The 44,247-nt window shown below is 44.4% G+C and carries 38 protein-coding genes and 6 tRNA genes (1 of these 44 cut by a window edge); 11 read left to right on the forward strand and 33 right to left on the reverse strand.

Features of this window, described 5'->3' with window-relative positions:
• The 8 genes from guaB to NE638_RS10225 form a co-directional block, all read right to left on the reverse strand.
• Positions 1–448 carry the 5' end (the start) of an IMP dehydrogenase gene (gene guaB, locus NE638_RS10190; protein WP_015524354.1) on the reverse strand. Its footprint begins 1,007 nt before the window's first position, so only the first 448 of its 1,455 coding nucleotides appear in the window; the start codon lies at positions 446–448; its stop codon lies beyond the left edge, outside the window.
• Positions 449–516: 68 nt separating this feature from the next.
• Positions 517–1,020 (reverse strand): DUF6106 family protein, encoded by a 504-nt coding sequence (locus NE638_RS10195; protein ID WP_015524353.1) that lies wholly within the window; start codon positions 1,018–1,020, stop codon positions 517–519.
• A gap of 113 nt (positions 1,021–1,133) precedes the next feature.
• Positions 1,134–2,753, reverse strand: a complete 1,620-nt coding sequence (groL, locus tag NE638_RS10200) for a chaperonin GroEL (protein WP_022426640.1) — start codon at positions 2,751–2,753, stop codon at positions 1,134–1,136.
• Positions 2,754–2,800: 47 nt separating this feature from the next.
• Positions 2,801–3,085: a co-chaperone GroES gene (groES, locus tag NE638_RS10205; protein WP_015524351.1), complete on the reverse strand. Its 285-nt coding sequence runs from the start codon at positions 3,083–3,085 to the stop codon at positions 2,801–2,803.
• Positions 3,086–3,382: 297 nt separating this feature from the next.
• Positions 3,383–4,168: a GTP-sensing pleiotropic transcriptional regulator CodY gene (gene codY / locus NE638_RS10210; RefSeq protein WP_015524350.1), complete on the reverse strand. Its 786-nt coding sequence runs from the start codon at positions 4,166–4,168 to the stop codon at positions 3,383–3,385.
• Between the two features lie 146 nt (positions 4,169–4,314).
• Positions 4,315–6,387, reverse strand: coding sequence for a type I DNA topoisomerase (topA, locus tag NE638_RS10215; RefSeq protein ID WP_021651815.1), 2,073 nt, complete (start codon positions 6,385–6,387; stop codon positions 4,315–4,317).
• A 75-nt stretch (positions 6,388–6,462) separates the two neighbouring features.
• Positions 6,463–7,350, reverse strand: coding sequence for a DNA-processing protein DprA (gene dprA / locus NE638_RS10220; protein WP_173746139.1), 888 nt, complete (start codon positions 7,348–7,350; stop codon positions 6,463–6,465).
• Between the two features lie 25 nt (positions 7,351–7,375).
• Complete coding sequence (locus tag NE638_RS10225) at positions 7,376–8,911, reverse strand: YifB family Mg chelatase-like AAA ATPase (RefSeq protein WP_227589080.1); 1,536 nt, start codon at positions 8,909–8,911, stop codon at positions 7,376–7,378.
• Between the two features lie 219 nt (positions 8,912–9,130).
• Between NE638_RS10225 and NE638_RS10230 the strand changes: the two genes are divergently transcribed.
• Positions 9,131–9,346: a helix-turn-helix domain-containing protein gene (locus tag NE638_RS10230; RefSeq protein ID WP_015524345.1), complete on the forward strand. Its 216-nt coding sequence runs from the start codon at positions 9,131–9,133 to the stop codon at positions 9,344–9,346.
• Between the two features lie 105 nt (positions 9,347–9,451).
• Here NE638_RS10230 and NE638_RS10235 read toward each other — a convergent pair whose 3' ends face one another.
• The 6 genes from NE638_RS10235 to NE638_RS10260 all read right to left on the reverse strand — a co-directional run bounded on the left by NE638_RS10235 (position 9,452) and on the right by NE638_RS10260 (position 20,425).
• Positions 9,452–10,210, reverse strand: coding sequence for a hypothetical protein (locus tag NE638_RS10235; RefSeq protein ID WP_173746140.1), 759 nt, complete (start codon positions 10,208–10,210; stop codon positions 9,452–9,454).
• A 60-nt stretch (positions 10,211–10,270) separates the two neighbouring features.
• Complete coding sequence (locus NE638_RS10240) at positions 10,271–12,229, reverse strand: fructose-1,6-bisphosphatase (protein WP_114001709.1); 1,959 nt, start codon at positions 12,227–12,229, stop codon at positions 10,271–10,273.
• A 98-nt stretch (positions 12,230–12,327) separates the two neighbouring features.
• The gene (locus NE638_RS10245; RefSeq protein ID WP_173746141.1) at positions 12,328–16,821 is read right to left on the reverse strand and encodes a PolC-type DNA polymerase III; all 4,494 of its coding nucleotides are present in this window, start codon (positions 16,819–16,821) and stop codon (positions 12,328–12,330) included.
• Positions 16,821–17,885, reverse strand: a complete 1,065-nt coding sequence (ispG, locus tag NE638_RS10250; RefSeq protein WP_021651821.1) for a flavodoxin-dependent (E)-4-hydroxy-3-methylbut-2-enyl-diphosphate synthase — start codon at positions 17,883–17,885, stop codon at positions 16,821–16,823. Before ispG ends, NE638_RS10245 begins: the two co-directional genes overlap by 1 nt.
• An 84-nt stretch (positions 17,886–17,969) precedes the next feature.
• On the reverse strand, positions 17,970–19,118 hold the full coding sequence (locus NE638_RS10255; RefSeq protein WP_173746142.1) for a toxic anion resistance protein: 1,149 nt from the start codon (positions 19,116–19,118) through the stop codon (positions 17,970–17,972).
• 71 nt (positions 19,119–19,189) lie between these two features.
• Complete coding sequence (locus NE638_RS10260; protein ID WP_173746143.1) at positions 19,190–20,425, reverse strand: 5-bromo-4-chloroindolyl phosphate hydrolysis family protein; 1,236 nt, start codon at positions 20,423–20,425, stop codon at positions 19,190–19,192.
• A gap of 149 nt (positions 20,426–20,574) precedes the next feature.
• On the opposite strand from NE638_RS10260, the gene NE638_RS10265 reads away from it, so the two are divergent.
• Positions 20,575–21,600, forward strand: coding sequence for a branched-chain amino acid aminotransferase (locus NE638_RS10265; protein WP_059085425.1), 1,026 nt, complete (start codon positions 20,575–20,577; stop codon positions 21,598–21,600).
• A 146-nt stretch (positions 21,601–21,746) separates the two neighbouring features.
• Here NE638_RS10265 and NE638_RS10270 read toward each other — a convergent pair whose 3' ends face one another.
• Together NE638_RS10270 and thyA are read right to left on the reverse strand one after the other, a co-directional pair.
• Positions 21,747–22,241 (reverse strand): dihydrofolate reductase, encoded by a 495-nt coding sequence (locus tag NE638_RS10270; RefSeq protein ID WP_015524334.1) that lies wholly within the window; start codon positions 22,239–22,241, stop codon positions 21,747–21,749.
• A 23-nt stretch (positions 22,242–22,264) separates the two neighbouring features.
• A complete protein-coding gene (thyA, locus tag NE638_RS10275; protein ID WP_092071400.1) occupies positions 22,265–23,113 on the reverse strand; it encodes a thymidylate synthase in 849 nt (282 codons plus the stop codon).
• Positions 23,114–23,337: 224 nt separating this feature from the next.
• Between thyA and NE638_RS10280 the strand changes: the two genes are divergently transcribed.
• Positions 23,338–23,868 (forward strand): VanZ family protein, encoded by a 531-nt coding sequence (locus NE638_RS10280; RefSeq protein WP_138277249.1) that lies wholly within the window; start codon positions 23,338–23,340, stop codon positions 23,866–23,868.
• Positions 23,869–23,997: 129 nt separating this feature from the next.
• Here NE638_RS10280 and NE638_RS10285 read toward each other — a convergent pair whose 3' ends face one another.
• The 3 genes from NE638_RS10285 to NE638_RS10295 form a co-directional block, all read right to left on the reverse strand.
• Positions 23,998–24,426: a hypothetical protein gene (locus tag NE638_RS10285; RefSeq protein WP_092071388.1), complete on the reverse strand. Its 429-nt coding sequence runs from the start codon at positions 24,424–24,426 to the stop codon at positions 23,998–24,000.
• Between the two features lie 37 nt (positions 24,427–24,463).
• Positions 24,464–26,008, reverse strand: coding sequence for a 4-alpha-glucanotransferase (malQ, locus tag NE638_RS10290; protein ID WP_173746144.1), 1,545 nt, complete (start codon positions 26,006–26,008; stop codon positions 24,464–24,466).
• Between the two features lie 97 nt (positions 26,009–26,105).
• The gene (locus NE638_RS10295) at positions 26,106–27,044 is read right to left on the reverse strand and encodes an alpha/beta fold hydrolase (RefSeq protein WP_173746145.1); all 939 of its coding nucleotides are present in this window, start codon (positions 27,042–27,044) and stop codon (positions 26,106–26,108) included.
• Positions 27,045–27,284: 240 nt separating this feature from the next.
• On the opposite strand from NE638_RS10295, the gene NE638_RS10300 reads away from it, so the two are divergent.
• Both NE638_RS10300 and NE638_RS10305 read left to right on the forward strand, forming a co-directional pair.
• A complete protein-coding gene (locus NE638_RS10300; protein ID WP_244094832.1) occupies positions 27,285–28,448 on the forward strand; it encodes a DUF5067 domain-containing protein in 1,164 nt (387 codons plus the stop codon).
• 211 nt (positions 28,449–28,659) lie between these two features.
• A complete protein-coding gene (locus NE638_RS10305; protein WP_021651831.1) occupies positions 28,660–28,875 on the forward strand; it encodes a DUF378 domain-containing protein in 216 nt (71 codons plus the stop codon).
• A gap of 105 nt (positions 28,876–28,980) precedes the next feature.
• Here the strand turns inward: NE638_RS10305 and NE638_RS10310 are convergent.
• The 5 genes from NE638_RS10310 to epsC form a co-directional block, all read right to left on the reverse strand.
• Positions 28,981–29,053 (reverse strand) — tRNA-Gly (locus NE638_RS10310).
• 3 nt (positions 29,054–29,056) lie between these two features.
• Positions 29,057–29,127: transfer RNA gene (locus NE638_RS10315), tRNA-Gly, on the reverse strand.
• A 35-nt stretch (positions 29,128–29,162) separates the two neighbouring features.
• Positions 29,163–29,235 (reverse strand) — tRNA-Gly (locus tag NE638_RS10320).
• Positions 29,236–29,238: 3 nt separating this feature from the next.
• Positions 29,239–29,309 (reverse strand) — tRNA-Gly (locus NE638_RS10325).
• Positions 29,310–29,434: 125 nt separating this feature from the next.
• Complete coding sequence (epsC, locus tag NE638_RS10330) at positions 29,435–30,355, reverse strand: serine O-acetyltransferase EpsC (protein ID WP_022426729.1); 921 nt, start codon at positions 30,353–30,355, stop codon at positions 29,435–29,437.
• Positions 30,356–30,511: 156 nt separating this feature from the next.
• Here epsC and NE638_RS10335 point away from each other — a divergent pair.
• Positions 30,512–30,599, forward strand: a tRNA-Ser gene (locus NE638_RS10335).
• Between the two features lie 127 nt (positions 30,600–30,726).
• Positions 30,727–30,797: transfer RNA gene (locus tag NE638_RS10340), tRNA-Trp, on the forward strand.
• 172 nt (positions 30,798–30,969) lie between these two features.
• On the opposite strand, the gene NE638_RS10345 is transcribed toward NE638_RS10340, so the two are convergent.
• The 7 genes from NE638_RS10345 to NE638_RS10375 form a co-directional block, all read right to left on the reverse strand.
• Entirely contained in the window at positions 30,970–31,398 is a 429-nt protein-coding gene (locus NE638_RS10345) for a cytidine deaminase (RefSeq protein WP_173746146.1), read from the reverse strand.
• Positions 31,399–31,435: 37 nt separating this feature from the next.
• On the reverse strand, positions 31,436–32,227 hold the full coding sequence (gene udp / locus NE638_RS10350; RefSeq protein ID WP_173746147.1) for a uridine phosphorylase: 792 nt from the start codon (positions 32,225–32,227) through the stop codon (positions 31,436–31,438).
• Between the two features lie 176 nt (positions 32,228–32,403).
• Positions 32,404–33,003 (reverse strand): NUDIX hydrolase, encoded by a 600-nt coding sequence (locus tag NE638_RS10355; protein WP_092071373.1) that lies wholly within the window; start codon positions 33,001–33,003, stop codon positions 32,404–32,406.
• A 138-nt stretch (positions 33,004–33,141) separates the two neighbouring features.
• A complete protein-coding gene (locus NE638_RS10360; RefSeq protein WP_161208574.1) occupies positions 33,142–34,113 on the reverse strand; it encodes a D-2-hydroxyacid dehydrogenase in 972 nt (323 codons plus the stop codon).
• Between the two features lie 71 nt (positions 34,114–34,184).
• Entirely contained in the window at positions 34,185–35,330 is a 1,146-nt protein-coding gene (locus NE638_RS10365) for an ABC transporter permease (RefSeq protein ID WP_161208571.1), read from the reverse strand.
• Complete coding sequence (locus tag NE638_RS10370; protein ID WP_161208650.1) at positions 35,317–36,441, reverse strand: ABC transporter permease; 1,125 nt, start codon at positions 36,439–36,441, stop codon at positions 35,317–35,319. The genes NE638_RS10365 and NE638_RS10370 overlap by 14 nt, the downstream gene beginning before the upstream one ends.
• A 12-nt stretch (positions 36,442–36,453) precedes the next feature.
• A complete protein-coding gene (locus NE638_RS10375; RefSeq protein ID WP_114001774.1) occupies positions 36,454–37,383 on the reverse strand; it encodes an ABC transporter ATP-binding protein in 930 nt (309 codons plus the stop codon).
• Between the two features lie 346 nt (positions 37,384–37,729).
• On the opposite strand from NE638_RS10375, the gene NE638_RS10380 reads away from it, so the two are divergent.
• The 3 genes from NE638_RS10380 to NE638_RS10390 all read left to right on the forward strand — a co-directional run bounded on the left by NE638_RS10380 (position 37,730) and on the right by NE638_RS10390 (position 40,873).
• A complete protein-coding gene (locus NE638_RS10380; RefSeq protein ID WP_173746148.1) occupies positions 37,730–38,911 on the forward strand; it encodes a sensor histidine kinase in 1,182 nt (393 codons plus the stop codon).
• A 133-nt stretch (positions 38,912–39,044) separates the two neighbouring features.
• Positions 39,045–39,665, forward strand: a complete 621-nt coding sequence (locus NE638_RS10385) for a response regulator (protein WP_021651843.1) — start codon at positions 39,045–39,047, stop codon at positions 39,663–39,665.
• A 65-nt stretch (positions 39,666–39,730) separates the two neighbouring features.
• Complete coding sequence (locus tag NE638_RS10390) at positions 39,731–40,873, forward strand: RluA family pseudouridine synthase (RefSeq protein ID WP_173746149.1); 1,143 nt, start codon at positions 39,731–39,733, stop codon at positions 40,871–40,873.
• Here the strand turns inward: NE638_RS10390 and NE638_RS10395 are convergent.
• The gene (locus NE638_RS10395) at positions 40,855–42,261 is read right to left on the reverse strand and encodes an MATE family efflux transporter (RefSeq protein WP_144095119.1); all 1,407 of its coding nucleotides are present in this window, start codon (positions 42,259–42,261) and stop codon (positions 40,855–40,857) included. The genes NE638_RS10390 and NE638_RS10395 overlap by 19 nt on opposite strands.
• Before the next feature lie 309 nt (positions 42,262–42,570).
• Between NE638_RS10395 and NE638_RS10400 the strand changes: the two genes are divergently transcribed.
• Entirely contained in the window at positions 42,571–42,873 is a 303-nt protein-coding gene (locus NE638_RS10400; protein ID WP_243113535.1) for a helix-turn-helix transcriptional regulator, read from the forward strand.
• Positions 42,874–43,111: 238 nt separating this feature from the next.
• On the opposite strand, the gene NE638_RS10405 is transcribed toward NE638_RS10400, so the two are convergent.
• Positions 43,112–43,723 (reverse strand): ECF transporter S component, encoded by a 612-nt coding sequence (locus tag NE638_RS10405; RefSeq protein ID WP_129976152.1) that lies wholly within the window; start codon positions 43,721–43,723, stop codon positions 43,112–43,114.
• Positions 43,724–44,247: the final 524 nt, after the last annotated feature.

Here is a 44,247-nt window from a genome sequence, read left to right on the forward strand (position 1 = left end):
CCTTGATCTTTCTGCTGAAATCTGTCTCAAATTTAAGATCACGGTTTGTGATAATACCTACCAGTTTTCTGCCTTCTGTGATCGGAACACCGGAAATACGGTATTTCGCCATCAGATCATTGGCATCCTTCAGTGTATGCTCTGCTGAAAGATAAAATGGATCGGTGATAACACCGTTCTCAGAACGTTTAACTTTGTCAACCTCTTCTGCCTGTGCCTCAATGGACATATTCTTGTGAATGATACCGATACCACCCTGTCTGGCCATAGCAATTGCCATTCTGTGCTCTGTAACTGTGTCCATTCCCGCACTCATCATGGGGATATTCAGCTTTACTTTCTTGGTTAAATACGTTGAAACATCAACCTGATTCGGAATTACTTTAGAATAAGCCGGAACCAGCAGGACATCATCAAACGTAATGCCTTCACCAATAATAGTACCCATTGCATTTCCTCCCTTTGTGTAAGATATTTTAAATTTGTGAACTAGTGTAACAAAAAACAAGATTCATGTCAATCCAAAAAAACTTTACTCGGTGCAGAATTTTTCATGGTATTGGCAAGTTCATCATCCAGCTCCAGGATCACCTTGCAGGTTTCTCCGCTGTCTCTTACGATCATGGCATAGCGCTTATGATCCTCAATACCTGAAGAAAAGTCTATGGTTTTCATCTTCTGATTTCCGTTGTAATAATCCATTCTGTGGGATTTCAGAGGTGCCACAAGATCAGCCTCCGCAAGCTGAAGTGATTTTACTCTTTTCCTCTTTGACTTGGACATGATCATATCAATATCCAGTTCCCCGTTAACAAACAGATATTCATATTCCAGGTCTGTTTTCGGAATTACAAAATAGCATGCAACACCAAGAGCGATAGCCGGAACCAGAAGAAGTGCATTCAGCACCAGACCTCCCAGAACCATGATCACGGTCAGTGCAATAAGACCGTATTTTATAGCAAGATCCTTCCCTGTCTGTTTCTTCTTTACCAGAAGTTCTGAATATAAGTCACTCATTTGCTTCTTCCTTTCGTAATTTACTGATTTCTTTTGATTATAACACAAAAAGAGAGCCGCGTCCATGACGCAGGCCCTCTCATTTTGTAAATTATTTACCTGCCTGCTTGAAATTACATCATTCCCATTCCCGGGTTTGGTGCCGGAGCAGGAGTATCCTCTTTGATCGTAGAAACTACAGCCTCTGTTGTAAGAAGTGTAGATGCAACACTTGTTGCGTTCTGAAGTGCACTTCTTGTAACCTTTGCAGGATCAAGGATTCCATTCTCAACCATGTTTACATATTTCTCATTCAGAGCATCAAAGCCTGTACCTACCTCAGACTCTCTTACCTTGTTGATGATAACAGCGCCTTCCAGTCCTGCGTTTGCAGCAATGTGGAACAACGGAGCCTCAAGGGCTTTCAGGATCACATAAGCACCTGTCTTCTCATCTCCCTCAAGTGTTGCTGCAAGTTTTGCAACCTCTTTGGAAGCATGGATATAAGCAGAGCCGCCGCCTGCGATGATACCTTCCTCAACAGCTGCTCTTGTTGCTGCAAGAGCATCCTCAAGACGAAGCTTTGCTTCCTTCATCTCTGTCTCAGTAGCAGCACCTACACGGATAACAGCTACGCCGCCTGCCAGTTTTGCAAGTCTTTCCTGAAGTTTTTCTTTATCAAACTCGGATTTTGTCTCCTCGATCTGCGCACGGATCTGAGCAACACGTTTTGCGATAGCATCTTTATCGCCAAGGCCGTCAACGATAACTGTATTCTCTTTTGCAACCTTAACGGATTTTGCACGTCCGAGCTGCTCCATTTTAGCTTCCTTCAGATCAAGACCGAGCTCGTCAGAGATCACCTGTCCGCCTGTCAGGATCGCAATATCCTGAAGCATCTCTTTTCTTCTGTCACCATAGCCAGGTGCTTTAACAGCTACTACCTGGAAGGTTCCTCTCAGTTTGTTAACGATCAGGGTTGTGAGAGCCTCACCCTCAACATCTTCTGCAATAATGAGAAGCTTTGCACCAGCCTGAACAACCTGCTCAAGAAGCGGAAGGATCTCCTGGATGTTGCTGATCTTCTTATCTGTGATCAGAATATACGGATCATCAAGAGTTGCCTCCATCTTCTCCATATCTGTAGACATGTATGCGGAAATATATCCACGGTCAAACTGCATACCTTCAACAAGGTCAAGCTCTGTATGCATGGTCTTGGACTCCTCAACAGTGATAACACCATCCTTGGAAACCTTCTCCATAGCGTCTGCAACCAACTGTCCAACCTGCTCATCACTTGCAGAGATTGCGGCTACATTAGCGATCTGAGCTTTTCCGTTGATTGCCTGGCTCATGTTCTTGATTGCTTCTACTGCAACATCTGTTGCTTTTTTCATTCCTTTTCTGAGGATGATCGGGTTCGCTCCTGCTGCCAGGTTCTTCATTCCCTCATGTACCATTGCCTGTGCAAGTACAGTCGCTGTTGTAGTACCATCACCAGCTACATCGTTTGTCTTGGATGCAACCTCTTTGATGATCTGAGCACCCATATTCTCGAATCCGTCCTCAAGCTCGATCTCTTTTGCAATGGAAACACCATCGTTTGTGATAAGCGGAGCACCGAAAGATTTGTCAAGTACTACATTTCTTCCTTTCGGTCCAAGTGTTACTCTTACTGTATCTGCAAGTTTATTTACACCAGCTTCAAGTGCTGCTCTTGCTTCTGCGCCGTATTTGATCTCTTTTGCCATGATAAAATGACCTCCTATTTATATTGATATACGATAAGATGTTTATATTATTTAATGATTGCCAGGATATCTTCCTGCTTTACAATAATATAATCCGTTCCATCCATCTTTACTTCTGTTCCTGCATATTTGGAATAGATAACAGTATTTCCGACTTCTACTTCCATTTTTACTTCTTTCCCGTTTACAACTCCGCCAGGTCCAACTGCAATAACCTCTGCCTGCTGTGGTTTCTCCTGTGCCTGTCCCGGAAGCACAATTCCGGATGCTGTTGTCTCTTCTGCTTCAACCTGTTTTAATACTACTCTGTCGCCTAAAGGTACTAACTTCATGATCTATGTTCCTCCTTTATAAGTTCCGTCTTCGTCTGCTAGCACTCGCTTTATACGAGTGCTAATCACTATGGCTATATTAGTGAATTTCACATATTTTCGCAACCCTTTTAAGATATGGTTTTTCTATATTATTCTGGTTTTATCTCTTTTATACTCTTGTTTTCTCTTGTTTTCTTAATTTCATTATTTATTTTGATTTTATGAAACAGACAAAAAAGAGACTCCCACGCTAGCGGGAAGTCTCTTTTGTCACGTTCTTTATCTTATATCAAGCATCTGACAGTGCTGATCACATTATGCCTTCTTGCTTCTCTGTGCTTTTATCTCTTCAAGCTCATCAAAGATCACTTCATTAAGAACTTTAATGTAAGTTCCCTTCATACCGGATGAACGGGATTCGATCACACCTGCACTCTCGAATTTACGCAGTGCATTTACGATCACGGATCTGGTGATACCTACACGGTCAGCGATCTTGCTGGCAACCAGGATACCCTCATCCCCATCCAGCTCATCAAAAATATGGATGATCGCCTCAAGTTCTGAGAAGGACAGTGTACTGAATGCCGATTTAACGATCTGCTGTTTTCTGTCTTCTTCTGCGTTCTCGTCATGAACCGCACGCATCATTTCCAGGCCAACAACTGTTGTACCATACTCGCTGACGATAATATCCTCAATATCATAGGGATGATCATTGCGGTACATGAATAACGTTCCCAGTCTCTCACCTGCAATATCGATCGGATTCACGATTCCCTGATAATTTCCGGGTACATGCTCAAAGCCAAGTGTCTGGAGATTGACATTCTCCTTTGTGGAAAGAACACCAAGAAATCTCTCATTCAATAACGGGTCGATATGTCCGCCGATTTTGTCATCGATCAGCTCTGTGATCTCATCCACACCCGGGCAGATACTGACTCCCAGAACCTTACCTTTCTTACTGAGTACCAGGATATTGGAACTTAAGGTTTCCATGAGCACCTGGCAAATGTCGTTAAACACTACCTTGCTTGAGCTGCTGTTATGCAGAAGCTTATTGATTTTTCTAGTTTTATCTAGCAACTGAACGCTCATTTTTCCTCCTTTCACTTTCGTACCTTGAAAGAAATCGTTTTTCTAGTCTAATATTACACGTTATTCTGGAAATTTACAAGACATTTTTATATTTTTTTTATTTTTAACGGGATTTTCTGAAAATTAATAGAAAAGCATTTATTCAATCAATCTTCATCTTTTGGTTTTTGTTCCACATATCCGCAGGTTTCCTGGCTGCAAACCAGCTTATTTCCCTTTTCGAGCATATAATTACCACATTTCGGACATTTCTTTGCAGAAGGTTTCTGCCAGGACATAAAATCACATTCCGGATTATTCTCACATCCGTAATATTTTCTGCCTTTTTTCGTTTTTTTCATGACAATTTCGCCGCCGCACTTCGGACATGCAACACCGATCTTCTCATAATATGGTTTTGTATTACGGCAGTCCGGAAATCCGGGGCATGCAAGAAATCTTCCATGAGGACCGTACTTGATCACCATGTTGCGGCCACAGTTGTCACAGATCACATCCGTAACCTCATCCTGTATATCAACTTTCTCAAGCTCTTTCTCAGCCTCATCCACATCATGCTTCAGATCCGGATAGAAGTTACGTACAACCGTTTTCCACTGTACGGTACCTGCTTCCACGCAGTCCAAAAGCCCCTCCATAGTTGCTGTAAAGTTTACATCCACAATACTTGGAAAAGCCTGTTTCATAATATTATTAACAACCTCTCCAAGCTCTGTGACGTAAAGATTTTTCTGTTCCTTGGATACATAGCGTCTGCTGATGATCGTTGTGATGGTCGGCGCATACGTACTTGGACGTCCGATTCCAAGCTCTTCCATAGTCTTTACAAGTGAAGCCTCTGTGTAATGTGCCGGCGGCTGTGTAAAATGCTGCTCCGGCTTCAGTTCTTTCAGCTTCAGCTCCATACCCTTTTCCAGACTTTGACTTAAAACATTGCCCTTTTTGTCATCGCCCTCTTCTGTGTACACAGACATAAAGCCATCAAAGGCAACCTTGGATGCTGCAACCGTGAACACATACTCACCTGCTCCGATCTTGACAGACGTGGTCTCATAACGTGCCGGTGCCATTCTGCTCGCCGCAAAACGTCTCCAGATCAGCTGATATAAACGGAACTGATCCCTGGTCAGAGATTCCTTCACCAGAACTGGTGTCCTCGCAATATCTGTAGGACGGATCGCCTCATGAGCATCCTGTATCTTCTGTCCGTTTTTGATCGCCTTCTCTGTCTGAGAAACATAATCCAAACCATACTGCTCAGAAATATAAGTTCTTGCTGCTGCATCTGCTTCCTCTGAAATTCGAGTGGAATCTGTACGCAGATAGGAGATCAGACCTACCGTACCACTGCCTTTTACATCCACACCTTCATATAACTGCTGTGCCAGGCGCATAGTCTTCTGCGTAGAAAAATTCAGTGTCTTGGCAGCTTCCTGCTGCAGAGTACTTGTGGTAAACGGAAGGGGAGCGTTTTTGATCCTCTCACCTTTTTTTACTTCTGTGATCTCATATTTACAGTCTTCCAGACTTTTCAGAATCTCATCCATTTCCTGACGGTTTCTGATCGGAAGTTTTTTATCTGTTCCATAGAACTTGGCTGTCAACGGTTTCTTCTCACCCTTTACCTGAAATTCACCCTCCAGGCTCCAGTATTCTTCAGGAATGAATGCATTGATCTCATCTTCTCTGTCACAGATGATACGCAGTGCCACAGACTGTACACGGCCTGCACTTAAGCCTCTTTTTACCTTGGCCCAGAGCAGCGGACTGATGGTATAACCTACCATACGATCCAGCATACGCCTGGCCTGCTGTGCATCTACTAGATTCATGTCCAGTTCCCTGGCCTGCTTGATGGACGCCTTAACTGCTGTTTTTGTTACTTCATTAAATGTGATCCTGTGCATCTTTGCAGTATCTGTCTTCAAAGCCTGCATCAGATGCCAGGAAATTGCTTCTCCCTCACGGTCAGGGTCAGTTGCAAGATAGATCTTATCTGCTTTTTTTGCTTCTTTACGAAGTTTTGCAAGAAGCTCACCTTTTCCCCGTATTGTAATATACTTCGGTTCAAAATCATTGTCCACGTCAATACCAAACTGGCTCTTGGGAAAATCCCTCACATGACCGTTGGACGCTTCTACTGTATAATTTGCCCCCAGAAATTTCTTTACTGTCTTCATTTTAGCAGGTGACTCTACTATCACCAGATTTTTGGCCATTTTACCTCTCCTAATCTCATTCTGCCTTCCTGTCCGGCTTAAAAACTCCTGCTAAATCTCCGGGCAAAAAAGCATTTATTCAAGTCTGATATAATACTGTCTCCCGGTTTCCTTCACAAGCCCCATCAAAATAAGCTGTCCCAGGATCCCGGCTGTTTTTCCCGGTGAAAAACCGGTTTTTCTGATAATATGATCCAGATTTTTTGGTCGTAAATCGAGACAACTATACACCAAATCCAAATCCGTTGCAAGTCCTAACTTGCTTTTTTCAGACAAATTTGTCTTTTTTTTCACAGATAATCCCCACTCATCCAGAAGTATTTCCGGAGAGTATGCAATTCCTGCTCCGTCGTAGATCAGCTTGTGACAGCCTCGGCTCAGCGCATCATTTACTGCTCCCGGAATGGCGTATACCATCTTCCCCTGTTCCAGTGCACAGGCAGCTGTGATCAGTGATCCGCTCTTTTCTTTTGCTTCCACCACAAGCACCAGATCTGCCAGTCCGCTGATGATTCGGTTCCTTGCCGGAAAATAATATGCCCTGCCTTTGGTACCTGGTTCATATTCGCTGATGATCCCTCCGTTTTTTTCGGGGATCCTCCGGTAAATACCTCTGCTGGATGAAGGATAACAGATGTCCACGCCATTTCCCAGCACGGCAAAGGTCGGGGTACCACCTTCCAGAGCACCCTTGTGGCCCTCAGCATCAATGCCGGCCGCCATACCGCTGATCACCTGTACCCCATGTTCGCTTAAGAATTTTCCGTAATTAAATGCCTGTATCCGTCCGTAAGGACTGCACAGCCTTGCTCCTACAATTGCAGCTGTAGGTTTGTCATCATCCGGAAATCTTCCAATATAATATAATTGTTTTGGCATACCAGGAAGTTCCTGAAGTCTTGCCGGATAAACACTACTGTCCTTCCGGGCACACCGGATCCTTGTTTGCTGTATTTCTTCCATATAAAATACCTTCCTTTTTTCTGTTTTATGACCAGTATTTCTTATCATATGCCCGGTAAGCCAACGCCTCGCAGATATGTTCTTCCTTTATCTTTTCGGAAGATTCCATATCCGCGATGGTCCTGGCCGTTTTCAGGATCTTATGATATGCTCTGGTACTGAATTGAAACTGCTCATATGCCTGCTCCAGAAGTTTGTCTGCCCCTCCCGTCATTACACAGTATTTTTCCAGTTTTCTTCCGTCAAGCTCCCCATTGAAGCAAAATTTTTCCTTTTTGTAACGTTCTCTCTGGATCTCCTGTACTGCTTCCACCCTCTTTCTTATTTGAGCAGAGGATTCCCCTGCAATTTTCTTTTTCATTTTTGAAAAACTCACTGCCGGAACTTCTGTGCAGATATCAATACGCTCCAGGAGAGGCTGGCTGATCTTTCCAAGATAATGCGTGATCTCCCCTGACGTACAACGACATCTGTTCATATCCGGGTAAAATCCGCAGGGACAGGGATTCATCGCTGCCGCCAGCATAAAACTAGCCGGAAAAATATAAGTTCCGGCAGCTCTGGACAGATGGATCTCCTTATCTTCCAGCGGCTGACGCAGGATCTCCAGGCTTTTTCTGGAAAATTCCGGCATCTCATCCAGAAAAAGAACACCTCTGTGTGCAAGAGTGATCTCCCCCGGCCCCGGTATCCTGCCGCCACCTGCCAAAGCCTGAGGGGAACTGGTATGATGCGGACTTCGAAAAGGCCTCTGCCGGATCAGCGGATCTTTTTCCGTGAGAAGTCCTGCCACACTGTATACCTTGGTGATCTCCAGGCTTTCCTCAAATGTCATCTCCGGCATAATGGTCGGCAGACGTCTTGCCAGCATGGTCTTTCCGGATCCTGGCGGTCCGATAAAAAGAATATTATGAAAACCGCTCACTGCGATCTCTGCCGCCCGCCTGGCTCCTTCCTGCCCGCAGATGTCCGCAAAATCAACCTTTGGTATTTCCGGTTTGTTTTCTGTTTTTTCTTTTTCCTGATACGCAGCTGTATAAGTGTTTGGGTCTCTCAGACATCGGATCATGGCATTCAGACTTTTTACTCCAAACACCGGCATATCCTTCACCAGATTCCCCTCCCGGATGTTTTCCTCCGGAATAACGCAAAAGCGTAAGCCCAGCTCTCTTGCGCGGATCACCCGAGGCAAAACTCCGGCAACCCCATGGATCTCTCCATTCAGACTGATCTCTCCTACGATCATAACTCCTTCCAGAAGATCCGGTTCCAGAATTCCGGCAGCCGCAAGTACTGCAGCCGCCACAGGCAGATCAAAACCGGCTCCTTCCTTTTTCATATCGGCAGGTGCAAAATTTACAGTTACTTTTTTTGGTGGCAGACAAAGCCGGTTGTTCTTAAATGCAGTCCGGACTCTTTCCTGGGCCTCTCTCACCTGGGCAGAGGGAAATCCTACCATAGCAAAAGAAGGCAGACCATCACTGACATCTGCCTCAACCTGGATCTCACGTACTTCCATTCCGTAGATCGCTGCTGATAAAACACTCGCAAACAAATACATTCCTTTCTGCGAAAAAACGGATCCCGATCTTCCATCTTTTCGTCTTTTCAGGTCAGGCGGATATTCGAAATCCGCATTGGTTAAAAACAAGGGAATTTTCAGATAGACATTTTCTGAATTTTAGAAGATAATAAATTTAGTATAGTCCATTTTGCTCCCTTTTGCAAGGGTGCATTTCGTTCTGTTTTATACTTTCAATAGAAAGAAGAGGTGAGCACAATGAAATTTCAGCGTATTCAGGATTTACGTACAGACGCGGATCTGTCCCAGAGAGAATTAAGTGAGATTCTTCATATCAGTCAGCGTTCTTATTCCCATTATGAAACGGGATCCCGTAATATTCCTATCGAAATGCTTATCCGGCTGGCAAATTATTACGACACCAGCATCGATTATCTCGTCGGCCGCACAGACCGCAAAAAAATGATCAAATAAAGAGATCCCCGGAAATGTGGAACAGTTTCGGGAATTCCTGTATCGGGATTCCCTGATTGCCAAAATCCGGGGATTCTTTATTTTATCGTGTTTTATTTTTTTTGATCATTCCGTATAATAGGTTTCTTCTTCTCCGTAGGGAATCTCATATTCTTCTGTATTCTCATCAGAAGAATCTTCACTGCTTTCGCTGTAGGATTCCTGTTCATAGGAATTTTCGTTGCTTTCATTATAGGAAGCATCCTCTTCGGAATTTTCGGATACTTCCAGGGATGGCTCCTGCCGGGTCATAATAGACTCTGTTTTCGGATAGGTCAGAGATCCCTCTCCCCGTTCATATGTTTTTACCTTCACATAAAGCTCACCACTTTTATCGAAAACAAACTCTCCTTTTGCCTTATTCCCTTCGGAATCCTTAAAACGGAACTGTGTGGCATTTCCTGCTACCTCTGCAGTCACATCTACTTCTGCGGTCATGGAAGGATCTTTTCCATTCACTCTCTTATAGGTAAAGGAAACAGATTTCAGACTGATATCATAAATATCGATCGTTGTCAGCCCGTCTTCGCTGTACCAGATTCCCTGATAATTTTCCGGTTCAAATGCCGGAAGGATTGTCGGGACCGGTGTCAATGACGGTGTCGGTGTCGCTGTCGGAACCGGTGTTGCTGTTGCTGCCGGAGTTGCTGTCACCTCCGGAATACTGTCCAATGCAGCCAATGCGGCCTCTCTTCGTTGTTCTTTTTCCACCTTATCCCTGTGGGAAACATACAGCATCCCTCCCAGTCCTGCCAGAATAAACAGGATGATCAACAGGACCAGAACCGCTCTCAGCCGTTTTTTTCTTTTTTTGTTTTTTCTCATCTGCATCACCTCTGTTTACTATAGCATACAGGAAACGCTTCTTGTATTTCTCAATTCTGCTTATTTTTTCTCTTTGATGATACCTTTTCTGTAAGCTTCCAGAAGCTGGATCAGCTCACTGATCCTTTCCTTCAGAGCAGTTCCGGTATCGGTATCACCGACCAGAGTACGTTTGTTATTGTAGTGAACTGCCACCCTGTTGGAAACAATATCCTGCTCCTTGGCTACCGCTTCTTCCGCAGAAGTAAAAGGCTCATGAGCAGACAGGATCAGCCCGTAGGAGTTATAAACCAGTGTATAGCCGGCAATCCCCGTAACCTTCTGATATGGTCTGGAAAAACCGCCGTCGATCACAAGAACTTTGCCATTGCATTTTACAGGACTCTCTCCCTCACTCTGGTGAACCGGCACATGCCCGTTGATGATGTGACCTTTTTCCGGATCCAGTTCGAATTCACGGAGCAGATCATCTACAACATCCTCATTTTCCAGAAGATGATAGTAGGCATTTTTAGTTTCTTTATGTGTTTCCTTATCTTTAATAAAATAACGTTCAAAGGTGGTCATCTTGTCTTTTCCGAACAGCGGTGAATTCGGAGCTGCCCAGATATACCACATAATATCCCTGCCTTTACGCTTTTCATCCTCATTTACAGAGAAAAACGCCCGGCGCACATAAGTCTCAAGAACATCGTACAATTCTTTTCCTTTGTAGGTTTTTCCATAAATCTGGACTTCTTTCAGACTTCCATCCTCATTAAGCGGAATACTTCCATGGAACAGAAGATTTCCATTATAAGTTTTATAAAGGCCTCCCTTGTCCAGAAGAAGCCGGACATGATTCTGCAGTTTCTCGCAGTTTCGGAACGCGGAATCCAAGCGTTCCATTACATCCTTTTCCTCTGTAGTAAGTTCATATGGCTTTTTCCAGTCAATAGTAGGAAAATATGTATCGGTCAGCGGATATTCTTTTCCGTCCGGAAGTGTGATCATTCCCTTTTTCGGATCGATCCTATGAAGCAAACAACGCTTTTCCATATGGAATTCTTTGTGCCGGCGGATCAGCTGACCCTCCAGCTTAAACTGGATAATGGCAATAGCCTTGTGCATTTTCCGTCCAAGCTCTTCTTCCAGAATACTATAGTTATTGGCATCTCCCTTCATCTCAAAAGCAGTACATGGATCATCCTTATAAGCCTCCATTGCAAAGGTTGCCAGAGGCATGAGATTGATTCCATATCCATCCTCAAGAATATCCATATTTCGGTAACGGATGCTGTTCCGGATCACCGTTGCAATGCAGGCTTTCTGTCCTGTAGCAGCTCCCATCCAGACCACATCATGATTTCCCCACTGGATATCCAGCGAATGATATTTCATCAAACGATCCATGATGAAATGCGGGCCCGGACCTCTGTCATAAATATCTCCCAGCACATGAAGATGATCCACAACAAGACGCTGGATCAGTTCTGCCAGGGCAATGATAAAATTCTCTGCCCGGCCGATCTCAATGATCGTATTGACGATGGCATCGTAATATGCTTCTTTGTCCAGAACTTCCGCTTTCTCTGTGATCAGCTCCTCGATCACATATGCATAGTCTGCAGGAAGTGCCTTACGGACCTTGGAACGAGTATATTTGGATGCCGTTGTCTTGCATACTTCGATCAGACGATAAAGTGTGATCTTGTACCAGTTCTCCATGTCTTCTTCCTGTTTTTTTACAACCTCCATCTTTTCCTTCGGATAATAGATCAGTGTGGCAAGAGAACGTTTGTCGCTGTTGCTTAAGGTATGTCCGAATACATCATCGATCTTTTTTCGTACAGCCCCTGATCCATTCCGAAGAACATGGGAAAACGCATCGTATTCTCCATGAATGTCCGACATGAAATGCTCGGTACCTTTCGGAAGGTTTAATATAGACTGCAGATTGATGATCTCTGTTGAAGCCTTTGCTATAGTAGGATACAGCTCCGCAAGTCGCTGCAGGTATCTTAATTCTTCTTTTTTCATAGTATCTGGTATCCTCCTGGGAGTTCTCACTGCCAGATCAGCCTTCAGGATAAACGGCAGTATTTTTTATTTATTGTAAGCCCTTCCGGTATCATATATCAACCCGTAAAATCAAACAGTGACATCTGATTGGACTGCGGGATATCTCCGAAAAGATCCATATCATCCATCAGATCGATAACGGTCTTGCTGACCTTGGTACGATCACGGAAATCATCCTTGGAAAGGAATCTGCCTTTTGCGGCAGCATCCACAACTGCCTCTGCTGCCTTATCTCCAAGACCCTCTATGGTATCCAGAGCAGGCATCAGTTTATCTCCGATGATCTGGAACCGGTGTGCCTTTGCCTTATAAAGATCGATCGGCACAAAATCAAAACCTCTGGCGTACATTTCCTGTACGATCCTCATATCCTTCAGTGTATCCTGTTCCTTCTTGGATGCCTCATCACCTTTTTTCCGGATCTCCGCCATATAATATTCCAGACGTTCTTTTCCCATGCACATCAGTTCATAGGAAAAGGAAGTGGCACGGATACTGAAAAATGCTGCATAATAAGCCAGTGGATGAAACACTTTATACCAGGCGATACGATACGCCATCATAACATAGGCTGCCGCATGGGCTTTCGGGAACATGTACTTGATCAGCTTACAGGACCAGATATACCAGTCCGGAACATCATGCTCTTTCATAGTCTGGATCCATTCCTCACGAAGACCCTTTCCCTTACGGACACTCTCCATGATGGTAAACGCCAGACCACTTTCCACTCCTTTTCCGATGAGATAGATCATAATATCATCTCGCGTACAGATTGCTGTGGAAATGGTAGCTGTACCATTCTGGATCAATACCTGGGCATTTCCAAGCCATACATCCGTGCCGTGGGAAAGTCCAGCAATACGTACCAGGTCGGAAAAATATTTCGGCTTGGTATCGATCAACATCTGCATGGCAAAGTCTGTACCAAACTCCGGGATCCCAAGGCATCCCAGCCTGCAGCCGCCGATATCCTCCGGGCTGATCCCCAGAGCCTGCGTTCCCGCAAACAGGGACATGACATCTCTCTGGTCTAGCGGAACTGTTCTTGCACTGATGCCGGTCAGATCCTCCAGCATACGGATCATGGTCGGATCATCGTGTCCAAGTATATCAAGCTTCAGAAGATTTCCGTCAATGGAATGGTAATCAAAATGTGTGGTGATGATATCACTGTTCACATCATTGGCCGGGTGCTGCACAGGTGTAAATTTCTCAATCTCCTCACCCATAGGCAGTACGATGATACCTCCCGGATGCTGGCCAGTGGTACGGCGGACACCGGTGCAGCCCTTCACGATACGGTTGATCTCACAGTAACGCTTGTGCTGCCCCCGTTCCTCATAATAGTTCTTCACATAACCAAATGCGGTTTTTTCCGCAAGGGTACCAATGGTTCCCGCCTTAAAGGTCTGCCCTTTTCCGAAGATAACCTCTGTATACCGGTGGGCATTGGCCTGATATTCACCGGAAAAGTTCAGGTCGATATCCGGCTCCTTATCACCTTTAAAACCAAGGAATGTCTCAAAAGGAATATCAAAGCCTTCCTTGTTCATCCTGGCACCGCATTTCGGACAGATCTTATCCGGCATATCACATCCTGCCATACCCGCGTATTTTTTCACCTCAGGGGAATCAAAATCACTGTATTTACAGTCCGGATTCGGACAGAGATAATGAGGCGGCAGAGGGTTTACCTCCGTGATACCGGACATGGTCGCTGCCAGAGAAGAACCTACAGAACCACGGGATCCAACCAGATAGCCGTCCTCATTGGACTTCCACACAAGCTTCTGTGCAATGATATACATTACCGCATAACCATTGGAGATAATAGAATTCAGCTCCCTGTCCAGACGGTCCTCCACGATCTTCGGCAACGGATCTCCGTACATTTCGTGGGCCTTCGTGAAACAGATATTCTTAAGATCCTGCTCGGAGTTCTCAATGACCGGTGGAAATTTATCCGGATGGATCGGTGATATCTTCTCGATCATATCCGCGATCTTATTGGTATTGGTGATCACCACCTCTTCTGCCTTTTCACTTCCCAGATAGGAAAATTCCTCCAGCATTTCCTCCGTTGTACGAAGATAAAGCGGGGCCTGATTATCTGCATCAGAAAATCCGTTTCCTGCCATGATGATCCGTCGGTAAACCTCGTCCTGAGGATCCATAAAATGCACATCACAGGTGGCAACCACCGGTTTTTTGAACTGTTCTCCAAGTTTTACGATCTTCCGATTTATCTCTTTTAAGTCTTCCTCAGAATTGATCATATCGTGCTTTTCATCCGCAAGCATAAACGCATTGTTCCCAAGAGGCTGGATTTCCAGATAGTCATAAAAATTTACCAGTCTGGCGATCTCCTGATCCGGTGCATTGCGAAGAAGTGCCTGATAAAGCTCTCCTGCCTCGCAGGCACTTCCCACCAGAAGGCCTTCCCTGTATTTTTCCAGCACGCTTTTGGGAACCCTTGGCCTTCTGTGATAGTACTTTAAATGGGACTGGCTTACCAGCTTGTACAGATTGATCCTTCCGGTCTCATTTCTTGCAAAAACAATAGCATGGTATGTGGGCAGCTTTCGGATGGTATCCGGTGAAACCGCACCCTGCCTGTTCATCTCATCCACATCAAAAATATCTCTTTCTTCCAGCATCTTTACAAACCGCACAAAAATCTCTGCGGTACATGCCGCATCATCCACAGCTCTGTGGTGATGATCAAGAGAAACACCTACTGCCTTGGCTACCGTATCCAGTTTAAAACGGTTCAGGGCAGGAAGAAGGAATCTAGCCATACCAACGGTATCCACATAAGTAAAATCATCCGAAATCCCCTGCCGTTTACAGTTTTCAATAATAAAGCTCATATCAAAGTCCGCATTATGGGCTACCATCACGCAGCCCTCACAGAATTCCAGGAATTTCGGCAGTACTTCCTCTATCAAAGGTGCATCCAGGACCATGGAATCATTGATGCTTGTCAGCTGCTCAATACGGAACGGAATGGGCACTTCTGGGTTTACAAAGGTGGAAAAACGATCTGTGATCTGTCCTTTTTCCACTTTTACCGCGCCAATCTCAATGATCCTGCAGGTTAGTGCTGAGAATCCCGTAGTCTCAATATCAAAAACAACAAAATCTCCATCCAGCCGCTGCCCTTTGGAATTGGTGACCATACCCTTCAGATCGTCTACCAGATACGCTTCCATTCCATAGAGCACCTTAAAATCAGACTCCTTTGGAACACAACCGCCCCAGGCATCAAAGCAGTGATTTGCCTCCGGGAAGGACTGCACCACGCCATGATCCGTGATAGCGATAGCCTTATGTCCCCACTCATAGGCACGTTTTACCAATGCCTTTGCATCGCTGACACCATCCATATCGCTCATCTTGGTGTGACAGTGAAGCTCCACACGCTTCTGAGGACTGGTATCCATTCTTGTGCTGGTAAAATTGGCGATTTTCTTGATACCTGTAATATTTCCAATAGTAAGCTCACTGTCAAAACGGTCAATGGTGGTAACTCCCTTCAGCTTCAGGAATGCGCCTTTTTTTACACTTTCCGTCACTTCCGGAACCTGCTCGTTACGCAGAAACATCTTCACAACAATACTGTCCGTAAAATCGGTCACAGGGAAAATCAGGATCGTTTTCTCATTTCGGATCTCACGAGCTTCCACATCCATAACCTGACATCGGATGATAACCTCACCCATCTCACCGGTAATGCTCTCCAGCGGAATCGTTTCTCCATCAAAATCTCTGCCGTAAACCACATCCGGATTGCTGTCCCTGCGGAATCCGAAGCTGCCGCGGAAATCTCCCTTCTGAACCTTCTGCTGTTTTTTGTCAAAGGATTTCTTCTCGTTTGTCTTTTCGCCCTTCTTATCTCCAGAGGTTTTCTTTGTCTCTTCCTTGGCTGTATCCTCCTGCTTCGGTTCGCTTTCCTGATCCCCGCTGAGTTTGGCATGCTTCAGGACATTTTCCACTTCCTGTTTGATCTGAAGTGCAGCATTTTTCCGGTATTTACTCTCTTTCACTTCCACAAAATCCAGTTCCACTTTCAGATCCATACCGCAGCGTTCACAGAAAACCTTATGAAAATATTCAACAAGTATTTCGCTTTTCTGTCTGGAAATAACCGTATCCGGAAGCTCCATACGCAAGGTATCTTTTCCTGTAAAAATGATTTTTGATCTACGGAACAGATTGTACTCCAGCATGTTATAGTTGCGCAGCTCCATCTCCATACTGGAACGGTAGCTTTCCAGAAAGTTCTCCGGTGTATACTGCTCGGAAAGATGAAATTTTTCCACAACTGTTACAGTCATGGGAATCCCCGGAAAGCACTGCCGTTCGATCTCATCCTCCAGCGCAAAAATATTCTTCTTGTGTATCCAGCGGCTGCTTTCGATATAAACCCTCAGATGAGTTCTTCCGGGGTTCATGGAAACCTTTGTCACAAATACCATGTCCAGAAGTTCTTCCAGCTCTTTCTTCACTTTAAGATGCGGAAATACATCAAAAAAATCTTTCTCCATTATGACTCCTGCTCATTCCAGGTAAGAAGTTCCTGACGAAGTGTATCCAGAAGATCCGTTTCCGGTACTTTTTTTACAACCTCTCCATGCCGGATCAGAAGACCAACACCATCGCCTCCTGCAATTCCGAGATCTGCTTCCTTTGCCTCTCCCGGTCCGTTTACCACACAGCCCATAACCGCAACCTTGATATCAAGAGGAATATCCTGTACCATGGTCTCTACCTGGTTTGCAAGGCCGATCAGATCGATTTTTGTTCTTCCGCAGGTCGGACAGGAAACAACCTCCACGCCTCCTTTGCGAAGTCCCAGCGTTTTCAGGATCCTTTTGGCTGATTTCACTTCTTCCAGCGGCGCGCCTGTCAGAGAAACACGGATGGTATCTCCGATTCCCTGATACAGGATGATCCCAAGTCCGATAGCTGATTTGATATTTCCCGAATACAGAGTTCCTGCTTCTGTAATTCCCACATGAAGAGGATACTGTGTTTTTTCTGCGATCAGTTCATGGGCTCTGGCGCACATGAGAACATCAGAAGATTTGATGCTGATCACAAGATTGTCATATCCCATCTCTTCAATGATGTGCACCTTATCAAGAGCACTCTCCACAAGTCCTTCGGCTGTAACACCGTGATATTTTTCTACCAGTTCTTTTTCAAGGGAACCGCTGTTTACTCCTACACGAATAGGGATATTCCGTTCCTTTGCTGTATCCACAACTGCCTGGATCCTCTCTTTGGAACCGATATTTCCCGGATTGATACGGATCTTGTCCGCACCGTTCTCCATGGCTGCAATGGCAAGGCGATAATCAAAATGGATGTCCGCAACCAGCGGAATATGGATCTGTTTTTTGATCTGGGATAAAGCCTTCGCAGCTTCCATAGTAGGAACTGCGCAGCGGATAATATCACAGCCTGCTTTTTCCAGTGAAAGGATCTGCGCAACCGTTGCTTCTACATCTTCAGTTTTCGTATTGGTCATGGACTGGATAAGGATCGGATTTCCTCCTCCGATAACACGATTTCCAATTTTTATTACTTTTGTATGATCTCTGTACATAAAAATCTCCTTTATGAATCCTGAAAGGCAGGTGTCTTCAAACGCCCTGCCTTTCCTTTCCGAACTATCTTTTTACTCTTACTCCTAACGTCGGATCTCCAGCAGCTTTGTTTTCAGTTCGTTTTCCATACGTCTCATATCTGCCTCTGCTGCCTGACGTTTTTCACGGCCTTCCTGCTGGATCTTCATCACATCATCCAGTGTCTGGATCAGTTCCTGATTGGTTTTTTTCAGAGTTTCAATATCTACAATACCACGCTGGGATTCCTTTGCAGTTTCCACAGATGCCAGGTGAAGCGTTTCCGCATTTTTCTTCAGAAGTTCATTGGTAAAATCCGTAACCTGCCGTTGTGCCTGTGCGGCTTCTGTGGAGTGCGCGATCCCTAGAGCCAGCACCATCTGGCTTTTCCAGAGAGGAATGGTATTTACAATGGTTGTCTGGATCTTCTCGATCATCGTCGTATCATTGTTCTGGATCATGCGGATCTGCGGTGCAGTCTGCATAGAAATGGTTCTGGTAAGCTCCAGATCATGAAGCTTTTTCTCAAAGCGGTCACATTTGCTTTCCAGATCATTGGCAGCCTGTGCATCTTCCGGAAGTCCGCTTGCCGCTGCCTTCTGATGCAATTCGTTGAGCTTGCCTCCTCTGACTTCCCTAAGCTTCTTTTTACCTGCAAGAATGTACATGGAAAGTTCTTTAAAGTATGCAAGGTTCTGCTCATACATTTTATCCAGCACGGCAGAATCTTTCATCAGACGCATCTGGTGCTGCTCCAGAGCTTCCGTGATCTTCGTCACATTTCCCTCGGCCTTTGTGTAACGGTTTTTCAGAGTTTCCACCTTCGCTGTCTGTTTTTTGAAAAAGCCGAAAAATCCCTTTTCCTCTGTGGCATCAAAATCCTTCAATTCTCCTACCACATTTGCAAGAAGCTCTCCTGCCTCCCCAAGATCCTGTGTCTTCACATTTACCAGCGCTGCATCAGAAAAATCTGCCATCTTCTTCTGAGTGCCGGCTCCGTACTGCAGGATCTGGTTTGTATTTTCAATATCGATCTTTGCTGCAAAATCTTCTACGATTTTCTGTTCCTGGGGAGATAACACCGGTTCCTCTACTGCAGGCTCCTGGGGTTTCTCCGATTCTTTTTTTGCAATTTCTTCTTTTTCTTCCGTGAGATCCGGTTTCAAAGTCAGCACCGGTGCTTCTACCTCAAATTCTTTAAATTCTTCTCCCATAAGCATTCTCCTTGATCAGCTGTACCTTCCGGCAGATGTCTGTATTCCAGCTTCTGATCTGCTCGTTGTACTTATTTCATTTCCGCATTCTGTTTCATTTTTTCGAAATCATCCTCTGTCAGTCCCTCCTGTGCCAGAACCGTATGCAGCACAGAAATATCGGTGGATACATCCCATGCGGTATCCCGGAATATGGAATCCAGAAGTTTCTCAAAAGCAATATTCAGTGTATCAATGGTTTCTTCAATTTCTTTCTTGGAAGCCGTGATATTCTCGCCCTGTACAGGCTGTCCATCCATATCCTCATAAGCATCCAGAAGCTTCACAGTCATGGGCAGATAGTAATCCATCATTTTCTTAAGATCCGGAATCACCTCCGGATGCTCTCCTGCACGCTCAAAAATTTTCTGAACGATCATTTCCATCCTGGAAATCTTTGCGGAAATTTCTTCCCCGGGAATGGCGTCATTGCTCTCACGGATCTTTACCAGAAATTCATTTCCTTTTCTCAGGACTTCCTGGGCTTCCGGACTCATATTCTCCTCCAGCTGAACCTTAGGATCTGCTTCCTGTTTACGAAGCTCCAGCTGCTTCTGTGTTTCCAGATACTGCTGATAGGTCTCATTACTGGTGATCAGACAGGTTCCCTGCTCATCCACATGGCCTTCCAGAAACCAGCCCTTCTGGATCATTCTGCTGATATCTTTTTTTACAAATTTCTCGTTCTTTCCTGCTGCCTGGGCAAGCTTCTGAAAATTACAGTAGGTGTGGTCTCCCAGCGCACGGATATATTTCTGGAAACGTCCCAGTCTTCCGAGACGGCTTGTTCCTGCTCCCAAAAGAGCACCGCCACCTGCTGCGCCTGCACACATCACTCCAAGCACACCTGCTGCAAGTGCACCGCTGTGTCCAATGCCCATCCAGATCAAAAGCACCATGGCTCCAAGCCCCATGCCACTTAAAAGTATCCCACCGGAAACTGCCATCATCATGCCTTTGAGATTCTCACCGGTAGTCTTTCCGTAGAGCAGTTCCGACTGTTTCCTTGCAGCCTGCTGCTTTGCTTTTCTGCTTCTTCCGTAATAAGGGCTTTGGTATGTATAGCTTTTCTTACGGAATTCCGGATCAGCACCCGGATCAAACACGGAATTCAGCGCATTTTTCAGCGCTTCGCTTCCGGACTCAATGGCCTTATTTACTGTCTGGTTGATCGTATGGCTTAATTCGTGATAGCTGTTTGAATTCACTGCATTATCTACAATATCCTGCATCTTTTTTCCAAGGTCTTCAAATTCGTGATTGTCCATTTTTCCCTCCAGTCCATAGATAATTTTTATTATATCGAAATCATATTAAAATTACAAGCAAATGAAAAAAAGGAACAAAAAACTATTGAAGTCATCACGTAAAAGTTTTACAATGGTAAAAAGTAAAAATTGTAAACGGAGGAATCGTTATGGAAAAAAAGAACATCGACTGGTCCAGCATCGGATTCGCTTACATGCCAACCGACTACAGATACGTGTCTAATTTTAAAGATGGAAAATGGGATGAGGGTACTTTAAGCACAGACCCTAATATCGTACTCAACGAGTGTGCTGGTGTGCTTCAGTATTCTCAGAGTGTATTCGAGGGTCTGAAGGCATACACAACAGAAGACGGACATATCGTTACTTTCCGTCCTGACCTGAACGCAGAGCGTATGGCTGCATCTGCAGCAAGACTTGAAATGCCGGTATTCCCGAAGGAAAGATTTATCGACGCTGTTGAGCAGGTTGTTAAGGCAAATGCTGCATGGGTTCCGCCATATGGTTCCGGCGCAACACTTTATCTTCGCCCGTACATGTTTGGTTCCAACGCCGTGATCGGTGTTAAACCGGCTGACGAATATCAGTTCCGTATCCTTACAACACCGGTTGGTCCGTACTTTAAAGGCGGCGCCAAACCGATCACGATCCGTGTCAGCGACTATGACCGTGCCGCACCTTGCGGAACCGGTAACATCAAGGCTGGCCTGAACTACGCAATGAGCCTTCATGCTATCGTAGATGCTCACAAACAGGGCTTTGATGAGAACATGTACCTTGATCCCAAGACTCGTACAAAAGTTGAGGAGACAGGCGGAGCAAACTTCATCTTCGTTACTAAAGACGGCAAGGTTGTAACACCGAAGTCTGACAGCATCCTTCCTTCCATCACACGTCGTTCTCTGATCTACGTTGCAAAGGAGTACCTTGGACTGGAAGCTGAAGAGCGTGAGGTCTACTTCGATGAGGTTAAAGATTTTGCAGAGTGTGGTCTTTGCGGTACTGCTGCAGTTATCTCTCCTGTCGGAAAGATCAATGATCACGGCAAGGAAATCTGCTTCCCAAGCGGAATGGAGAAGATGGGACCGGTTATCCAGAAGCTGTACGACACACTGACCGGTATCCAGATGGGACGCATCGAAGCACCGAAGGGATGGATCCACGTAATCGAGTAATTACCGGATTTTCGTCATTATACATAACATTAAGTACAAAAAACAGACCGCCGTATTTTTTTCGGTGGTCTGTTTTTTTATTATTTCTTCATTGTTTTTCTGTACAAAGCGGGCATTCTCATTCTGCTTTATGATCTGTGCTCACATTACCTATCTTTTCTCTCGTATTTTACAAACGCATATTCCAGATCAAAGTATGTCTGTTCTTCACTCTCCGCTGTGATCTCCCAGTCCGGGTCCTCATCCAGGTTTGGAAAATACGCATCCGCTTCATATGCAAAATCGATTTTTGTCACATGAGCTGTATCACAGTACGGGAGCATCTGTTTGTAAATACTGTCTCCGCCGATACAGTACACATCCTCTGCCGGATATTTCTCCACTTCCTTCAGTGCTTCCTCGATGCTGTGAACGATCACCGCACCTTTTACCTGATAATCCCTGTTGCCGGTGATCACAATGTTGGTTCTGTTTTTCAGAGGAAGTCCGTTTGGAAAAGACTCCAGTGTTTTTCTTCCCATAACAACCACTTTTCCTGTAGTTTCCTCACGGAACATCTTCATATCTGCCGGAATACTTACCAGAAGTTCATTATTTCTTCCGATTCCCCAGTTTTTATCTGCTGCAACAATAATATTCATTCTTTCTTCCTTTCTTTATGCAATTATACTGCAATGGGAATATTTTTGATCTGTGGCCATGTCTCATAATTCTCCACGATCAGATCATCGGTGGTGAATTTATAAAAATCCTTTATCTCCGGATTCAGTTTTACTGTCGGTGCAGGATACGGTTTTCTGGAGATCAGTTCTTTAATTACCGGAATATGGCGATCATAAATATGGCAGTCTGCGATCACATGAACAAGCTCTCCGGCTTCCATATCGCAGGCCTGTGCGATCATCATGAGAAGAAGAGAATACTGACACACATTCCAGTTGTTTGCAGCCAGGATATCCTGCGATCTCTGGTTCAGCACCGCATTAAGGACCAGCTTGTCTTTTCCGGGTTCCTTGGTTACATTGAAAGTCATGGAATAGGCACATGGGTAAAGATTCATCTCGTGGAGATCCTGATGTACATAAATATTGGTCATGATCCTTCTGCTGTACGGATTGTTCTTAAGATCAAAAAGAACTCTGTCTACCTGATCCATCATTCCCTCTTTATACTGATGCTTCACACCTAACTGATAGCCGTAGGCTTTTCCGATGGAGCCCTTCTCATCTGCCCAGCTGTCCCAGATGTGACTGTGAAGATCATGGATATTATTGGATTTCTGCTGCCAGATCCATAGAATCTCATCCATCGCACTCTTTAACGCTGTTTTTCTTAAAGTCAGTGCCGGAAACTCCTTCCGGAGATCATAACGGTTCACAACACCAAATCTCTTGATGGTATAAGCCGGAGTTCCATCCTCCCACACAGGACGTACCTTCTCACCTTCTGTGCTGGTTCCGTTTTCTATGACATCTTTGCACATGTCAATGAATATATTATCTGCAAGACTCATTTGTTGATTTCCTCCTGTAATTTTCTTCTATTCGATCCCGGGCTGCTTTTTTCTTAAAAATGCCCCTGAAATTTATTTTATATTCTAACACATTTCAGTCCTTACTGTCCACTTCCCCTTTAACCTCCTATCCCATTTAACCTTCTCTCCCTGTTTTTCCTTTTCCCTGTTCTTTTTCTGTATTTTTCTGGACTTTTCCATGCGGGAGTGCTATATTAAGAGCCATGAAAATACTGATTACCTTATTAAAACCTTTTTCTTTTGCACCTGCGATCCTGATGATGTGCGTGATCTACTCTTTTTCCGCACAGACCGGAGATGTTTCCGGTGCCCTGAGCTATAAGATCAGCTACCAGATCGTAGAAACCAAAAACGAAATATTAGCTTCCGGCAAAAGCCTGGAACAGCTTTCCCAGGAAGCTGCAGATATCGAATTTTATGTCCGTAAGGCTGCTCACATGACAGAATACTGCCTGTTGGCCATATCTATTTCCTTCCCCCTCTATGTATACGGAGTTCGGGGAATCTGGCTGATGCTCCTTGCCGGATTTGTATGTGTGGGATTTGCTGGACTGGATGAATACCATCAGTCTTTTGTAGAGGCCCGCGGACCTTCCGTAAGGGATGTAGGGATCGACAGTTGCGGAGCAATGATCGGAATTTTGCTGGTACAGGCATTCTGCTGGTCTACCTTACATACCCCCAACAGAAAAAAATCTCGAAAAAAACGCAGAAACGCGCAAAGACGCAGATAACTGTTTTGCGATCTGCCTGATCTAAAAAACGGAACATAGATAAGGATTTTTTTGCCTTATGATGTTCCGTTTTTGCTATTACTAATCGTCATATCTCAGCAGGCATTTTACTCTCACCTGCATCCAGTTTTATTTTTCGTCTTTCTCCTCCGGTGCGTCATCCAGATTTTCCGCAAGATGCGCCCGCTCCGCAATTGACATTTTTTTCTTTGCCACGGTTTCCGGATTTTGAGAAGCTTCCTCTGCCGCTTTTTTCGCAGCAGCTTCTTCCAGCTCATGTTTCTGTGCGCCAGCCTTTGCAAGATTACGGATCGCCATGATCAGAAGCACTGCTCCGATCACAACAAAAATACCTCCCGCTGCCAGAAATACCACACCGGAGTCTTCTGCTCCGCTTATGACACTGGCGCAGAGACGATATCCTGTATACACAAGATAGCCTCCTGCAAAGATCCACAGAAGACTGCTTCTTGTGGAAGAATTTCCCTGTCCGGAATTCTTTTCCTCAGCAGTTTCCTGCTGCAGCTCTTCCTTATTTTCTCTTTTCTGTTCTTCCATGATGTATTTCTGTCCTTTCTGATATCCTTATATTTCTCTATTTGTCAGATATCTTTTCCCTGTCAGCTTCTGTTTTTTCCTTCTCTTCCGTTTCTTCTTTTACAAGTCTTCCATAAAGCTTTGTCATTTTATAAATCTTCTGAATAATTGTTTCATTGAGCTGGCCTTTTTTCATACGCCACTTCCAGTTGTCACCAAGAGTTGACGGTTCATTGATCCTTGCCTCATTTCCAAGGCAGAGATAATCCTGTACCGGGATCACACAGCGATCTGCAACACTGGACATCGCCGCACGTATCATGCTCCACACTGCCGCAGTCTCATGCTTGCCCTCACAGCCAATATAGGCCCTGGCAAAATTTCGATCATGCTGGCTCAGATTGCGGAACCATCCTCTTGTTGTCTCATTGTCATGAGTACCTGTGTAAACAATGCAATTCCTTTCATATCTGTGCGTCAGATACGGACTGTCCTCATTCTCGTCAAAAGCAAACTGCAATACCTTCATTCCCGGGAATCCGGATTCTTCCACCATCTCGATCACACTGTCTGTAAGGAGACCAAGATCCTCTGCGATCACATCCAGCTTTCCAAGATTCTTTTCAAGCGCACGGAACAGATCCATTCCCGGTCCCTTTTCCCAGTGACCGAACTCCGCAGTTTTATCTCCGTACGGAATGGAATAATACTCATCAAAGCCTCTGAAATGGTCGATCCTTACCACATCATAAAGCTTCATACAATTTGCCATTCGGCGTATCCACCATGCATAGCCTGTTTTCTTGTGATATTCCCAGTCATAAAGCGGATTTCCCCAGAGCTGCCCTGTGGCGGAAAAAGCATCCGGCGGGCATCCGGCAACGCCGATCGGAATATTTTCCTTATCAAACTGGAACAATTCCGGCTGTGCCCAGGCATCCGCACTGTCAAACGCAACGTAGATCGGGATGTCTCCGATCATCTCCACTCCCTTAGCATTTGCATAAGCTTTCAGTGCTGTCCACTGTTTAAAAAAGCAGAACTGCTGGAAGCAGTAAAATCCCACTTCTTTTGCAAGCTTCTCTCTTTCTTCAGCCAATGTAGCTTTTTCTCTGTTTTTGAGTTCCGTAGGCCATTCGATCCAGCTGATCCCATTCAGGCTGTCCTTGATTGCCATATACAGGCTGTAATCTTCCAGCCAGGCAGCATTTTCTTTTACAAACTTCCGGTACTCCTGATCTGTCTCACAGTCATAATTTTCAAAGGCTTTTCTCAAAAGCCGAAATCTGGAATTATAAATCTTCTCATAATCCACATAGCTCTCGTTTGTACCCCAGTCACAGTCCTCGCAATCACTTTTATCCAGATATCCCTCTTTTACAAAAGCCTCCAGATCAATAAAATACGGATTTCCCGCAAAGGTAGAAAAAGACTGGTATGGTGAATCTCCATATCCGGTAGGTCCGAGAGGAAGAATCTGCCAGTATTTCTGTCCTGCTCTTGCCAGCTGGTCTACAAACTCATATGCTTCCTCAGAAAAGCATCCGATCCCATATTTCGATGGCAGACTGGACACTGGAAGTAAAATCCCACTTGCTCTCATAATTTACGAATCCTCCTGTTTTCTCAGTAGTTGCGCCCTCTCACAGATGTCTGCAGGAGCACTCAGATTTTTATTATATCACTCTGTCACAGAGCGTTCAAAGTCCTTTTTTGCAGATATATGTAAATATATCATGATAAACCTTTTCCCTGTCTTTCTCATTCAGGATCTCGTGGCGCATTCCCGGATATAATTTTCCCCGGACATCCCGGTATCCTGCACAACGCATGGCACGGACAGACTTCGCAAACTGTCTCACATTTCCCATGCAGGGATCCTCCGCCCCACTGATAAACAGCACCGGCATTTCCGGCTTTGTACACTTCCAGTGCTTCACATCATAGGCTCTTTTCATCAGGTCAAAAAGTGCCAGATATGCATCATCCGTAAAGGTAAATCCACAGTATTCTGAATCCGAATAATCCTGTACAACCTGCGGATCAGAGCAAATCCAGGAAAAACGGTTTTTTTCTTTTTTAAAGTGCATTGCATAGCTTCCAAAAGACATCATCTCGATCAGACCCGCACTGTGTTTAGACCCGAAAACAGTCTTTCCCACTTTTGCCAGAGCTACTCCGACCGGACGAAATACATTATAGCTAGGTGAGCCGCAGACGATCAGCATATCCATACAACTGTCATGATGCGCTGCATAGGCACGAACTGCCAGAGAGCCCATGCTGTGTCCGAAAAGGATCAGCGGGATACCTGGGAAATGATCCTTGATCAAGCAGTTCACCGTATGGATATCCTGCAGCATGGCATCCGCCCCACCACCGTACATATACCCAAGATCCTCTTTACTGCGTACGCTTTTCCCATGGCCACGGTGATCATGGATCACACTTATATATTTTCGCTCTGCCATATATTCCATAAAAGGAATGTAGCGTTCCTTGTACTCACTCATTCCGTGAACGATCTGTATGATCCCACGGTATTTCTCATTACGTTCCAACTCCGGCACTACTGCCAGGCAGGAAATTTCCAATCCGTCTGCTTTTGAAGGAAATGAATACTGAATTGTCCGTAACATATATTTCACCTCACCTTTTCTGCTGCATAAAGCGGGCATTCGCATTCCGCTTTGTCACCTGTACTCAACCACTTTTTCTGTGTCTTCCAGTATATCATAACACAGGGGGTTTCTCAAACAGTAAACCTATGATATAATCGTTACGGTAACACAGGGTGATGCTGTTTGCCCGCAAATGCAAACAGATATCCTCTGACTTACCCACCCGAAAACCAGAATGACTTATTGTAAGGAGGAATAATGAATACAGAAGACAATAATGATTTTTATGACGATGAGCTCTCCAGATCATTGATCTCCAATGATTTTGAAGGCGACACTCCCCACAGAAAGAAAAAAAGCAAAAAGCCTCTCGTGATCTGTCTGATCATCCTTCTGATCGCTGCCGCAGCCGGCGGAACCGCCTGGTATATGATGCAGCGCCATAAACCGGTAGAAGCCACAGAAAAATTTCTCACAGGCATGCAGAACATGGATTTTACCACAATGGAGAACCTTCTCCAGAGTCATGATCTCAGTGCTCTGGATGATGCAGATATCCGTGATTCTGCTTACACAGATTTCTTCACTACCGTCAACAAAAAAATGACCTACAAGATCACCAAAAACAAATTTGACATCCAGAACGGAACTGCCAAGATAACGGTTCACATGAAATATATTGACGGAACCAATATCTATGCAGCAACTATTCAGGAATACACCCGTAAGGTTGCTGTCGCAGCCTATGCCGGAAAGGAAATGACACAGGATGATATCCAGGAAATGCTCGCTGCACTTCTTGCCGAAAATGCTTCCACAGCTGATGAGAAATACAATGAGATCGATATTACCTATCCTCTGATCAAAATCGGCAGCGACTGGAAGATCGTTTCTCTGGATGACACCACAGTCAAGGTTATGTGCGCAAACTTCAAAAGCGTAAAAGACGAAATATCATCCCAGCTTACGGATGACAGCACAGATAGCAGTTCTGCCGCTGCAGAGGATTCTTCCACCCCAGGCAGCACGGCCTCTGCTGAGGGCACAAGTGCATCCATTGATATTACAACTGACAAATTCTCCGTCCGTTTCAAACAGTTTGCGATTTCCAAGGACTACGGCGGAAATCCCTGTCTGATGATCTACTACGACTATACAAACTCCGGCGATTCCCAGTCCAGTGCATTTGTAGACTTCACCCTGCAGGCTTCCCAGAACGGAGAAGTTCTAGAAGGAACTTATCCGGAAGCCAGCGATGATGCTGTAGATAACTACATGAGCACCATTGATCCCGGAAAAACCGTCACTGTATGCCAGGTATTTCTTCTGAAGGATACTACCAATGATGTAACGCTTCAGGGCAAAGAAACTCTGAATGTAAGCGGCGGACAGACAACCTCTCAGATTCTGAAGCTGAAGTAAGATATCGGAATCGCCTGGCGGATATTTACGATCCAAATTCGATAAACCGGAAATTTACATTTTATCTTGCATATGAAAGGAAAACGGAAATTTCTCCTTCATGATTTTTTCATGGCTGGCAGAAATTTCCGTTTTTCTTTTTCTCATTCCTGTGTATATTTTTTTGATTCCATGAAAAACTATTTCCTGTATAACGAAAGGATGGTGACTTATGTCAAATAAATATCTGCAGTACTTCACCCTGACCATTGCTGTGGTCGGTGCCATAAACTGGGGTCTGATCGGCTTCTTTAATTTTAATCTGGTAGCATTCCTGTTCGGAAGCATGAGCTGGCTCTCCCGGATCATCTACGGACTTGTAGGCTTATGCGGGCTTTATCTTCTGACCTTCTATACTCTGATCGATCAGGGTGAAACAACTGAATAAGCTACGCAGTAACACATAACGCGAAAAATCCTCTGCTGCATAAAAATAAAGCAGAGGATTTTTTCGCAACAAAAAAGAACTCTGATCATCCTCAGAGTTCCGAAGAGCGATAGACGGGGCTCGAACCCGCGGTCTCGACCTTGGCAAGGTCGCGCGTTACCAACTACGCCACTATCGCACAAGCGGGTGATGGGAATCGAACCCACGTATCCAGCTTGGAAGGCTGGTGTTCTACCATTGAACTACACCCGCAGTTATGAAATTATAAATCTTCATCCTTCGATGAGAGCGATAGACGGGGCTCGAACCCGCGGTCTCGACCTTGGCAAGGTCGCGCGTTACCAACTACGCCACTATCGCACAAGCGGGTGATGGGAATCGAACCCACGTATCCAGCTTGGAAGGCTGGTGTTCTACCATTGAACTACACCCGCGCATCGTCGCTTCGGTGATTACCGATCGCTTGACCGCTGCAACGATGATTAGTATATAGCATACTGTTTTATTTGTCAACAGGTTTTTTTATTTTTTTTAATTTTTTTATTTATTGGATTTTTTATCAATACTCCCATACATTTGTGGCAGAAACCTGGGCCTTCGGTTTCTTGATCACAAGCTCCGGACTTTTTGCACTGACCTTGGTATTTGCAGGAATGGATTCTGTGATAAAGGTATTACCACCTATAATCGTATTCTCTCCTACAACCGTCTCACCACCGAGCACTGTGGAATTAGAATAGATCGTTACATTATCACGGATCGTCGGATGACGTTTTACATTGGCAAGCTGCTGTCCCTTTCTTGTAGAAAGCGCTCCCAGTGTCACTCCCTGATACAGTTTTACATTATTTCCGATCTCTGTAGTCTCACCTACAACCACACCGGTACCATGATCGATAAAGAAATACTCTCCGATGGTCGCTCCCGGGTTGATATCGATTCCTGTACGGCCATGAGCATATTCTGACATCACGCGCGGGATAAATGGGATCTCTTCTTTATAAAGAACATGTGCCAGACGATACACGTAGATAGCAAATAATCCCGGATATGAAAAAATGATCTCTTCCTTGCTCTTGGCTGCGGGGTCACCATCAAAACCAGCCTGTACATCTGTCAGAAGCAGTCTCTGGATCTCAGGAAGCTGCTCAAAAAATCCACATGCAGTTCTGTCTGCATGAGCTGCTGCTTCTTCCGGTTCCTCTCCGTGATAAAGAAGTGCGATCTCGATCTGATTCTTCAATCTGTCATAAAGATCATTCAGTCTGTGTCCCACATAATACTCCGGAAATACGGTAGCACTGGTATCCGTACTGAAATATCCCGGAAATACAATAGATTTCAGATCTCTTACTATATCAATGATCACCGAACGGTTCGGCAGACGTCTGCCGCTCTTCGGCATAAAAAGTTCTTCTGAAGCATAATTCTCAGTAAGACCCTTCGCCGCCCTGAGAATCGCAGATTTCTTATCGCTCATAATTCCCTCCATTTCTGCACATCCACTTCTGTCTGTACACTTTATCTCATTATCATATTATAGTCTGGAAGATTCGTCAATAATACAAAAAAGAAAAGTTTTAAAAAAGATTGACCTTTCTCCGGATACCTTATATAATAATAAAGGTTTGCATCCGGAGATGTACCCAAGTGGCTGAAGGGTCCGCACTCGAAATGCGGTAGGTCGGGTAACCGGCGCGAGGGTTCAAATCCCTCCATCTCCGCTTTTCTGCCGATTTATGACAGGAAGAATTTTATTTATATTTTATTATACAAAAAGCACTCTCATCTCTTGACAATTGTATATTTTATATGTATAATTGCAACAGTGATGAAAATACAATTTAATATAGGGGATTGGTCAAATGGTATGATAGGGGTCTCCAAAACCTTTGGTGGGAGTTCGATTCTCTCATCCCCTGCTATTAGAATCGCTGAAAAACCTTAATTAAGGATTTTCAGCGTTTTTTATTGTATGGCAGAAAAAGTGATCGCCCGGCCTGTCATATCAACATCCGGGCGATCACTTTTCAATATTTTACTTCTCACTGCATTCATATCGTGAAAATCTCTGCACATATCCACATGCGCTTATCACTTCAGTTTCTTCAGATTATCCGGTCCAAATCCAAATGGCAACAGTTCCTTTAACGTAAAGATATCATATTTTTCTCTGCTGACTGCCAGTATGATCTGAAAGGTTTCCGGATCACAGAACTCCATCATAACCTGTCTGCATACTCCACAGGGTGCTGCATACTCTGTAGGAACACCATCCTTGCCGCCAACGATACAGATTGCCTGAAAGTCTCTCATGCCTTCACTGACCGCTTTGAAAAAAGCAGTTCTTTCCGCACAGTTTGTCGGAGTATAGGCAGCATTTTCTATGTTACACCCGGTATAATAGGTACCGTTTTTTGCAAGAAGTACCGCCCCTACATGAAAATGTGAGTATGGCGCATAGGAATAGTCCATCTGTCTGATTGCCAGATCGATCATTTCTTGGATCTGCTTCTTTTCCATGATTTTCCCACCTTTCCTGAATCAGACATGTATATCGTTATTCTGCCTTTTTCTGTGCCTGTTCTGCACGGATCAGTTCACGGATCGCCTGTACTGCAACCTGGATTGCCTTATCGGTATCATGTACCACAGGATTATCCAAACCCAGCTTTTCTCTTTCCTGATTTGCAAGCACCAGGAAGCAGGAGCCCACACGTACTTTTAAATGGCTTGCCACTATAAAAAGAGCAGCGGATTCCATCTCCGACGCAAGACAGCCGAGACGTTTCCACGCTTCCCATTTATTCATCAGTTCATAGCTGACCGGCTTGGTTTCCGGCTCATGCTGGCCATAAAAGGAATCCTTACATTGTACCACACCTGTGTGGAATTCACATCCTTCTTTCTTTGCTCCTTCCACAAGTGCATTGATCACTTCCAGATTTGCCACTGCCGGGAATTCAATAGGTGCATACTCTTTGCTGGTGCCCTCCATACGGATCGCACCCGTTGCAACAACAATATCACCACTTTTTACCTCCGGCTGCATTCCACCGCAGGTTCCGATGCGTACAAATGTGTCAGCCCCGCACCGATAAAGCTCTTCCATTGCGATAGAAGCGGACGGTCCGCCGATTCCAGTAGATGTCACACTTACCTTCACTCCGTCCAGTGTTCCGGTGTATGTTACGTATTCCCGGTTATCTGCTACCAAAACCGGATCATCAAAATACTGTGCGATCTTTTTGCAGCGTTTCGGATCTCCCGGTAAAATAACGTAACGTCCCACTTCTCCTTTTGCTACCTGAATGTGATACTGTCTGTCCGCATCCTCTGAATAATTTTTCATGTTTGTTTCCCCCTTTCTCAGCTAACAGTTTCCCTATTCCTTATGAATAAAAAAAAGACTGCATTTTCATACAATCCAGTCCTTTATTCTTTTATTTTAACCTTGCTTCCCATCGATCCCTGCAAAACTGTATTGTCTTACATTACAGTCAGATTTTCGTATTTGCTCAGTCAATGTCAAACCTCTTTTGTCTTTATCCCATTATAACATAGATTCATTTTCTTCAAAAGCTTAATATAAACATGTTCCACAAACCACGGTTCTGTTGATCTCATCAATGCTTCTTCCGGTGAAAACCAGGCTACACCGCTGTTTTCATCTGCTTTTATGGAAACAGCCTCTTCTGAATCTGCCTCAAGGAGATATGTTAGGTTAAAGTGCAGATGGCTGGATACATATTTTCCTTTTTTCATATGACCGTCTACAGTCAGGGATTCCAGGGAAAAAATCTCTTCTGACACCGGACGAACATTGGAAATCCCTGCCTCTTCTTTTACTTCTCTGACAGCAACGGACAGTAAATCCGTCTCACCATCTGCATGTCCTCCAAGCCAGGACCAGGAATTGTATATGTTGTGATATACCATAAGGACTTTCGTCCGTTCTCTGTTTACTACCCAGGCAGAAGCTGTCATATGGGCTACTGCATTTTCCCTGGAAAAAGCATTCTCATTATTTCTGATCCAGTCCAGGATCAGGATTTTATCTTTTTCTTCCTGCTCATTGTATGGCTTGTATTTTTCTATCTGATCGATCAGTTTCTGGCGTGTTATCATTATGCACTCTATCTCTTTCTTAAATATCCATAAATGTATTTTTAGTCAAGCGGATAAAAGCATCCGCTTCGCTACTTGCTCATAACCGGATAACTGCTTCACAGTTTATCAGAAGGAGCTTGTAACTATCTTTTTTATTTAATACCCATCCTTTAACCGGACAATATTTTTTAATTTTTTTCCATTCAGATATCGTTCCATATTTTCCATACAGATGTTCCAGATCATATCCTGGACTTCAGCGTTTCCACCGAAACTCGGGCCTGCAATGTGTGGAGTGATAAGGACGTTTTCCATATTCCAAAGAGGTGATGTTTCCGGCAATGGTTCTATTTCAAATACATCCAGGACCGCTCCTTTTATGTGGCCTTCCTCCAGTACTCTGATCAGGTCTTCTGTTGGAATGAGGCTTCCTCTTCCTACATTAACCAGAATTGCATCTTTTTTCATGGAATGCAGCCGTTCGTAATTCAGAAGGCCTTTTGTTTCCGGTGTTCCCGGGAGACAGCCGATCACAATATCCGCTTTCTGAAGCTGCTGATCCAGCGCTGTCAGATCATATACCTCATCAAACTCTTTCATCTGCTGCAAATGCTCCGGGACTGCAGTTCTTTTTATTCCAGTCACATGCGTTTCAAACGCTTTCATTCTATGGGCAATATTTCTTCCTATATCCCCTGTTCCCAGGATGAGAATGTTTTTTCCATATATGGTTTCTGATGATCGATTCTGTACCCAGAGGTGTTTCTGTTTGTTCTTCCAGTAGTTCGGAAGTTCACGGTACAGCGCAATGATATTCCCGATCACATATTCTGATATGATCTTTCCAAAAGCGCCGGAAGCATTGGTTAATGTAACTCCTGTCGGGAATGCTTTCATTTTTGTATATTTGTCCGCACCGGCCCAGGTCAGCTGGATCCAGCGAAGATTTTCTGCTTTCAGGATTTCTTCTTCCTCTGGCTCTCCGATCACTACTTCTGCTGCTGCGATCGCATCCTCAGTTTCTTTGCCCTGAAATGTAAATTCGCACTGATCTCCGAATTTTGTTGCAAACTGATTTTGAATTTCTGCATTGCATTGTGGTTTTAGTAAAACTTGTATTTTTTTCATGTTTTTCTCCGCAAATCATCTTTATCAGCTATATCCTACCATAATTAACAGCCATCTGCTATTATTTTCTGTTATTTCTGCCGCTGATATCTGGTCACTGCCAGGATCATGCAGACAAAAACTACCACAAACATAGCTTCCAGTCCAATGCCTTTCCACACCGATACAGCTGCCTCACCTGTTAGGTGACTATAACTTCCAAGAGTCTCATTTACGTTTTCATACCAGTACACAGGAAGAAACTGAGACACCTTCAGGACGTTTCTGTCCATAATATTCATGGGAACAAACACACCACACAGAAAGCACATTCCAAGAGACAGGATATTTGCGATCCCGCTTAACATGTTACTATTTTTTACAAAAAGACCGATCAGATAGGAAAGTGAAAGTGCCACTGCCATCATTACCAGAGTGTTCAGTACATAGTATCCGAAATTTTCTGAACTGAGAAATGTTTTTCCATACATAAGGATAGCTCCAGCCATACCGATTCCCCATAAGCCCCCACCCATCACAAACATGGCCAGAAGCCCCTCCAGACTCTGTCGTCTTGCAGAGATCGCAGATGCCTGCATTCTCTTTGGTATATCGTCTTTTTTGAAAGCCATCAGAACATATCCCATCACATAGCAAAGTAATGCAAGAAACAGATATGGAATATATCGGAAATAATAGAGCCATCCGGACGTACCACTGTTTTCATCTGTATCCAGCATGGTGACTTCTCCTCTTTTTTTATCCAGGATCGCTGTTGCCGCTTCCTTCTGGGAAAAACCGGCTTTCAGATATGTCCGCATTGTATTCAGGCAGCTCTCAAGTTGCTGATCCACATAATATGCCGAATAAGATCCGGGCACCTTGGTCACAGAAATACTTTCGCCGTTTACCATACAGTTCTCATAAAAATCCTCAGGAATCACCACGATGTATTCTACATTTCTGTAAAAAAGCTCTTCCTGAAGCTTCTCCCTGTTATCCTCCAGCATGGTCACGTGATGCGTACCTTCAAGCCATTTTACCAATCCTTCTGCAAGTGGTCCGTTGTCTTTATCCACCACTCCGATCTTTATTTTTTCGCTTTCATAGCTGGTATAAGTTTCCTTACCGGCCGCTGCCTGAAGTGCCATTGTCACTCCGAAAAAAATGCCCAGATACAGGAGGATCAGACCTGTATTTTTTTTCATGATCCTCATATAGCCTTTAAATACTGTCATAACGTTCCCTCCTGACCATGAAAAAGGATGCCATCATCAGCACCACGCACATTACCGCCAGTGTGATCAGATTTCTATAGTATCTGGTCATATCATCATATACATTGATACAGTAAAACGCATCTGAGATCAGTGATGCAGGATTGATCCGGTTCACAAACGGAACACTGTTTTCCACGATATCCTTCATATTTCCGTTCATCAGTCCGGCAAGAAAGCTGCTTACCATAGAGATTCCAAGCATGAGCCCGATTCTGACGCCTTCCTGCATTTTTCCGAAGCTGCCTATAAACATTCCCATAGATACACCGATGAGACTTCCGAAAAAAGATACCACCAGCATTTTTCCCATCTGTCCCTGAAAATCCAGATTGAGAATATACCGGAGATACAGGATCAGAATGATCACGTCCACATAGCCCAGAGCAAAAGATGTCAGCTGGTCTGTAAGGATCAGCTTCAGCTTGTGGGTCGGCGTTACACACCGTCTGGCTGCCAGAGGTGTGATATTAGCCTGGATCCCGATCGCAGAGCCAAATCCGATAAAGCATCCATACAGGCAGGCCATGGCGATCAGTGCGTAAAAGAACTGCACATTTCCGTCAATGGTCCGGCCACCAAGAGAGACTTCCCTTACCAAGCTGTCGGAACTTAACAAGGATTTCATGGTTTCCATATCCATCTGCGGATTTTTTTTCATGATATTGGTGATAGTCGTTCTGGTGTTTTCACAGCTGTCGAGAACTGTCTGAAGGATACTTTCTTCTATTCCGGTTCCTGCTACTGTAAGGGAAGGCTCTTTTCCCACATAATAAATCCCTTCTACTTTTTTATCCTGCAGTGCTTCCAGCGCTTCCTTTTCCGACATTTCTTCTGCTTTTAAAAGATCCGGACTGCTTTTTTCCACTTCATCCAGATAGGTCATAAAAAACGTATCCGCAGAAGCTTCCTTCACCACTGCCACCGGAACCGTCTGAAAATCTGCTTCATTGATATTTCCGAATGCAAAGTAAAAAAAGGTTCCAAGCACAAGCGGAAAGACCAGCGGCCAGAATACAATGTTAAAATTCCGGATCTTGGAAATAAAACTGTATTTCAGTAAATGTAAGATCTCCCATCCCTCCTAATCTCTTAGCTGTTTTCCGGTGATCTCCAGAAAGACATCATTTAATGTAGGCAGTTCGGAAAAGACTCTTCCAAAAGAAATATCCTGGCTTTGCAGATAATTAAGAAGACGGATCAGGTTATGCTTCGCATCGGTACAGCGCACGACCAGCACCTGTTTTTTATACTGCACATCAAACACATGCTCCAGTGTGCGGATATCCCGGAGATTTTTTTCTTCCAGGGCAATGGCTTCTACGGTGATGGTCTCTCCTGTTTTGATCATCTGCTTCAATTCTTCCTTTGTTCCCTGAGCGATGACTCTTCCGTGATCCATGATGGCGATCCTGGTACAGATCTGCTCCACTTCTTCCATGTAATGGGATGTGTAGATAATGGTGGAGCCCTGGTGGTTCAGCGTCTGGATCCCTTCCAGGATCTTGTTTCTGCTCTGTGGATCTACAGCTACCGTCGGCTCATCCATAATGATCAGTCTTGGCTTGTGGGCAATCCCGCAGGCAATGTTCAATCTTCGTAAAAGGCCCCCGGAAAGCTTCTTTGGGTACATTTTGCGGAAATCTTCAAGACCTGTAAATTCAATGGCATCCTCCACCAGCTCTTTTCTCCGTTTCCTGTCCCGTATGTAAAGGCCGCAGAAATAATCGATATTTTCCTGCACTGTCAGCTCATCAAAAACGGCTACATTCTGAAGCACGATCCCAATCTGTTCCTTGAGCTTATAGCTGTCCGGCTTCATCTCTTCTCCGAATATCTTTATTTCACCTCTGTCATATTTCAGAAGTGACAAGAGGCAGCTGATGGCCGTTGTCTTTCCCGAGCCGTTGGGACCAAGTAATCCGAAGATCTCACCCTCCCGGATATCCAGTTCCAGATGATTCAGTGCGGTAAGATCACCATATCGTTTTACCAGATTTTCTATGTGGACCATACTCTGTGGCATATGTTTTCCTCCTTTTTTACAGTCCGTTAAGCAGGACTTTTATGTCTTTTTCGCAGAAATTCATATTTCTTCTATGATGCCATTATATCCTTTTCTTCTGTCTGCTCCAAGTGTTGAATGTCACCACCTGCAAATGACAAATGTCATGTCTTTTTCAGAAGGATAGATTTTTCTTTGCAGGGAAGGAACCGGTATATTATAATAAAGGCACATTGATTTCAGAAATTTGTGCAGCAAAAGGGGTTCTCCCGGAACAGGATACGATAATTTTAGCCGGTTATCTGCCTGACTTTCGGAAAAGGCTGTAATTCTGAGAAAGGAGGGTATATTTTTTATGCGTTATTTTACAGATTCCATACTATTGCTTTTATACAGTACTTTAACATTTTTTTATGTGCCTGCAGATCAGGCTCTTGTGTTTGCCCTCCTTTTTGCGGTGATCCTTTGCTGCATTACTTATCTGGGCAGGGTATGTAAAACAGAATCCTGTTCACACAATTCTTTGCCAGTATTGAAACCCGCCGGAAATATCATTCCGGTTCTTGCAGGAAGCTATGTGATCTTTGGATTATGTTCCCTGTGGTTTTCGGATCTTCTTCTATTTTTCCCGCTGCTGCTGTATCAGACCTTATCTGCTGGGCTTTTTCCTCTGGCAGTGGCTGCGCTTCCACTTTGGGGATTTCTGGTTTTTCAGATCAATAGATTTCCGGCAGTTCTTTGTCTGCTTGGGATTTTTGGTTTCGTTCTCTCATTTTTTCTCTGGCTCTATGCCGGAAAATATCAGGCTCTTTACCAGGATTTTCATCAAATCCGGGATGACAGTGAGGAACATACGCTTCTTCTTTCTGAAAAAAACAAGGCACTTCTGGAAAAACAGGATTACGAAATTTATGCTGCTACATTGCGCGAGCGAAACAGAATTGCCAGAGAGATCCATGATAATGTGGGACATGTACTATCCCGTTCTATCCTTATGACTGCTGCCTGCAAAACCATCAACAAAAATGATTCTCTTGATCCTCTGCTTGGAAATCTGGAAGAATCCCTGAACGGTGCTATGAACAGCATCCGTTCCAGTGTACATGATCTTCATGACGATGCGATAGATCTGGAAGATGCCATAAAAGGACTTGTAAAGGATTTCACCTTCTGCCCGGTGAATCTTACTTATGATATGTCCAGGCAGATTCCAAGAGAGGTGAAATACAGTCTGATCAGTATTACAAAGGAAGGGCTTTCCAATGTAATGCGGCATAGCAATGCGGATTCTGTGGATATTCTTCTGCGGGAGCATCCTGCACTTTATCAATTGTGCATTGAGGATAACGGGACACCGGAAAATGGAATTCCGGATATTCAAACTGGATCAGACAGCAATAAGTCCAAAAATACTTCCGGTGGTATGGGACTGTCCAATATCCGTGACCGTGCAAAGGCGCTGGGCGGTACGGTCCAGATTACGCAGGAGAATGGTTTTCGGATCTTTGTGACGATCCCGAAATCTTTTTCTAATTGAATCAGACAGATATTTCTCACTTTGCCGGAAACCTTCCTGATTTGATCAAAGTACTTTCCCGGCATATTGGATCCGTCTGTTTTTTCTGATCTGTAAATTTACTTTTTATAACTCATAAACAGGAGATTTTGACATGAAAATTATAATCGTAGACGACGACTGCCTGGTTGCAGGAGCACTAAAAACCATTCTTGAAGCAAACCCGGATATCGAAGTGACTGCCACCGGCTCTGATGGTGAAGAAGCCTGCTCTCTGTACAGAGAGTATCTTCCGGATATTCTTCTGATGGATATCCGTATGAAAGGAATGGACGGACTGGAAGCTTCCAGAAAGATCCTGGGCGAATTTCCGGAGGCAAAAATTCTTCTTCTGACTACTTTTTCCGATGATGAATATATTGTAAAAGCCCTCCGCCTCGGCACAAAGGGTTATCTTCTGAAGCAGGATCATACCAGCATTCTTCCGGCCCTTCAGGCGGTTTACTCCGGTCAGACCGTATTCGGCACAGAGATCATATCCAAAATCCCTGAACTCCTGCAGTCCTCCGACGGATTTGATTATGCTTCCAGAAACATCAGCGAACGGGAGCTGGATATCATCCGGCTGATCGCCAACGGATACAGCAATAAGGAGATTGCCGCAGAACTGTTTCTCAGTGAGGGAACGGTACGAAATTATCTCAGTTCCATTCTGGATAAACTGCAGCTGAGGGATCGGACTCAAGTTGCTGTTTTTTATTATCAGCATAAGTAAAAATCTCCTGCATCCAAATTCCTGTAAATATTTATTAATTTAATAGAATCGGAGGATTCCTCACAATGAACCGCTATCTTACTATCTATATCCCGAAAACAGCTGTTCCGGCACCTGTCTCCCGCTTTCTTCGCACGCAGGCAGGTCTTACAAAAAAGCAGATCAGCCAGGCGAAGTTCCGTCCCGGTGGTATCCGAAAAAACGGACAACAGTGCCGGGTAACGGAAACCGCTTATCCCGGGGATCAGATCATAGTATGCCTGGAAGCGGACGATGTGGATTCTGCCCAGCTGGAATCTTCATCCTTTACCGTCTATTCGTCCAATCACAATTTCCAGTTCTCCGCAGACGCAATTTCATATTCTGATTCCGCAGCTTCAGAATTTGCAGGTTCTGATGTCAATTCTCACATTTATCATTCACTGGCTGCAACGTCACAGATTCTTCCTGAGTTGGCGATCATATACGAAGACCAGGATATCCTCGCCATAAATAAACCTGCCGGGATTGTCACTCATCCTTCCGGTTCTCACTACAGTGACAGTCTCGCCAACCAGGTGGCTTCCTATTTCCGTTCCAAAGGAGAGCCTACCAAAGTCCGGTCTATCGGACGATTGGATAAAGAAACCTCCGGTATCCTGCTCTTTGCCAGGAACCAGACTGCTGCCGCCAGATTACAGAACCAGCGTGAAGAAGGGATTTCAGAGAAAACCTATCTGGCTGCAGTTTCCGGTTTCATGCCTGTGGATGAAGATGGAGCTTTTCACAGGATCTCCGTTCCCCTTGCACCTGACCCGGATAACCGTCTGAAAATGGTCGTATCCACAGATGGCACGCTTCCCGGAAGCAAACATGCAGAAACCCTTTATTCTGTTCTGAAATCTAACGGCCCTGACGCAGCAGCTCCGGCTTCTCTTGTAATGCTCCGTTTGAAAACCGGCCGTACCCATCAGATCCGTGTACACATGGCATCTCTCGGGCATCCTCTTCTGGGTGATTCTCTGTACTGTTTATCGGACATATCGAATCCGTTTTCCCGGGCTGCACTCCACGCATGGAAGCTTAAATTTCAACTTCCATTTTCAATTGATGAATCTGCTTCCGACACCCGGGCTTCCATGCATCATGACAAAAATGCCAAAAAAGAAATCTCCCTGGAAGCACCCCTCCCGGAAGATTTCAAAAAATTCTATGAAACGATATTCTGAAGCCATACGCCTTTTTTTACAAGGATAAATCCAATGACACATTTCATCATATCCGCTGCCTGGACCATTGCGTAGATCACAAGTACAGGCAGACCTGTAAAACGGCTTAAGGTAAATGCGATCGTTACACTTACCACCCAGATAAACACACTGTCAAACAGAAATGTAACGATGGTCTTTCCACCGGAACGCAAAGTAAAATATGTTGCATGCAAGAATGCATTCTGCGGCATGAAAAATGCTGTGAGCATAATAAAATATTTCGCCAGAGTACGTGCCTCAGCATTGGTATTGTAAAGCCTTGGAAACAGTGGTGCCATTACAAACATCACAGCTGCCACGCAGGTACAGCAGAACACAGAAAATGCGATCATCTTGTTGTCCGTATCTCTGGCTTCCTTCATCTTACCTGCCCCCAGAAGCTGTCCTACAACAATGGCTACCGAATCTCCAAGTGCGATAAATATGATATTAAATACATTGTTGATGGTATTGGAAATATTTAATCCCGCAACCACGTTCAGTCCACGGACTGAATAACATTGTGTCAGCATGGCCACTCCGGCTGCCCATAAAGTCTCATTCAGAAGCAGCGGGGTTCCCTTAATAAGTATCTTCTTTGTCAGGTTCGCCGGAACCTTTAATGTTGAATACAGACCCTGTGCAAAAATATTCTTTTCTGTATGCTTATGTGTCCAGCTCAGGACAATGCAGGCTTCCACATATCTGGAGAGCACTGTGGCAACAGCCGCGCCTCTTACTCCCATTTCCGGGAATCCGAATTTTCCATAGATCAGAAGATAATTAAATATCAGATTGATCAGCACTGCCACGATCCCGGCCTTCATTGGAAGTACGGTCTCACCGCATTCACGTAAAGTACTTGCATAGACCTGCACCATCATAAATGGCGGAAGTCCCAGAAGCATGATCCATAAATACTGTTTCCCATAAATAAGAGTATCCCTGATCTCCTGTGCAGTCCCGTCACCTTTTAAATACATGCTGATCAGTGAACCCCCTGCTGTCAGAAACAGTATAATGGTGATTGCTGTCAGAATCACTGCCATCCACAATTTATAACGAAGTGTCTGGCGGACACCCTCATGATCCTTCTGTCCGAAATACTGTGCTGTAAAAATTCCCGCTCCGGACACCCCGCCGAAAATACATAGATTATATACAAAGATCAGCTGATTGACGATCGCCGCTCCAGACATCTGTTCGGTACCGATACGACCGATCATAATATTGTCCAGAAGACTGACAAAATTTGTGATCCCGTTCTGTACCATGATCGGTACTGCAATAGACAGGACCATCAGATAAAACCTCTTATCTCCTACGAACTTTCGGAAAAAAGAAGATTTCTCTTTTACCTTCTCCATAAATTCTTCCCCCTTGTTTTTCGTTTTCCTTCATCCAAAATTCTCCACAAAAAGGAGACTGCCCACCTGAAACATTCTTCCCTTTCGTAAGCGTTGTAGCTACTACCTTACTACAAACTTCTTTTATTTTCAATAGTCTTTATAACGATAAATCTCCGCTTTTTTTGTATCTTTTTACTCCACCATACGACTCTCGTCTGCAATATCCTGATCTTTGAACTTTTGTTCCAGCTGTGTCACAATTTCAGTGTCAAAGTTTTTCAAAGTGATCTAAGCCGGCTGAAAAAAGATCTGGACCGGCTGAATCTGGTGCTGAATTATATTTCTGAGAATTACAAACGGCCTATTTCTCTGGATGAGATCGCAGGTGTTGCTTATCTCCAGGCTGGATATTTCTGCCGTTTTTTCAAGAAAAAGATGGGGGTTACATTTCTGGAATATCAGAATGAATACAGACTTTCTTTTCTCTACAAAGATCTGATCAATACGAAAGACCCTGTGCATGTGATTCTGGAACGCCATGGATTCAACAATTATAAGCTGTTTCGACGGATGTTCCAGGAGCACTTCGGGTGCACACCTAAGAAGGTGCGGGAGAATATGCGGAAATAACAGTACCTTCTCTTACACCATCCAGTCTTCCCGCAAATACGAAGGAAAGTACCGCAGCAATCACTGCCATGGATACGTCAAAACAGATCTTGGTTGTTCCAAAATTTGTTTTCCATGTGAGGATAACCATATAAAAAATGATCCTATACCCGCATAAAAAAACAGCGAAATGGATTTTACTTCCATTTCGCTGTCTTGTGTTATTTCTTGTTTTCTATTATTTTTTTAGTATGTCGTTTTACGCAACCTGATTTTTGTTGTTGGTAACTGTGATCAGATGACTTTTGATCAGTACCGGACGTACTGCATTATAGATGATCGCTACCAGAATTACAGATACAACTGCATTGATAAAGGTTGCCGCCGCACTCATTTTTGCAAGTGCCTGTGCCAGTTCCTGTGGCTGTCCCAGAATGTACTGTTTGTAGAAATATCCTACGATAGGATCTGCAATTACGTTAAATGCAAGTCCTGCGACAGATGCGATCACACTCCATTTGAAAACATATTTTTTATCTGTACTCTCATTGATCTTTGCAACCTTGTGTGCCACAAGACCTACGATCAGACCGATACAGAATTTCAGTACAAAGGTTTTCGGTGCGCCTGTGATATAAACAGGGTCCATGATATCTGCAATTCCCATTCCGATAGCTCCGGCAAGTCCGCCATATACGCCACCCAGAAGCAGTGCTGCAAGTACGCAGAAAGCATTTCCGATATGAATGGATGTTGCGTCTCCGCCCGGCACCGGGATCTTGATCTGCAGAAATGTGAAGGATACATAACATAAAGCTGCTAATAACGCAGTTTCTGCAAGTTTAACTACTGTGTTGTTCTGTGTGTTCATAATAATTCCCCTCTCGTTTCGTTATTACCTTTGTTATTACTTTAATGTATGATTGTATTAATGTAGGAATGTAATAACTTGGATGTTATAGTACCGCTTGTTTGGGTATATTACAAGGGGCAATTTTTATGTTTTTTTAGGGGACAGTTTTTATGGGTAATAAAAAAGTGGCTGTTTAAGCCACTCTTTCATGATTGTATATTCAAAACTACATACATGTTCTATTGATGATCGTTAATCTTTTTTGAATCAATTTTAACCTGCGTACCGATCCGTAGCTTTCTTCACGGGCTCGCAGCTAAAGCTGCATCACCTGTTTTCTTTTGGCTACTCCAGCGGTGGTCATCTCACGACTCCGCCGTTCGATGTCATTTGCTTCGCAAATGTTCAGTCTGTACCATAAATGGTTCTCCACAAGCAAGCTTATTCCGCCCCATTTCTGTTACATCCTGCCCGCTTCCTCGGCTTTTTGGTCAAGCCCTCACCCGATTAGTAACAGTCAGCTCCATGTGTTACCACACTTC

The sequence above is a fragment of the Blautia sp. MSK.18.38 genome (genome assembly GCF_024460535.1).
In the GTDB taxonomy this organism is placed as follows: Bacteria; Bacillota; Clostridia; order Lachnospirales; family Lachnospiraceae; genus Blautia_A; species Blautia_A fusiformis.

Bases quoted from the DNA above. Each gene is read 5' to 3' on its own strand.
- NE638_RS10265 (WP_059085425.1), top strand. From the start codon at position 20,575: ATGGAAAAAAAGAACATCGACTGGTCCAGCATCGGATTCGCTTACATG.
- NE638_RS10270 (WP_015524334.1), bottom strand. From the start codon at position 22,241: ATGAATATTATTGTTGCAGCAGATAAAAACTGGGGAATCGGAAGAAAT.
- epsC (WP_022426729.1), bottom strand. From the start codon at position 30,355: ATGAGCGATAAGAAATCTGCGATTCTCAGGGCGGCGAAGGGTCTTACT.
- topA (WP_021651815.1), bottom strand. From the start codon at position 6,387: ATGGCCAAAAATCTGGTGATAGTAGAGTCACCTGCTAAAATGAAGACA.
- groL (WP_022426640.1), bottom strand. From the start codon at position 2,753: ATGGCAAAAGAGATCAAATACGGCGCAGAAGCAAGAGCAGCACTTGAA.
- NE638_RS10300 (WP_244094832.1), top strand. From the start codon at position 27,285: ATGAATACAGAAGACAATAATGATTTTTATGACGATGAGCTCTCCAGA.
- dprA (WP_173746139.1), bottom strand. From the start codon at position 7,350: ATGGAAGAAATACAGCAAACAAGGATCCGGTGTGCCCGGAAGGACAGT.
- NE638_RS10280 (WP_138277249.1), top strand. From the start codon at position 23,338: ATGAAAATACTGATTACCTTATTAAAACCTTTTTCTTTTGCACCTGCG.
- NE638_RS10395 (WP_144095119.1), bottom strand. From the start codon at position 42,261: ATGGAGAAGGTAAAAGAGAAATCTTCTTTTTTCCGAAAGTTCGTAGGA.
- udp (WP_173746147.1), bottom strand. From the start codon at position 32,227: ATGAAAAATTATTCAGAGGATGCGGACAGACAGTATCACATTCAGGTA.
- NE638_RS10390 (WP_173746149.1), top strand. From the start codon at position 39,731: ATGAACCGCTATCTTACTATCTATATCCCGAAAACAGCTGTTCCGGCA.
- NE638_RS10375 (WP_114001774.1), bottom strand. From the start codon at position 37,383: ATGGTCCACATAGAAAATCTGGTAAAACGATATGGTGATCTTACCGCA.
- NE638_RS10255 (WP_173746142.1), bottom strand. From the start codon at position 19,118: ATGGGAGAAGAATTTAAAGAATTTGAGGTAGAAGCACCGGTGCTGACT.
- NE638_RS10360 (WP_161208574.1), bottom strand. From the start codon at position 34,113: ATGAAAAAAATACAAGTTTTACTAAAACCACAATGCAATGCAGAAATT.
- NE638_RS10365 (WP_161208571.1), bottom strand. From the start codon at position 35,330: ATGACAGTATTTAAAGGCTATATGAGGATCATGAAAAAAAATACAGGT.
- NE638_RS10405 (WP_129976152.1), bottom strand. From the start codon at position 43,723: ATGAACACACAGAACAACACAGTAGTTAAACTTGCAGAAACTGCGTTA.
- NE638_RS10235 (WP_173746140.1), bottom strand. From the start codon at position 10,210: ATGAGAAAAAACAAAAAAAGAAAAAAACGGCTGAGAGCGGTTCTGGTC.
- codY (WP_015524350.1), bottom strand. From the start codon at position 4,168: ATGAGCGTTCAGTTGCTAGATAAAACTAGAAAAATCAATAAGCTTCTG.
- NE638_RS10295 (WP_173746145.1), bottom strand. From the start codon at position 27,044: ATGTTACGGACAATTCAGTATTCATTTCCTTCAAAAGCAGACGGATTG.
- malQ (WP_173746144.1), bottom strand. From the start codon at position 26,008: ATGAGAGCAAGTGGGATTTTACTTCCAGTGTCCAGTCTGCCATCGAAA.
- ispG (WP_021651821.1), bottom strand. From the start codon at position 17,885: ATGTACAGAGATCATACAAAAGTAATAAAAATTGGAAATCGTGTTATC.
- NE638_RS10285 (WP_092071388.1), bottom strand. From the start codon at position 24,426: ATGGAAGAACAGAAAAGAGAAAATAAGGAAGAGCTGCAGCAGGAAACT.
- groES (WP_015524351.1), bottom strand. From the start codon at position 3,085: ATGAAGTTAGTACCTTTAGGCGACAGAGTAGTATTAAAACAGGTTGAA.
- NE638_RS10345 (WP_173746146.1), bottom strand. From the start codon at position 31,398: ATGGAAAAGAAGCAGATCCAAGAAATGATCGATCTGGCAATCAGACAG.
- NE638_RS10225 (WP_227589080.1), bottom strand. From the start codon at position 8,911: ATGTATTTGTTTGCGAGTGTTTTATCAGCAGCGATCTACGGAATGGAA.
- thyA (WP_092071400.1), bottom strand. From the start codon at position 23,113: ATGAGTCTTGCAGATAATATATTCATTGACATGTGCAAAGATGTCATA.
- NE638_RS10195 (WP_015524353.1), bottom strand. From the start codon at position 1,020: ATGAGTGACTTATATTCAGAACTTCTGGTAAAGAAGAAACAGACAGGG.
- NE638_RS10355 (WP_092071373.1), bottom strand. From the start codon at position 33,003: ATGATAACACGCCAGAAACTGATCGATCAGATAGAAAAATACAAGCCA.
- NE638_RS10380 (WP_173746148.1), top strand. From the start codon at position 37,730: ATGCGTTATTTTACAGATTCCATACTATTGCTTTTATACAGTACTTTA.
- NE638_RS10260 (WP_173746143.1), bottom strand. From the start codon at position 20,425: ATGGACAATCACGAATTTGAAGACCTTGGAAAAAAGATGCAGGATATT.
- NE638_RS10245 (WP_173746141.1), bottom strand. From the start codon at position 16,821: ATGGAGAAAGATTTTTTTGATGTATTTCCGCATCTTAAAGTGAAGAAA.
- NE638_RS10230 (WP_015524345.1), top strand. From the start codon at position 9,131: ATGAAATTTCAGCGTATTCAGGATTTACGTACAGACGCGGATCTGTCC.
- NE638_RS10305 (WP_021651831.1), top strand. From the start codon at position 28,660: ATGTCAAATAAATATCTGCAGTACTTCACCCTGACCATTGCTGTGGTC.
- NE638_RS10385 (WP_021651843.1), top strand. From the start codon at position 39,045: ATGAAAATTATAATCGTAGACGACGACTGCCTGGTTGCAGGAGCACTA.
- NE638_RS10240 (WP_114001709.1), bottom strand. From the start codon at position 12,229: ATGAAAAAAGAAGAATTAAGATACCTGCAGCGACTTGCGGAGCTGTAT.